Here is a 57,671-nt window from a genome sequence, read left to right on the forward strand (position 1 = left end):
CAGCGCGACCGGCGACCGGATCTCCGCGAACGAGCCGAGCAGCCGCAGCCACGTCGTCTGCACGACGTCGGCCGCCTGGTCGGCGTCCAGGCCCTGGTCGCGCGCCACCTGCCAGAGCAACGGCGTGAGCAGGGCGACCAGCTCGTCCAGCGCCGCGCGGTCGCCCTCCCGCGCGGCGTCGAACAGGGTCGCCACGCGCGCGTGGTCGGTCCTGGCCACGTTCACAGCGCACCCAGCGCGGTCCAGGCGCGCTTGACGACGGTCTCGCGGTCGACCGTGGCCAGGTCACCGGACTGCAGCAGGGCCTTGCCGAGCTCGGCGGCGGCGAGCGGCGCGGCGAACGACGTCCCGTCCCAGACCGCGAAGCCGGCGCTGTAGTCGTCCGGGTCGAAGGAGTTGCGGCCGAACCCGGGCACCTCGTGGTCGGCGGCCGCGGTGCCGCGGACGTCGGTCGGGTACGTGCTGACGACGCCGGCGCCGGTCGCCCAGCAGTGCACCCACGGGCCTTCGTTGGAGAACAGCGCCTTGCTCGTGGTGACGTCGGGGTTGAGCGCGCCGACGCTGATCACCTGCGGGCCGCTGCCGCCGCCGAGCGGCTGGTCGGCGAAGGCCGCCGGGTAGAACCGGCGCGTGGTGGCGTCGTTGCCCGCCGCGGCGACGACGAGCACGCCGAGGCCCAGCAGCTCGGCGATGGCCGCGCCGAACTGGCCGGTGTAGGCGACGTCCGCCGGGTTCTCCTCGTAGTAACCCAGGGACAGCGAGACGACGTCGACCATGTCCTCCGGCCGGTTGTCCGCCTGCGCGGCCCGCACGCGGTCGGCCAGCAGGTGCAGCGCGAGCAGGACGTCGGCTTCGTAGGCGACGCCGTCGCTGTGCACCACGCGGATCGCGAGGGTGTCGGCTTCGGGGCAGGCCTGCCGGACGATGCCGGCGATGAACAGGCCGTGCCCGGTGTCGGTGTCGACGTCGCCGATCAGCGGCTGGCCGGTCGTCGGCGCGTCCCAGTAGTCGGTGAGCAGCTGGGTCGGCAGCGTGGCGCCGGAAGCCTGCTGGGCCTGCAGGATCGCCGCCTGGATGCCCGGGGCGACGGCGAGCCCGGACCCCGCGGGCGGCGGGCCGCTGCGGTCGGCGAGGCCGAACCACGGGTGCGGGCCGATGCCGGTGTCCAGCACGGCGATCACCGGACGCCGCTGCGCGGGCTTCTCGCTGCGGTACGGCGGGGCCGCGGCCAGCGTCACCGGGATCCGGTTGGCGCCGCGGGTGCGGCCGTAGGAGCTGCCCGCGCCGAACCCGCTGGTCTCCCAAGGGGTGCCGCCGAGGCCGCTGGTCTCCCACGGCACGCCCCCGAACACCGGCGTGCTGAACAGCAGGTGCTCCGGCGAAATTGCGGCTGCAACATCAGGGTCGAGCTCCGGCCGCTCGCCCGACGCCGCGGACTTCAGCAGCTGGAGTGCCTTCCAGCAGTCGACGACGACCGGATCGGCGTCTTCGCGGACGCGCAGCAGGGCGCGGACCGGCAGGTCGTCGAGCTGCCGGGGACGGGCCGCCTCCTTCGTGTCGCCGTCGCCTGCCGGCTCGGCGTAGAGGCCGATGCGGGCCAGGACGCCGTTGATCGCGCCCAGCGTCTGCTGGTCACGGAGGAACCGCTGCGGCACGAGGAACACGCCCGGCCGGTACACGGTGGTGCGCGGGGCAGGCTGCCCGGCCGCGACGACGGCCGTCGCCGGGTCCAGCACGCGCGCGCCGTGCCGGTCGAGCAACTGCCGGGGCGGGGCCGGGAGCTGGTTGAGCGTGCTCGCGTCTTCCACCGCTGCTTCCGCGGTCTCGTCCCGCACGAACCTGACGACCATCGGGTCCACCCTCCTGCTGCCTTCGCCCCCGTCACTGATCACCAACGGCACCCGGGAAAGACCCGCGGGCCGCCCTTGGGATACGACACCGACATCACGACTGCGTAACGGTGACGGCAAACGGGTGACGACGTATCTGGCGCCCCTCGCTCACCCACTTGGCCCTCCGGAAGTCACGAACCCATGCGGGGAGATCACCATGGTTGTGCTCCGGTCGAGCACGCACGAGGCCGCCTTCACGCCGGAACCGGCGACCGGGGGCGGCTGCTTCACGCTGCCGCTCGACCTGCCGCCCGGTCCCGGCGGCAGCGCGCCCGCGCTCGCGCTGCACTACGCGACCGGCGCGCCGGACGGCCCGTTCGGCGGCGGGTTCACCATCCCGCTGCCGCACGTCGGGCCGTCGGACGACCCCGCGCCGCCCGGCACCGCGGGCCGGCTCGTCCGCCGCGGCGACGGCTACCTGCTCACCACCCGATCGGGTCTGCGGCACTTCCTCGGCCCCGGCGACGACACCACCTGGTACCTCGACCGGACCGAGGACGCCTTCGGCACCACCACGGCGTTCGCCTGGGCGCACCACAGCGGCCAGGCCTACCTCACGCGCGTCTCCTACGGCCCGTACGAAGTGGAGTTCACCTACGAGCCGCGGCCGGACGTGCTGCGCCGCGGCCGCGGCGGCACCCTCGTCACGACGGCGCTGCGCTGCGCGCGGATCGACCTGCGGGTGCCCGGCTCGGCGCGGCCGCTGGTGCGGCGGTGGACCCTCGGCTACGACGCCGACGACGTCACGGGCGCGTCCCTGCTGACGTCGGTGGCGCTCACCGGCTTCGACGCACAGGGCGCCGAAACCGCCGCTCCGGTGCTGCGGCTGGCCTACACCACTGTCGACGCCCCGCCGGCGCGGCGGGTCCGGCTGGCCGCGCGGGCGCGGGCCGGCGGCGGGGTGTCCGTGCTCGACGCCGTGCCGTTCCAGTCCCTCGAAGAGCTGCCGCGGGCCGGACGGCTGTGCGAGATCGACAACGGGACGGGGCTGCGCACCGCCATCGAATACGCGACGGTCGCCTCGGTGCCCGTGGTCCGGCGAGTCTCGCGCCGCGAAGCGGTCACCGGCCACGTGGGCGTGACCGAGTTCGAGTACCACGACCACCGGCTCCCGGTCTTCGGCCGCGTCGTCCAGGACGAGCTCGGCGACGAGTACGCGCCCACCCTGCGGACCGTGCGCTGGTTCGGCGACCGCGGCCTCCTGGCCAGGGAGGAGACCTACGGCCTCGACGGCTCGGCGGCGGCGGGCCGTCCGTACCGCCGCGTCGAGCACACCCGGCGTCCACAGTGGACACGGTCGGTGACGACGGTGTTCGAGCGCCGCGAGTCGCCGGTTTCGGTCACCACGACGGAGACGGCCTTCGACCCGGCCGGGAACCCGGTCCGCGAGGTGGAGACGACCGAGCGGCCCGGCCGCGACCCCGTCGTGCGCGAGACGCGGACGAAGTACGCGACGGACCCCGAACACCGGTTCGCCGCGCTCCCGGCCCGGGTCCGCGCGGTGGACGGCACCGGGGAAGTCCTCTCCGACACGATCTTCCGCTACGACGAAGAACCCGACGGCTTCGCCGGCTCCCACGGCTTCCTCACCGCCCGCGAGGAGCTGGTGCTCACCGACGCGCTCGTCGCCGACGTCTACGGCGCGCGCCCGCCGGACCTGCGCCACCACGGCTACCACCGCCGTCCCGGCGAGGAAGGCTGGTGGGTCACGACGTTCCACGGGCGGCTCGGCTCGGTCGCCGGGCTGCGCACCACGACGACCGATCCGCTCGGCCACACCCGGGAGGTCCGGTACTCGGCCGACCAGTGCTTCCCCGAGGTGACCACCGACCCGCTCGGGAACGTGACGGTCACCCGGTACGACGTCCGGACCGCGCGGGTGTGCGAGGTGACCGACCCGGCGGGTGCGGTGACCACGCTGACCCACGACCCGCTGGGCCGTCCCGAAACGGTCGTGCGGCCGGGCGACTCGGCGGAGCTGCCGACCGTCCGGTACCGCTACGACGGCCCCCGCGTCACCACCGAACAGCGGGCCGTGTCCGGCGAGGCCGAGGTCCTGGTGACGGCCGAGCTGCACGACGGCGCCGGCCGGCTGCTGGAGCGGCGGCACGCGGAACTGCTCGGCGACGTCGTCGACGAACACCACGAGTACTGCGCGCGCGGCCTGGTGTGCCGGACGAGCCGGGCGTTCCGGGACGGCGCTCCGCTGCCGGCACCCGAGGAGTTCCGGTACGACGCGCTGGGCCGCCCGCTGCCCGTCCGGGACGACGGTCCCGAAGAGGCAGCCGGCGTGCCCGATCTGCTCGGGCGGGAGCTGCGTGGTCCGGACGGTGCCGTGGTCGTCCGGGACGCGGCCGGCAACGTCGTCGAGTCGCGGACCGCGGGCGGGCACACGGTGTTCCGGGTCCGGGACGCGGCGGGCCGGGTGGTCGCGGTGCTGGTCGACGACCCGCGCGGCACACCGGTGACCACGTTCACCCACCACGACGGCGGGCTCGCGGTGCCGCTCGGCGCGGGGCCGCACAGCTGCGGGCGGCTGGTGCGCGTCATCGACGAATGCGGCGTGACCCAGTTCGGCTACGACGCGCTCGGCCGGCCCGCCGAGAAGCGCTGGCGCCCGGCGCACGTGGCCGTCGAGTACCGGCTCGACGTGACGCGCCGGGCCGACGGGCGGGTGTCCGAAGTGGTCTACCCGGACGCCGGCGACGGGCGGCTGGCCGTGCGGCACCAGTACGACGAGGTCGGCAGGCTGGTGTGCGTGCCGGGCTTCGTCGACGCCGTGAGCTACGACCTGAGCGGCCGCCGCACCGCGGTGCACTACGCGAACGGCGTCAGCGAGCACCGGGCCGGCGGGCGGCACGTGCTCACCGGGCCGGGCGGGCTGGTGCGCGACATCGAGCCAGGGCCGGCGCCGGCGCCGTTGTCCGGCAGCGAGATCCGGGACGCGTTCGGCCGGCTGCGCGGGGTGCACGGCGACGACGGCGTCAACGCGCTGTACAGCTACGACCACACCGGCCGCCGGGTCCGCACCCTGGTCACGAACGGCTCGCGCATCCACGAAGTCCTGTCCCCGGACGACCACTACGCCATCGAGGACGGCGAGCTGGTGGTCGTGATCGCGGACGCGGTGCGGCGGTACGCGGACGGCCGCACCCGCTACCTGCACTTCGCCGACGGCGGCGGGCTCGCCCTGGTGACGGGCGAGTCCGGCGCGGTGGTCCCGGAAACGTCATGAAAGAGTCGTTCATGACGTCTGACGTCATGAACGACTCTTTCATGACATCGGGGTCAGTCGAGGACGGCCAGGTCCAGCCGGCTGAGGCGCTCGGGGTCGGCGACGATGTCGATCTCGACGATCCGGCCGCCCGTCACCGTGAAGCCCAGCACGGAGGACGGCCGGCCGTCCCGGGTCGCGACCACGCCCGCCGCGCCGTTGACCAGGGCCCGGTGGACCACGCCGCCGCCGGCGTCGAGGCGGGAGAACGTGAGTGCCTGGTTGGCCACCGCCGCCGCCGGGCGCGGCTGGCCAGCTGCCGGGTCGCCGCCTCGGACCGGCCGACGACCACGGCGATCTCCTCGAACGGCATCGCGAACATGTCCCGCAGCACGAACGCCAGCCGTTCGGCCGGGGTGAGCGTGTCGAGCACGACCAGCAGCGCGAGGCCGACGGAGTCCGCGATCAGCGCTTCGTGCTCGGGGCCGTCGTCCTCGCGGCTGACGATCGGGTCGGGCACCAGGGTTTCCCACGGCTCTTCGCGCCGGGCCTTGCGCGAGCGCAGCATGTCGAGGCACACCCGCCCGACGACGGTGGTGAGCCACCCGGCCAGGTTTTCGACGGCCGCGGTGTCGCTCCGGCTGAGCTTCAGCCACGCTTCCTGGACGGCGTCCTCGGCCTCGGCCAGCGAGCCCAGCATCCGGTAGGCGACGGACCGCAGGTGGTCGCGATGGCTTTCGAAGCTGCGGGCCAGGAGGTCGTCGTTCACGGGGTTCGTCCTTTCGCGGTGCGATCACCCCCTTGACGGCCGCGAGCGCACGTTTGTGACAGATCAGACGATTGTGTGCCGATGAGCGGCATCTTCCCTTGACGTACGATATATGACCAACCAATCATCGGATCTCTCCGGACGAGGAGGTCCCTTGAGAATCCGACTGCTTGCCTGCCTCGCCGCCGCCGTCGCGCTGGTGGCGAGCCTGGTCAGTCCCGCGAACGCCGAGCTGTACCACCCGCGGCAGGCCTGGCTGCGGGCCTCGACCGCCGGGCTGTTCCTGCACTGGGGCATGTTCACCGCGCCGCGGCACACCGACTGCGCCGCCTGGGAGCGCGACGTCACCGGCGGTGGCTGGACGCCGGGTTACTGGATCGACGAGGCGAAGAAGCTGGGCGCGTCCTACGTCGTCCTGACCACTTTCCACAGCCGGCTGGGCTACGCGCGGCCGTGGCCGTCGAAGGTCCCGGGCAGCTGCTCGACGCAGCGCGACTTCCTCGGCGAGCTCATCGCCGCCGGCCAGGCCCAGGGTGTGCGGGTCATGCTCTACATGACCGACGATCCCCAGTGGCACAACGAAACCGGGCACGAGTCCCTCGACTCGGCCGCCTACTCCGCGTACAAGGGCAAGCCGGTCGACCTGACCACCCGGCCCGGCTTCGGCGAGTACAGCTACGACCTGTTCGACGAGGTCATGGACCGGTACGCCGGGCTCGCCGGGTTCTGGATCGACAACGACAACGAGTACTGGGAGCAGCACGGGCTCTACGAACGCGTCCGCGCCAAGCGGCCGTCCTGGTTGCTGAGCAACAACAACGAGGACACGCCGATCATGGACACGGTCAGCAACGAGCAGAAGACCGGCATGACGCCGTCGTACGACTACCCGCAGGCCGTCTACACGCCGATGCCGCGGCTGACCGAGGCCGACTACAAGCTGCCGACCAACGGCGACTGGTGGTACAGCGGCGGCGACCAGGCGGTCGACTTCCGGCTGTCCACCGGCCGCTACATCACGAACGCCGGCTCGTCGATCAAGTCGCTGATGGCCGAAACCGCCATGCTGAGCGGCCGGTTCCCGCCGCAGCAGGAGGCGTTCAACGACTTCATGGCGACCTGGCGGCAGCCGATCCGCGAGTCGCTCGAAGGCACCGAGGGCGGCGGGTACATGTACGGCGGCCTGCAGCCCGGCCTCTGGAACGACGGCGCCCACGGCGTGATCACCGTCCGCCCCGGCGCCAAGACGCAGTACGTCCACGTCGTCACCCGGCCGTCGACGAATCTGGTCCGGCTGCGGGACAACGGCTACCGCGTCACCGGCGTTTCCGACCTGCGCACCGGGAAGCCGATGCGGTTCGCCCAGTCCGGCGGCTATCTGTCCATTCTGGACATCAGCGACTGGGACACCTACGACACGGTGTTCAAAGTGAACACGGCCGGGCAGCAGTACTTCTACGACAAGAGCACCATCAAGGCCTCGGCTCCCAGCCTCGTCGACGGCAGTTACCTGACCTACTGGGACGCGGGTGGCCAGCTGCCCGTGTCCGTGACGCTGGACCTGGGCCGGAAGCGGTCGACGGCCTACCTCGCGGTGCACGAGCGCGAGTCGTCGCCGACGTACGCGCGGGAGTCCTTCGGCCGCGCCGAGGATTCCGCGCGCATCAAGGACTACCGCGTCCACGCCAGTGACGACGGCCAGACCTGGCGCACGGTCCGCACCGGCGCCCTGCCCAGTGCCCGCGGCGTCCAGTTCATCGACGTCGGCGAGGTGCACGCGCGGTACCTGAAGCTCGAGGTGCTGAACACGTGGGCCGGGCCGCAGGCCAAGCCGTTCTACCGGCAGCTCGCGCTCGACGAGATCGACGTCGCCTACGGCTACCCCGACCCGCGCGGCGAGGTGCCGCTGGAAGCGGAGTCGTGGCGCAACGGCTTCGAGGGCAAGGCGACGCCGGTGTGGTGCGAGGCGTGCTCGGGCACGAACGCGGTGACCGGCCTCGACCGCGGCGCGGTCGTCTTCCGGGACGTCCAGGCCACCGGCCCGTCGCGGCTGCAGCTGGACACGACCGGGCCGGGCACGCTCTCGGTGAGCGTCAACGGCGCCGCCCCGGTCACGGTCGCCGCGCCGGGGGCGATCCCGGTACCGCTCAACGCCGGCGCCAACACGATCAAGGTCTCCGGGACGGCGGACCTCGACCGGATCGCCGTGGCGCCGATGCCACCCGAGTCCTCCACCCCGAGGACGACGTTGACCGTGCAACCGGCCGGCGTGCAGTGGGTTTCGCCGGGGCAGCAGGCCCTGCGCATCACCGCGTCCCTGCGGCTGGACGTCGACGACCCGATCGACGACGTCTCGCTGGCGCCGGTCGTCCCGCCGGGCTGGACGATCCAGGGTGCCGCCGTGACCGCGCCGGACCTGCGGCTCGGCCAGGTCCTGAGCGGGTCGTGGACGGTCACCGCGCCGGCGGCGCAGGACGTGAGCATCCCGGTGACGGCGACCTTCCGCACGCTCGGGCGCACGAAGGCCGTGAGCAAGCCGGTGCAGGTGAAGCAGCGGCCCGCGGACCGGGTGTTCATGCGCGAGGCGGAGGACTCGGCGAACGACATCGGCGACGCCGGCGTCACGAACTGCTCGCCGTGCTCGGGCGGCCAGAAGGTGCGCAACATCGGGCCGGGCGCGGCGGTGACGTTCCCGGGCGTGACTGTTCCCGCGGCGGGCCAGTACCTGCTGTACCTGGACTTCACCGTCAACGGCGACCGGTCGTACTTCGTGTCGGTGAACGGCGGCGCCCCGGTGGAGGTGAAGGTCAGCGGCGCCGGGAACAACACCCCGTACACCACTTCGGTCCCGGTGACGCTGACCGCGGGCGCCAATACGCTCCGGATCGGCAACGACCGCGCGGGGGCTCCGGACCTGGACCGGGTTTCACTGGGTTAGCTCCCGCTGCACCCGGGCCGGGTCGAGGTCGACGGCAGGCCACGTGCCCGGGTGCCGGTCCGGTTCGCTCCACGCCACGGCCACCCACAGGTCGGCGTAGTCACCGCGCGCGACGCGGGGCAGCCGCCAGGCGAGCCGGCCGCCGGTCCGTTCGACGGCGTCCCCACCGAGCAGCCGCGACCAGTACGGCGGCACGTGCTGCCCGGCCCGCGAGTACCGCCGCAGCAGTTCGGCACCGGGCCCGCCGACGCTCACCACGGCGTCGGCGGTCTCGGCGCTGAAGGCGCTTTCCCAGACGCCCGCGCCGGCCGGGGCGCCGGCCAGCTCGGCCTCGACGACGAACTCGCCGACGTCTTCCCGCGCCAGCACCCGGAAGAGGACGGCGTCCCGGGTGACCCCGGACGGCCCGGACGCGGTGCGGCCGGACAGCACGTCGAGCCGCGCGGACTCCGAGCGCCACCGGCACAGCCGCGCCCCGGAGGGCAGCCCCCAGGTCAGCTCCGGTCTCGCGGGCACCGCCCAGCCCCCGAGGCGGACGGCGAACCGCACCCCGCCGAGCGGGGTGACGACGTCGAGGGCGCGCGGATCCGTCCGCGAGAGGACTTCGGTGTCCACCATGGACACATCCTTACCCCGGGCGCGGAGCGGCGAAAACGCGACGCCCGAACGTCACCCGACCGAGGTCGGGTGCCGGACCCCGGCGGGCCGACCGCCTGCGGTCACCCACCGCATTGGTCCAGACAAACGTTACCAAAAAGTGACTGGGGAACCCGCTGACCGGGAGCTACTTTGTTGTGACTCGCAACAAATGCTCGTGGATCCCCAACGGCGGAGGTGTCACGGCGTGAACCGGACCCTGGACAAGCTTCGACGACGCGGCCCGGCGCTCGCGCTCGTCGCCTCGGCAGTGCTCGTGGCGGCCGGGCTGAGTGCCCCGGCCGCGCTGGCCGCGGACGACTACACCCAGAGCGTCAGCCAGCCCAGCGCCAGTCAGGTGCAGATCAGCTTCACCCCGACCACCCCGGCGCTGTACGTGGACGTCCACTACACCGGCGTCCCGGGCGTCGGCCAGCAGAACGTCCGGATGACCAACGGCTCCGGCACCTGGCGGACCACCGTCAACGGCCTGAGCAGCGGAAACGTCCTCGACTACTGGTTCACCTACGAGAAGAGCGGCCCGCAGTACGACACCCCGCACTTCAGCTACACCGTCGGCGGCGGCACGACGACGGTCGCGGCGCCGTCGTTCAGCCCGCCCGGCGGCACCTACGCCAGTGCCCAGACGGTGACGATCAGCAGCGCCACCGCGGGCGCGACCATCTGGTACACGGTGGACGGCTCGACGCCCACCGCGTCCTCGCCGGTCTACAGTGGACCGATCAGCGTTCCGAACTCCCGCACGGTCAACGCGATCGCGACCAAGTCCGGTTCGACGACCTCCCCGGTGTCGAGCGCGACGTACACCATCGGCACCCAGGCGGGCTGCCCGACGCAGTCGGACACCCCGAACTTCGGGCCGAACGTGCGGATCTTCGACCCGAGCATGTCCGCGGCGGCCATCCAGGCGCAGCTGGACACGGACTTCAACAACCAGAAGGACACGCTCACCGCGCAGTTCGCCGAGCGCCGCGTCGCCCACCTCTTCAAACCGGGCACCTACGGCGTGCACGACAACGTCGGCTTCTACACCTCGGTCGCGGGCCTCGGCCAGAACCCCGGCGACGTCGTCATCAACGGCGACATCACCGTGGACGCCTTCAACGCCTCCGACAACGGCGTCGCGCTGCAGAACTTCTGGCGCTCGGCGGAGAACATGGCCGTCAACCCCTCCAGCGGCAACGACCGCTGGGCGGTGGCCCAGGCCGCGCCGTTCCGCCGGATGGACATCCGCGGCGGTCTGCAGCTGTACCCGGCGAGCTACGGCTTCGCCAGCGGCGGCTACATCGCCGACTCGCGCGTGTCCGGCCAGGCCGCGTCGGTGTCGCAGCAGCAGTGGTACACCCGCGACTCCGCGCTCGGCAGCTGGAACGGCGGCGTGTGGAACATGGTCTTCTCCGGCACCAGCGGCGCGCCGGCGACCACGTTCCCGAACCCGCCGGAGACCACCCTCGCCACGACGCCGGTCTCCCGTGACGTCCCCTACCTCTACGTCGACGGCACCGGCAAGTACCGCGTGTTCCTGCCCTCCCTGCGCACGAACGCGTCCGGCCCGAGCTGGGCGAACGGCAGCACGCCGGGCACTTCGGCACCGATGAGCCAGTTCTACGTCGTCAAGTCCGGCGACACGGCCGCGTCGATCAACAACGCCCTCGCGGCCGGCTGCAACCTGTTCTTCACGCCGGGCATCTACCACCTGAACCAGACGCTCAACGTGACCCGCGCCAACACGACCATCCTCGGCATCGGCTACCCGACGCTGGTGCCCGACAACGGCGTCAACGCCATGCAGGTGTCCGATGTGGACGGTGTCCGGCTCAAGGGCCTGCTCTTCGACGCCGGCACGACGAACTCCCAGGCCCTGCTGACCGTCGGCCAGTCCGGCTCGTCGGCGTCGCACGCCTCGAACCCGACGACGGTCCAGGACGTCTTCTTCCGGATCGGCGGCCAGATCGCGGGCAAGGCGACGAACAGCCTGATCGTCAACAGCGCCAACACGATCATCGACCACATCTGGGCGTGGCGGGCCGACCACGGCAACGCGGGCACGTACGGCTGGAACGTCAACACGGCCGACACCGGGCTCGTCGTCAACGGCGCGAACGTGCTGGCCACCGGCCTGTTCGTCGAGCATTACCAGAAGTACCAGGTGATCTGGAACGGCCAGGGCGGCCGGACGATCTTCTTCCAGAACGAGATGCCCTACGACGTGCCGAACCAGGCATCGTGGAACGCCCCATCGGGCGTCGCCGGGTACGCCGCCTACAAGGTCGGGGCAAACGTGACGTCCCATGAGGCGTGGGGTCTCGGGAGTTACTGCTTCTTCGACACGAACCCGGCGGTGTCCAGCTACCACGCGTTCGAAGTGCCGAACAACTCCGGCGTCCGGTTCCACAGCCTGCTGACGGTGTCGCTCAACTACCGCGGCACGATCACGCACGTCATCAACGACACGGGCGGTGTCACGCCGTCGGGCACGGTGCCGGTCAACGTGGTCAGTTACCCGTAAGCCGGCTACCCGGCAGCCCCCGCACCCGGCTCGGTGCGGGGGCTGCCGGACCCTATGGCGATGTGCCACACCGCTGTGGCACTTCCGCATAGGGTGGCGTCGAGACCGAAATAACCGCGGTCCGGCCTGGTGTCGGCGCGCTGGCGACCGTCCGGGACGTCGGCCAGTTTCCACGTCCGAGTGTCGCGCTGCAGCACGCCTTCGTAGGTGTCCGGCGCCGGCTCCCCGAGGCCGATGGCCTCGCTGCGGCCGAGGCTCCCGGCGATGAAGGCGTACCGGTCGCCGAGCCGCGCCCCGATGATCGCGCCCGCGCCGGATCCCGAGCGCTGCAGGTGGCCGTTGTGCGCGAAGACCAGAGTCGGGCCGCGGTGGGCCTCGATGGCCCGGATGTCCAAGAGGTTTTCGGCCATGAGCACCGCACGCATGCCCGCGAGGCGGGAGATCCGCGTGTCCCGGTCGCCGGGTTGCGCCGACGCCGCGTGGTAGCGCAGCAGGCCGCGGCCGGCCACGGCGTGCACGTTGGCCCGCTCCCAGGCCGCGTCCAGCCGGGGCGCGGCGGCGTGGAGGGCGACGAGCAGGTCGTCGGCGAGCACCCGCAGCTCACGGGCCTCGGGTGACGCGCCGGGCGACTGCGCCGGGTCGAGGATCGCCTCGGACCGGCTCCACCGCTCGTCGTCGCCGGCCAGTGCCGCGATGTCGACGTCGAGGCCCAGGTAGTCGCGGACGTGTTCGAGGTAGGTGCGCGGGCTGGGCGCGCTGAACATCTCCGTCGGGGCGTCGAAGCCGTGGAAGGCCAGCGGCTCGCCGGCGGTCTCGTTGTACTCGCGCAGCCACTTCAGCAGCTGCTGGTTGGCCGCCACTTCGCCCAGGTCGTGGGAGAAGCCGCCGTCGAGCGCGGCCACGCGGTCGGTCTCCAGCGCGATCGACCGGAAGCTGTGCTCGGCGAGCCGGGCGAAGAGGTCGTTGCGGAGCCACGCGCAGGCCGGCTCGAAGTGGGTGGGCTCGCCGAGCCCGAGCAGCTCGGCGGGGAAATCGGTGATGTCCATGTGGTTGAATCGTATCCTTGAAGACACGATTGAGACCTGCCGATCTCGCGCGCGAGCACGGCCTCTCCACGCAGGCGGTCCGCAACTACGAGCAGGACGGCTTCCTGCCGCCGGCCGAGCGCACCCCGAGCGGCTACCGGATCTACACCGAAACCCACGCCGCAGCCCTGCGTGCGTTCCTGGCGCTGGTCCCGGCCTACGGGCACGCGACGGCGGGCGGGATCATGCACGCCGCCAACGCCGGCGACGTCGACCGCGCGCTCACCCTCGTCGACCGCGGGCACGAGCAGCTGCTCCGCGACCGCGAAACCCTCAACACGGTCCGCGCCGCGATCGGGTCGCTGACGACCGGTCGGCCACCCGAGCCGGCCGCGACCGCCTGGTCGATCGGCGAGCTCGCGCACCGCCTCGGCGTCACCGCGGCGACCGTGCGGGCGTGGGAACGCGCGGGCGTCCTGGTGCCGTCGCGGAACCGGGCGACCGGCCACCGGGTCTTCCAGGCGGCCGACATCCGGGACGCGGAACTGGCCCACCTGCTGCGCCGCGGCGGCTACCCGCTGGCCCACATCGCGACGGTGGTCGAGCAGGTCCGCACCGCGGGCGGCACGGACTCCCTGGTGGGCGCCCTGGCGACCTGGCAGGAGCGGCTCACCGGCCGCGGCCTGGCGATGCTCGACGCGGCCGCCCGGCTCGGCGCGTACCTGGCGTCACGGTCGTGAGCCCGGGTGCAGCCGGTCGTACTCGTGCGCGGCCGAGCGCTGGGTGCGCACCCGCAGCAGCTTCTCCTCGGCTTCGTCGTCGACCTCGTTGAGCCCGAGCTGCACGGCCAGCCGGATCTGCTCCCGGTTCTCCCGGACCACGGCGGAGAAGAAGTCGTCGATCCGCGGGTCGAGGAGGACTTCGAGCAGCACGCGGAACGACGTGTCGACGCAGGCGCGCACGATCTCGTCGTGGAACGGCAGCCGCTTGAGCTTCCCCAGCTGCGGGTCCGCGGCGATCTTCTCGGCGATGATCCCGCGCAGCTCGTCCTTGTGCGCCCCGAGCGACTTGGCGAGGTTCTCCGGGTAGTTGCCGGTTTCCAGGACCTTGACGACCTCGTCGAGCACCGCGATGGTCACCGGCTTCTTGATCGCCTTCACGATCGGCTCGGAGAGCTTGTCGACGAGCCGGTAGGTGAACTGCTCGCCGACGGCCCGGTCCGCGGCCCGCCCGATCCGCACGAGCAGCAGCACGACGCTGACGAACTTGTGCGCGGTCATGGCCGGGTGCGCGACCGGGATCATGGCGAACAGCTCGTACCAGTTGCGGACGAGGAACTTCCGCGCCCACCGCCGTTTCCGCCAGCGCCACAGGAACTCGAGCAGGAAGACCCCGCAGATCCCGCAATCGACGTAGAAGATGACGAACCCGACCTCGCGAGCGGGCGGGCTGAGCACCATGAACCCCAGCAACCCGACCGAGCCGGCGGCGAGCACCAGCATGATCCAGTCGTCGATGCGCACGTTCCCGGGCAGCACCCCGCTGTTGAGCTCCGGTTCACGGGTGACCATGCCCGATGATGGCACGGCCGCCGCTGATCAGCCGGGCGGACCTGAGCACCGAAGTGTCGAGTTTCTGTCCGGTTTTCGTCCCGTTTCGCCCCACTCGATACGGCATGGTGGACGGCGGCGGTCACGGCGAGGGGAGGCGGGGGCCGGCGGCTCGGGAAGCGGGCTGCCAGCCCACGCCGTAGGAGCGCGCCGGCCGCAGGTCGCGGAAACCGGTGCGCACCTCGCCCGCGTTGTCGAGGAAGAGCGGCTTGCGCGCGGTCAGCGGGTCCTGGACGTCCTTGGAGAGTTCGCCGTCGATGCGCCAGACCCGCTGCGGCGGCTGCCGCCGGTCGAACCGGACGTTGAGGTCGAAGCTCGCGCACGGGAATTCCGGTGTGCAGCAGTAGAACGGCGCCGTCAGCTCGTCGAGCCGGATCCGGAAGAAGAACTCGTGCTCGTCGCCGGCGTCCAGCGGCTGCGGCGGCCGCAGGCTGAAGGCGACCCGGGTGGCGCTGACCAGCCGCACGGAATGCACCTCACCGCCCGCGACGACGTCGATGCCGACGTCCGCGAGGTCGAGCCGGCCGGTGGTGCTGGCGGGCCGGGCGAGGGAGACGGCGTGCTCGACGTCGACGAGGCCGGCGACGTGGCTGACCACCCGCCGGTTCTCGAAGACCTCGGCGGCGGCCGCCCCGGTCATGGTCAGCCGCACCGCCAGCGCCGACGTGTGCCAGGGACCGTCCTGGCTGGCGGCCGCGACACCGGCGTGCGGCCACGGCGCCCCGTACGCGGCTTCGGCGATCAGGTAGATGACGTCGTCGGCGCGGCGCTGCATCGTGCGCACGTTGCGGTCGGCGTCCGTGCCCAGCAGTTCGAGGCGCTGGGTGTAGCGCTCGCTCGCGCCGGTACCGAAACCGAGGACGATCCGCGCCGTTTCCCGGTGTGATTCGGGGAGCTTTTCGATCAACCGCCGAAGCGTTTCGACGACCTTGCCGCGAACCGTTCCCGGGGTGTCGTCTTCGTGCACACCGCACACTTCGCGCAACTGTTCCCCGATGAGGGCGGGCAGCGTCTTGGCTTGGACGCCCAGCCCCTTGCGAAGCAGTTTCAGCTCCGCGGAGAGAGCGTTGATCTTCGCTTCGGCCGCGTCCTGAGCCAAGCCGTCACCTCCGTCCTGGTCGCCCGCGGGGAGTCTACCGTGTTTCCCGCCGTTTCCGGATCCGGGAAACGGCGCAGGTCGGCGGTTTCCTCGGAGAGTCAACGGGAAACGCCTGTCGCCGCGCAATTCGCCGGGGCAGGCTTACGTCGTCGAAATCCTTCGGCAACCGAGGAAGTCGCCGCACGAAAAGGGCGGCGACGGCGATCCGGAAAGGGGAACGCGATGCACACGCACTTCGTCATCGTGCTCGGCCAGCTGGTCTCCCTGCTGGGCTGATCAGGTACGCCGCCGACGGGCCCGGGCCGCCGGCGGACCTTCCCCCCGTTCGCCGATTACAGGATGATCGATCCATGCCGGACTTTGGAGCGGAATTGAAGCGTCGACGGATGTCAGCCGGCATGTCACTGACCGGGCTCGCGGCGTCCGTGCATTTCACCAAGGGCTACCTCAGCAAGGTGGAGAACGGCAAAGCCCGGGTGAACCGCGACCTGGCCAAGGCCTGCGACCAGGCACTGGGCGCCGGCGGTGAACTCCTCGCCCTGGTCTCGGATGCGGTGTCCCCCGGCCGCCGGAGCGCCGGCGGCATCGTCGGGCTGCCGGACGGCGGGCGGTACTTCGTCGGCCGCGAAACCGAGCTCGAAGCGCTTTCCGCGCGGCTGCTCGACCCGGACCACGCCCCGGTCGGCGTGGTGCACGGGATGGCGGGCGCCGGCAAGACGGCGCTGGCCGTCGCCGCCGCCCGGCGGGTCGCGGGCACCTTCCCCGACGGCTGTCTCTTCTTCGACCTCCGCGGCCACACACCCGGCGCCGTCGAACTCTCGGCCGGCGAGGCGCTGCACCGGCTGTTGCGGCTGCTGGACGTCTCGGCGGACCAGCTGCCCGCCGACGAAGACGGCCTGGCCAACCTGGTCCGCGACCAGCTGCGCCGTCGGCGGCTGATCCTGGTGCTCGACAACGTCCGGTCCGCCGAGCAGATCCGCGCCATCGTCGACGGCGAGACGTCGTCCCGCATCCTGGTGACCAGCCGCGGGCGGCTGCCCGCGCTCGACGACGCCTGGCACTTCCCGGTCGAGGTGCTGCCGCTCGGCGACGCCGTGCGGCTGCTGCGGTCGATCGCCGGCGAGCACGCCCCCGCCGACGACGAGGTCGCGACCGAGATCGTCCGGCACTGCGGCCGGCTGCCGCTCGCGGTGCGCATCGTGGCCGCCCGGTTCCTCGCGGGCGGCTGGACGGCGGCGAAACTGCGCGACCGGCTGGCCGACGAGACCACCCGGCTCGGCGCGCTGGAGGACGGCGAGCGCAGCGTCGCGACGGCGTTCACTGTGTCGTACGAAGCCCTGACCGCCGACCAGCGGCGGCTCCTGGGCCTGCTCGCCCTGCACCCCGCGGCGGCCGCGGAAACCACCGCGGTCGAAGCGCTCGCCGGGCTCGCCGCGGGCGAAGCGGACCGCCTGGTGGACCGGCTGCACGACGCCCACCTGGTCGTCCGCGACGAGCGGGGGTACGTCGAGCTCCACGACCTGATGCGCACCTTCGCGGCGAAGCACGCGTTGCCCCAGGTGAAGCAGGAAGACCGCGAAGTGGCCGTACGCAGGCTGGTCGAGCACCTCGTCGCACTGACGGTGGCGGCCGACGAGCTCGCCGAGCCGTACCGGTTCCGCCCGTCGACCGGTTTGCCTGCCCCGGCCGCCGTGCCGTTTTCGGACGCCGAAAGCGCACTGGCATGGTTGGGCGCGCAGTGGCCGACGCTCGCCGACATCGTCGATTCCGCGGCCCGGCATGGGTTGCCCGATTGCTGCTGGCAGCTGGCGTTCGTGCTCCGCGCGTTCTTCTACCGCGAGAAGCTGTTCGAGCCGTGGATCCGCACGCACGAGCGCGCCCTGGAGGCGGCCCGGGCGGCGGGCAACCCGAGCGCGACCGGCATGATCCTCAACAACCTGGGCATGGCCCACATCGAGTCAGGCCGCCCGGACGACGCGGTCCGCTACCACCGCGAGGCCCGGGAGCAGTTCGCACTGGCCCACGACGACCGCGGCGCGACGGACGCGCAGTCGAGCTTGGCGTGGGCCCGCCTGTACCGCGGCGAGGCCGAGCCGGCACTGGCGGACTTGACGGCGGTGCTGGCCGTGTACCGCCGGACGGGCCGGACCCGCAACGTGGTGATCGCGTTGCGCGGAATAGCGCTCGCTTCGGTGGCACTGGGCCGCTTCCCCGAGGCACAGGCGGCGGCTTCGGAGGCGTCGGGGCTCGCGCAGCTGCCGGTCGACCGGGCGATGTCGGTCAACTGCGAGGCCTGGGTGCACTTCCGAGCGGGCCGCCGGGAGGAAGCAGCGCGGGATTACCGGCGGGCAGCCGACCTGGCCGACGACGCGGGAAGCGAGTACGAGCGAGCCCGCGCATTGACGGGGCTGGGCAACACGGCGGCGGAGCGCGGGGAGCGAGCGGAGGCAGAACGCTGGTGGGCGGAGGCGGACGGCTACCGGGTGACCCTGAACCCGGCGGTCCTCGGCGAGGCCGCGTATCGGAGCCGGCCGGCCTTCGCGGAGTGAGGCGGCGGCGGTGCCGGGGCGGTGTTCGCTGCGGCCGGTGGTGATCGCGGAGCGAGCGGTGAGCGACCCACCCCCGCCCGCGGCCACCGCTCGCCGGGTGAGGCTTGCTTCGCCGCCCGGTTTTGTCGGGCCCTCTCGCTAAGCTCCGCGGCATGACCTCTGGGGAGCCCGGCTTCGGCGCAATCGCGAGAGCCATGGCCGAAGCCTTGCGGGCGAACGCGGGTTCCGCGTCCGGCGCCACCCTGCAGTTGCGGCACACCGGCAGCGCCATCTCGTGTCGCGCCTGGAACAACGCCTGGGCGAACCTGTCCGTCGACCTCCTGCCGATCGCCAAGCTCCTGCGGGGCCGTCCGCCGTCGGCGCTGGAAGTGCAACTCGCCGCCGATGGGAGTTACACCTTCACCGCGCGTCCCGATATCGCCACCGTCTCGCCCGGGCGGCTCGTCTTCGACCCGGACTTCCGCTATCCCGGGCACCCGCGGCCCGGCCTGCCACGGCCCGCCGGCACCGAGCCCACCGGGGCGCCGACCGATCCCACCGTCCTCGCCGAGGTCACCCGGCTGACCAGCGAATTCGCCGAACTCTACGCCGGGATCAAGGGAGGTCCGCCGCCGTGGGCGAGTGGGCTCGGTGAGGCCGATCTCGCCGCCGCCGAGGCGCGGATCGGGGTGCGGTTGCCCGAAGACCTGCGTGCCCTCTACCTCGTCGCGGACGGCGACATGCGGGAAAGCGGCCTGCTCGGTCCGTACTGCCACGAATCCCTCGGCCGGCTCGTCCACAACTACCTGGACGGCGAACCCGGTTCCTGCGGCTGGGACGACGACCCGGACGACGACGGCGTGGTGTTCGAGACGCCGCCCTTCGGCCACGTGAAACGCCTGTCCCGCAACGACTGGTGGGTCACCTTCGGCACCGACCTCGCGGGGAACTTCCTCCTCGTCGACCTCGATCCCGCCGAGCGCGGCCGTGCCGGCCAAGTTCTCGAGTACGGCCGGGACATCTACGGTCCTCCGCGGTACGTGGCGCCGTCGATCACCGCCATGCTCACCGACGTCGTCGAGGCGCTGCGGGCCGGAAAGTACGAGAGCCGGTACGGCGCGACCGTGGCCGCGGAAACCGGGCTCCGCGAAGAGCCGCGGTCGTTCGACGAGGGGATCTCGGACGCGGCCGACCTGCCGGCGACGGTGGCGGGGCTCGCCGGACCCGAGCTGGTCCAGCAGGTCTACCTCAACGACCTCGGCGACGTCGACCTGGCGGTGTTCGAACCCTTGACGTCACTGCGCTCGCTGTCCGTCAACCGGGCCGGCGCGGTGACCCCGGCCATCCGCGGGCTCGAAGCGCTGGAGTCGGTGCAGATCCACGCGAGCCGGGTTGAACTCGCCGCGCTCGCCGGGCACCCGGTGCTGTGGGACCTCCAGCTGGCCGACAGCCCGGCTCCGCTCGACCTCACGGTGCTGCGCACGCTGCCGAACCTGACCCGGCTGAGCCTCGAAGGGTCGGCGGTGCCGGACTGGGGACCGGTCTGCGCGCTGCCCGCCCTGCGGGTGCTGAAACTGGACATGGCCCAGGTGCGCGCCCTGCTCGGTTCGGGCCACCCGCTGCCCCGGCTCGCCGCGTTGTTCGTCTCCGGCAGAACGACGCTGCCGGAGATGAACGCCCTGCGCCTGGCCTTCGGCGAGCACGATGCCGCCGGGACGGTGACCGAGCTTTCCGGCGCTCTGACCTGACCGGTGTTTCCCGTGGACAAGCCGTTTCCGGCAACGGGAAACGGCTGTCGCTCCCCGCTCCCGGCGCGCACCATCGAAGCAGACCGAATTTCGCGGACACACCGCGAAATCCATCGAACCCCGGTCGCCGGGGAAATCGCGAGGAGCCTGCCATGGTGGTCGTCTGTTCCGTTTCCGCCCTCGTCCGCGCGGCGCTGTTCATCGTCATGCTCGCGCTGGTCGCCGGGCTCGCTCTCGCGGGGCCGTCCGCGAGAGCGACCACGCCCGCCCAGGACCCGGCGGTCGCCACCGCCACCGCCGAACCCGTCACGCACTGAACGCGGTCGATCAGCCACGAGCGACGGCAATCAGTCCTCAAGCACCTCCCGCAGCTTCTTGGCGAACGCCTCCGGCTGGCCGGCGTAGCCGAACTCGCCGCCCAGGAAGCCGCCGTGGTGACTCGGGAAGACCGTTGCCTCCTGGCCGAGCCGCTTCGCCGTGCCCAGCGCCGTCCGCCCGGTGAACACCTCCCCTGTCTCCTCACCCACCGCGACGACGATCCGCGTCGGCACCGCCGCCAGCGCCTCGACGTCGAGCCGGTACGTGGACACCGCGAGAGAGCGGTCGCTCAGCAGCGGGTCGTCGCGGCGGCCGTCGTCGTCGGTGGGCAGGCCGAACTGGACCGGGTCCGCCGGTGGCAGTGCGAAGTAGGCATCGGTGAACTCGCCTTGCCACGACGTCATCGCGATGAACGCCGCCATCCCCGCGCCGAAGCCCTTGGCCTGATAGGCATCCCGCATCGCCTGGCCTGCCCGCTCGGCCGCGGCGGCGTCCGGCAGTGACTCCACCAGCGGCGGCTCGTGGGCGACGAACGTGGTCACGTCCTCCGGGTGCGCGGTGACCAGCGCGAACCCGGCGACCGCCCCGCCGCTGCTCCCGAACACCTCGACCGGGCCGGCCCCCAGCGCCTGGATGACGGCGTGGACGTCGGCCGCCTGGAGGGCGGGCACGTGGTCTTCCCGCCCGTCCTTGCGGACGCTGCGCCCGAGCCCGCGCGGGTCGTAGGTGACCACTGTGCGGTCGGCGAAGTACGACGCCAAGGTGTCGAACCCCTCGGCGGTCATCGGCTGCCCGATCATGAGCAGCGGCGGCCGCGGGCTCTCGGCGGGCGCCGGGCCGCGGACGTCGTAGACGATGTCGGCTGCGGGTGTTTCCAGTGTGTGCGCGGTCATCGGGCCTCCCCTGATCTGGACTCGTCGAGAGACTAGCCCGGGGGTCCGACAAGTTTCGCCACGGCGAGCAACGGCGAAGAAGGCGAACGGGACAGGTGGTCGCGCGCCGTGGTGTCGATCCACGTCGGCGGGGCTTATGAGGCTCCGCTGGTTGCCGAACCGCGCGCGTGGGTTGACCGACCGGACTCGCACCGGTTTCGCCCGGGGTCACAGCCCGGGGCCTCGTCTCCTTCGGCTTCGGCCAACGTAGCGCGTCCGGGAGTCGAACCCGGGTCTCCCGGGTGAAAACCGGGAATCCGTTCCACTGGACCAACGCGCCGAGCACTCGCGTCCGTGCACTGGTTGCGACGAAGACGAGCGCGGGGGAAAGGTTCACGACACAAAAGAAAGCCGCCCGGATCGGTTTCCCGACGGGGGCGGCTCCCTCGACCACGACGTGGCTACGTCATGGCGGGAACCCCCGAGGAATGCGGCATGTGTCGCCGTTCCATGGTCGTCATGCTGCCCTCCTCGGTTCGTGTGGACCCATCATCACCGCCGCTGTCGACGGTCGTCAACGCAATTAAGCGTCCTCCCGGGACAGCTGCCGGGCCGCGCGCCCGATGGCCGACTCGACCGCGCCGACCCGGTCGGCCAGCAGGCCCACCGCGCCGACCGCGCGGCTCAGCGGGTCCTCGCCGTCGCCGCCCAGCGCCTGTTCGCGCAGGTACGCGGCCTTGACGTCGGCCCACCGCTCGGCCTGCGCCGCGGACAGCCGTCCCCGCAGCTCGGCCAGCTTGAGCAGGTTGGCCTCGGCGCCCGAGGTCAACGTCTGCGCCTCACCGGCGTAGTGGTCGTCGATCATGGCTTCGAGCTCCGCGTCGTTCATCGCGGGCACGATCCGCTCGGCCAGCTTGTTCATGTTCCGGTACGAACCCTGCAGCTGGAACGGCGGTTCGGTGCGCGAAGCGTCCGCCTGCGCCGCCGAAGCGATGTACGCCTGGTTGTTCGCCAGCACGGTCCGCTGCACCCGCAGGAGCTTCCGCAGCACGGCCAGGACCTGCTCCAGCTCCGCCGCCGAATACGCGTGCGAAAGCTGGTCGGCGCGCACGGAGCCGTCGCCGCGCGCCATCCGGACCAGGATGTCCACATCGGACCGTTCGCGGGACACGAGCGGCGCCAGCACGGCGTTCGACGTCAACGCGTTCTCGACGTAGCTCAGCGCGAAGAGCTCTTCCTTGCCGGACAGCACGTCGCCGAGGTTCCACACGTCCGCGCGGTTGGCGAGCATGTCGGGGATGCGGAACCGCTTGCCCTGCTCGGTGTACGGGTTTCCGGCCATGCAGACCGCGAACCGCTTGCCGCGCAGGTCGTACGTGCGCGTGCGGCCCTCCCACACGCCTTCCATCCGCCGCTGCGCGTCACACAATGAGATGAACTTCTGCAGCAGTTCCGGTGACGTGTGCTGGATGTCGTCGAGGTACAGCAGCACGTTGTTGCCCTGCTCCAGCGCGAACGAGATCTTCTCGACCTCCTGCCGCGCGGTCGCGTTCGGCGCGTCGGCCGGGTCGACCGAGGTGACGTCATGGCCGAGCGCCGGCCCGTTGACCTTCACGAACACCAGCCCGAGGCGGCTGGCGACGTACTCCATGAGCGTCGTCTTGCCGTACCCCGGCGGCGAGATGAGCAGCAGCAGGCCCGACTGGTCGGTGCGCTTGGCGTCCCCGGCCGCGCCGAGCTGCTTGGCCAGGTTGTCCCCGATCAGCGGCAGGTAGACCTCGTCGAGCAGCCTGTTCCGTACGAAGGCGCTCATCACCTTCGGCTTGTACTCCGCCAGCCGGAGCCGGTCGCGTTCGGCCGCCACCAGTTCGTTGCGCTGCCGCTGGTACGCGCGGAAACCCGGCACGCGGTCGCGCCGGAAGCGGTGGGTCCTGGCGAGCGTTTCGTCGAGCCGCACGGTCACCGACCGCCCGGTGATCCGCGGGTGCGCGCCGAGCAGGCCGTCCACAGTGGCCGTCAGCGTCGCCGACGAGTCGTACCGCGGCAGGTCGCACAGCTCGATCGCGACGGCTTCGGGCAGCTCGTCGGCCGGCAGCCCAACCGAGTCTACAAAGGACCGCAGCCAGGCGTCGGCGAGCTGGAACCGGTCCGCCAGCGCGTCGAGCGAGCGCACGTCTTCGGCGAAGCTGCGCCGGTCGAGCCGGAACTTGTCCAGCACCGCCCGCGCGCCGCCGCTGGTGACGAACCCGGCGGGCGCGACGGCCAGCTCCTCGACCAGGTACTCGCCGGCGAACTCGGCGTCGAGCCCCAGCCCGCCGGTGAACGCCGTCACCGCGTCCGTGAGCTCCCGCGCCAGCGCGTCCAGCGCCGGAGTGGGACCGAACGCCTCCCGCACCCGCACGAGCGACGCGGCCCGCGTCGTCCAGGCGGCCCGCGCCTGCTCGTCGGCGCCGAACGCCCAGAACAGCTGGGCCGCCGCCCGGGCCGCGGGCGGGTAGCGCAGCAGCCCGGCGGCGGACCGCAGCCGCAGCAGGGCCGCCAGGATCGCGGCGGCGTCGTGGTCGTGCACCCCGCGCGCGTACCCCTCGTCGTACCGCTCGCCTGCCACGCTGCGCACGACGTCGAGCAGGTCGGCTTCGACCAGCTCCGCCGCCGGCCGTTCGGCGAGGATCGACGTCGCCAGGTACTCGGCCCGGTAGACCTCCGGCGACTCCGAGACCAGCAGCTGCTCCCAGTACGGCCGCGTCGCCTCGAACGCGGCGTCGCGCACCGGCGCCCGGTAGTCGGTGCCGGTGATCGCGAACTTCATCGAGCCGTCGTGCGGCACCAGCGTGAGGTCGATGTCCTGGGTGTTGACGGCGAAGGTGTTGCGGCCGAGGCGGATCGTCTCGCCGCCCTCGCCGTAGAGGTCGCGCAGGGCCCGGCCGGCCTCCTGGCGGGCGGCCTTCACCCGGCCGTCGAGCTCCTCGGCCCGCACCTGGTCGCCGAGCGCCCGCAGGTCCTCGACGACGCTGCGCAGCTTCGACACCATCGGGTCGGCCGCGAAGTAGGTGTTGATCTCTTCGACCGAGCCTAGCGAGCCGACCCGGCGCGTCACGCTGCCGAGGATGCGCTCGGCTGACGAGACCAGCCTGTCCGCCCGCCGCGCCCGCTCGTCGAGCAGCGCCTGCTTTCGCGAGGAGAACGCCTCGTAGACGTCGGTGCGCTTCTCCCCGAGCGAGGTCAGGAAGTCGTCGAACTCCCCGAACCGCGATTCGAGGTTCTCCAGCTGCAGCAGCAACCTGCCCAGCTGCTCGTCGCAGCGTTCCGGGGTGTCGGCGACCGCGAGCCCGCCCGTGATGGCCTGCGCGAGCAGCGCGAACTCGGCGGCGAACTCCGCCCGGCCCTCGGTCTCCAGGAGTTCCTTGCGCCGCGCGTCGAGCGTGGCCCTGGCCCGGTTGACCGCGCCGATCACCTCGCCGACGCGCTCCAGGATCTTCGTCCGGACGACGGCGTCGGCGATGTCCAGGCCGCCCACGACGTCGGTGAGGACCTCCAGGCCGGCGGACTGCTCGTCGAGCCGCTCGGCGACCGTACCGGCCTCGGCGACGGTCTTGATCGCGCCCGCGGCGACGATCAGCCCGTCCACCTCGGCGTGGTAGCCGGTGAACGCCTCCTCGCCCTGCAGGAACCGCACGGCCCGCTGCGCGGCCTCGGAGAACTCCGTGTCCAGTTCGGCGATCAGCGTGTCGACCCGGGCGGTGTCGGCGTACCGCAGCTCCCGCACGGTGACCAGCCGCCCGCGCGCCCGGTGCATCTCGGCGAGGCGGCGCACCCACGCGTCCGCCGCGTTGAGCGCCTCGCCGCGCACCCGCCGCACGAGCGAGGCGGTGTCGGCCGCCGCGGTGTCGACGGCCTCGGCCGCCTGCGCGGTCAGCGAGGTGACCGTCTCGAACTCGTCGAGCACCTGCTCGGCGGTGACGCGGACGTCCGTGAGCGGCGAGCGCAGGTCGCCCAGCTCGGTTTCGCCGAGCCAGTGGTAGTGGTCGAAGACGCGCGCGCAGGCGGCGATCAGCGCCTCGAACACCGCCGCCGACGGCGCCATCTCCCCGGCCATCCTGGTGATCGACAGGCAGTCCGAGATCCCGCGGACGAGGTCGGCGTTCCCGACCCGCTCCAGGGGCCCGGTGCCGGCCGGCTGCGACGCGGCGTAGGTGTCGGACTGGAACGGCGTCCGCCACACCTGCATCGGGTGCACCCGGCTCGGTTCGTCGGACAGCGCGCGGAACAGGATCATCGTGCCGTCGTCGAACAGTGAGTACCCGTGGCACGGGATCGGGTTCGCGACCTCCTTGCGGATCACGTTGTACGGCAGCAGGAGCGAGCGCCCCTCGGCCCGCGCGTGGAAGACGTAGAGCACGTCCTCGCCGTTGGGCGAGCGGATCACGCGCTCGAACTCGAGACCGTCCACAGTGGTGTCGAACGTCTTGCTGACGCCGGTGTCGAGGTAGTAGCCGCCGGGGAAGATGATGCCGTGGTCCTCGGGCAGCCGCTGGCAGGCCTGCCCGATGCCGTCGAGCCGCACGACGTCCTGGGTTCGCGTGTTGAACACCAGGTAGCGGTACGTGGTTTCCTTGTACGGCAGCATGCGCAGCAGGATCAGCGGGCCGATCCGGGCGTAGGCGACCTCGGCGTCGGCCAGGCTCTGCAGCGGCTCGTCCACCGGCTCGGCGTACACGCCGGCGCCGGTTTCGGTGTTGTTCTCGACCTTGACCGTCAGGTTGCCGCCGACGGTCTCGACGAACACCTCGTCCTCGATCGAGATGTGCGGGTGCCTGCCGAGGACGTGCTGCTCGCGCGTCGTCTCGATCCATTCGAAGTCGTGCGACGGCGGAAAGACGTGGTCGCGCTCACCGCGACTGTCCAGGTAGGACACTGAGCCGTCGGCCGCGATCGCCCACCGCAGCACCCGGATGTCCTCGGTGCGCGGGCCGATCTGGAACACCGCGAGCAGCTTCCCGTCCAGCCGGCGCAGCTGCAGCAGCTTCGCCTGCCGGTAGTACCGGTACAGCTCGCCGAAGTCCCGCCCGAACTGCTCGTCACGCAGCAGTTCGGGCAGCTCGTCGGCGCTGACGTCGTCGAAGCGGAACGCGTCTTCGTCGCGGCTGAAGCGCTGCAGCGAGAAGACGTCGTCGATCGCCGTCTCGGGCTTGAGGCCGATGAAGACGTTGTAGCCGAAGAGCAGCCGTCCGTCGACGGCGACGATGTCTCGCGGCACGCAGTTGTTGGCCGTGCGGATGCGTTCGGTGCCGACCAGCGCGAGCTGCGCGCTGCCGAAGACCTCCAGCCGCCGCGCGTTGAGCTCGTCCGCGCGCTTCGCCAGCTCCGCGGCCTGGGCGGCCAGCCGGGCGCGGAGCACCTCGTAGGTGCCCGCGTCCAGCTCCGTTTCGGCCGCCGTCACTGCTTCGCGGCGACGACGGTGGCGACCGACGTCTCGGCGAGGCCGAGCCGCCGGGCCGTGGTCATCAGCTCGCGGAGCTTGGCGCTGTCCGGCCCGCCGGCCTGCAGCTGCTTCGCCAGGAAGGCGGACAGCGTCAGGTTCTTGACGTCCTCGGTGCTGACCGCGCCGATCAGCTTGGCGAGGTCGTCGGTGAAGCTGGCCGACCCGTCGAGGTACGGCCGCGCGAGCCCGCGGACGACGTCGGAGTGCTCGACGAAGCCGTCCACGCTCTTGCCGAGGCCGATCGAGCCGACGATCCGGTCGAAGAACGCGGTCTCCCCGCCGACGATGTCGATGTCGGCCTTCTCCAGGCCGGCGCTGAGCACGACCGCCTGCGCCTCGGCGACGTCCCGCTGCACGTCGAGCGCGGCCAGCCGGATCTCCTTCTCGGCGTCGAGCCGCAGCCGGTACTCCTCGTGCTCCCGGCTCGCGCTGTCGAGCGCGGCCATCGCGGCGGCCTTCTCGGTGAGGCCCTCGGCCTCGCCCTTCAGCTTGTCGCGCAGCGCTTCGGCGACCACGACGGCCTTCTCGCGCTCGACGATCGCCTCGGCGCGGCCGACCTTCTCCAGCGCGACGGCGTCGCGCTCCCGCACCTGCGCGGCGGCGAGCCCGGCGGCGGCCTCCTCGGCCTGGATGCCCTCGGCGAGCCGGATCTTGGCCCGCGTCTCCAGCTCGGCGGCCTGCTGGCGCGCCTCGGCCAGGGTCAGCTCCTCGCGGGCCTTGAACTTGGCGGCCTGTTCGGCGGCCTCGGCGGCCTTGATGCCCTTGACCAGGTTCTCCTGGGCCTCGGCCTCGGCGCGGATGACGACCGCCTCGCGGGTGCGCTGGGCCTCCTCGACCACGCGCAGCTTCTTGATGTTCTCTTCCTGCTCGGCGACGGTCTTTTCGACGGCGATCCGCTCGCGGATCACCTCGGCGATCGACCGCTTTTCGGTTTCGAGCTCCTTGTCCTTGGCGATCCGGGAGAGCTCGGTTTCGCGCTCGCGGCCGATCACCTCGAGCAGGCGGTCCTTTTCGATCCGCTCGGACTCGATCGCGATGACGCGTTCGCGGTTCTTGCCTGCCACCTCGATTTCGCGCTGCTGGTTCTGCTGCTGGATGCCGAGCTGCTCGTCGGTGCGCAATTGCGCGGCCTGCGACTTGAGCCGCTCCTCGGCCTGCACCTTCGTGATTTCGGCCTCTTCGCGCGCCCGCATGGTTTCGATTTCGCGGCGCTGCTTGATTTCGGCGTCGGCCTGGCGGCGCTCGAGTTCGAGGATGGCTTCACGCGCGTCGACGTTCTGGCGCGTGATCTCCTTTTCTTCGTGGCGCCGGAATTCGTTGGTGCGCACGTGCTCGATCGCTGTCAGCTCGGTGATCTTGCGGATGCCCTGCGCGTCCAGGATGTTCGCCGCGTCGAGCGACGCCATCGGGGTCTGCTCGAGGTAGTCGATGGCCGCGTCTTCCAGGCTGTAGCCGTTGAGGTCGGTGCCGATGACGCGGATGATCTGGTCGCGGAACTCGTTGCGCTTGGTGTAGAGGTCGACGAAGTCGAGCTGCTTGCCGACGGTTTTCAGGGCTTCGGAGAACTTCGCGTTGAACAGTTCCTGCAGGGTGCCCTGGTCGCTGGCGCGCTCGGTGCCGATCGCCTGCGCGACCTTGACGACGTCCTCGACGGTTTTGTTGACGCGGACGAAGAAGGAGATCCGGATGTCGGCGCGGATGTTGTCGCGGCAGATCAGGCCTTCCTGGCCGGTGCGCTCGATGTCGATCGTCTTCACCGAGATGTCCATGACCTCGGACTTGTGCAGCACGGGCAGCACGACCGCGCCGGTGAAGGTGACGTCGACCTTGCGCACCTTGGAGATGATCAGCGCCTTGCCCTGCGGCACCTTGCGGAACAGCCGGCTCACGACGAACAGCAGCACGAGGACGATCAGGACCACGACGGCGATCAACACGCCGGCCCCCAGGCCGATGGCATCCATTCAGTTCAGTCCTTTTCTGCTTCGAGTTCCATGGGGCTGACCCAGAAGAACTCACCCGCGGAGTCGTAGTCGTAGATGACAACGCGGCTGCCCACGCCGAGGTTGCCTTCGCCGGCCAGTCGGATTTGGACGATCGCCGACGAGCCGTCGGCAGCGGTGGCTTCGGCCTGCCCGAAGTCCTCGGTGACACTCGACGTCCGCACGACGGCAACCCGCCCGACGAAGTCCTGCCGCGTCGGCTCGGCCCCGGCGAACACCCGCCGCAGCGGCACGATGACGAGCCGGGTCCCGAGCGCCCCACCGACGAGCGCGGCCAGCAGCACGCCGAAGCCGAGCGGGACCCGCAGGGGCGCGTCCTGGATGAGAACGGTCCCGGCGAGGCCGAGGAACCAGCTGAAGGCGACGAACAGCGACAGCGAGATGGCCAGCGGCACGCCGCCGAAGAACCCGATGTCCCCATCGTCGACGTCGAGCACGCCGACCAGGATGAGCACCCAGTAGCCGATCACGACGACCAGCAGGAAGCTGAAGAGCACGGCGGGAAAACCCAGCGCCGCGGTGACGAACCCGCTCATCGTTTCCTTCCCCCAAGGAAGGGGCCCGGCAGCGCCGAGGCCCTGGCCAGCGACTATAGCCGTCGCGGCGAGGAGGGGACGAACATTTCGGACACGAGCTCATCTCGCCGCGGTGTCGCCGGGCTCGTCGGTTAAGTCGCCGATCATAAAACTATACCGCCTCCATGTTGGTATACTATCCAACATGGAGGCGGTTAGTGAACCATCACGCTGATGGTGGCTATCCGAGTTACAGACATGTTGTTCGATACGCCGGAGCTCGATGAACGCGAGCGGCAGGTCCTGTCGCAGGTCGAGGAGCTCAAGGCTGCCCTGCGCTTCCAACTGGCCGAGCCGCGCCGCTGGGCAGGCTCCCTGCGCCGGGTGTCCCTCGCCCGGGCCATCCAGGGCTCGAACAGCATCGAAGGTTACGAAGCCGGCCTTGACGACGCGGTCGACGTCGCCGCCGGCGAGGAACCGCTCGAAGCCGACGAAGAAACCCGCCTGGCACTGCGCGGCTACCGCGACGCCATGACATACGTGCTGCAGCTGGCCGAGGACGAAGACTTCCAATACAGCGACCAGTTGCTGAAAAGCCTGCACTACATGATGACGAACTATGCGCTGAAGAACCGCCCGGGCCGGTGGCGGGCCGGCAGCATCTACGTCCGTAACGACACCACGGGCGAGATCGTCCACGAGGGTGCGGACCTGGATCTGGTACCGGGGCTGATGCGGGAACTGGCCGCTGAGCTGAACGCCGGAACCGAGTGCCCGGACATCGTCCGGGCCGCCATGGCACACCTGAACCTGGTGATGGTGCACCCCTTCCGCGACGGGAACGGGCGCATGGCCCGCTGCCTGCAAAGCCTGGTCCTGGCCCGAAGCGGCACGCTGAGTCCGGTGTTCATGAGCATCGAGGAGTACCTCGGTCAGAACACGCAGGCCTACTACGACGTGCTCGGCGAGGTGGGCGGGAGTTCTTGGCAGCCTCGGCGGGACGCACGCCCTTGGGTCCGGTTCACACTGACCGCGCACCTGCGCCAGGCACGAACGATGCTCCAGCGGGTCAAGGAAAGCGAACGCATGTGGGCGGAGCTCGAAACGCTCGTCCAGGGCCGCGGCCTTCCGGAGCGGAGCACCATGGCGCTGTTCGACGCGATGATCGGCCTCCGCGTGCGCAATGCCACTTACCGCTCCTACTTCGAAGACAGCCCCGAAGAAATCACGGAAGCCACCGCGAGCCGCGATCTGCGTGCCCTCGTGGCCGCCGGCCTTCTCGAAGCCAACGGCGAGAAGCGAGGGCGGCACTACGTCGCCAAGCCGCCCCTGGTCGAGATCAGGCAGCGGGCGCGGGCGGCACGCGGACCGAAGGACACAGCCGACCCGTTCGCGGACTGAAGTCAAGTCTCTGCCGCGAGGTCCAGCGCGCGGCGAAGCCGCCTGATCCGCCGGGCCGAAGCTTCCCGTCCGAAGGCGTAGAGGAACGGCCACTGTGCGCCGCTGTACTGCGCGGACACGTAGCCGAGGCGACGCAGCAGCCCTTTGCCCACCGGGATCGCTCCGAGCAGCACGCCGGTCAGAGAAAGCACGCTCGGACCGTCGACGATCGGGCCGGCGACCGCGCCGGCGAGGCCGAGCGCGAAAACCGTCGCGTCGCTGCGACGAGAAGCCCACGACCGAAAGGTGTTTTGCAGCTGCCCCGCCTCGAGGGTCTTGTCGAACTCGCGAGCCACCTTGTCCTCGATGGATTTCGGTCGTTCGATCGCCACACTTCGGCAGATGGCCGCGTACCAGCGGGCGAGATCGCGGTGTGCCGCCGAGCCGAGGAAGCGACGCAGATCCGTCTCCCCACCGGCGATCTCCATCACGCGCAGCAAATCGAACAGTTGGGAGGCGAGGTCGGCGTAGTGCTCGTGCTCGTGACTGACCGGACTAGGCGGGCTCGGCTGCTCACCGGGGTCGATCCGGCTGATCCAGCGTAGGAACTGTGCATCCTGGCTGCCGAGGTAGAACGGCACGTTCGCGCGCGCACGGGTCAAGGCATCCCCGTGGTTGTACGCGGCTCGCAAGACGTGGGCGACCGCCTGCCGAGAGCTGAGGTTCTCGCGGCGGATGAAGTCGAGCACTGCATACGGGATGTGCCGTTCAGGTTTCCCTCGTTCGACCACTCGCTGGATCCGGTCGACCAAGGTCGCATTGTCCGCCAGGTACTGTTCGGCCCAAGCGATGCCGTCCTCCGGTGGTGCCACGATCACCCGCCGCTCCGCCGGATCGAGGTCCCGGTCGGCTTCCGCGAACTTCATCAGCTCGCCGTCGACCGAGGTCGTCCAGACCGCCCCTTCCCCCGAGGGATGCCGATCGCGGAACGTGCGGGAAAGCAACCAGGGTTCCCGCGCGATGACGCGGACATGGCGGTCGTCAACGAGCCGGACGAACTCTCGCGGCTCCACCTGTGAAGCCGAAAGCAGCGTGCTCGACGGTGCCCAGAGCACCAGCGGGTCGCTGCTCGCGACCATGCGGTGCAGGTTCCGGTAGCCGGCCTCGCCGTAGTCGTTGATGTGGCAGAACGTCCGGAACTCGCTCATCGTGAACTCACGTGCCTGGGTTGCCCGAACTCTCCGGGGAGCGCCTCAACGAGCGGCTCGTCCATGTCCGCACCTCCCGCGTGGTCGCCGCACGAAGTGAGATCGCACCGGCAGGAGAACGCATTACAGCGAAAGCCGACGAGCCGGAAGGATGCTCGGCCCACCTGCTGGGGAGTGTCGACGCCACCGAACGAGACTGGAACCGAGGCGACCAGAGAGTCTCCGCTTGGCGAGACTCTCTGGTCAGATGAGCCGGCAAGGGGGCTCGAACCCCTGACCTTCTGTTTACAAGACAGATGCTCTACCAGCTGAGCTATACCGGCCTGGCCCCGCACAGGGGCCAGGCCGGAGTCTACCCGGCCCCCTTCAGGTGAGCCGACGCCGGGCCGCCCGGGCGCCCGCCGCCAGTACTCCTGCCGTCACCAGCGTCAGCACCGCCAGCTCCGTGAACTGGAACCGCCAGAACCGGGACGGCAGGTGCACCGCCGAGTACTGTGCCGCGATGCCCTTCTCGCGCATGCACGCCACCTGGTCGCCCTCCTGGCGCGCGCAGTCCAGGTAGGAGTAGGGCAGCTCCTTGCCGCTCGCGTCCTGGTAGCCGTACGAAGTCACCCACGACTCCGGGTCCATTGCCACGTGGCCGCCGATCGGGGCCGTCAACAGTACCGGCTCCGCGTAGTGCGGCCGGACCTCGTTCGCCACCGTGAACACCAGTGCCACGTACACCACCAGCGTGACCACCATCGCCGCCAGTGTGTTGCGCAGGAACAGGCCCGCCACCGCGCCGATGGCGAACGCCACGAGTGCGTAGCCGCCCACCGCCAGGCCCTGGGTTTCGAAGTTCGTCTCGTTGAGGCGGCCCGACAGCACGAAGCCCGCCGGTTCCAGTGCCCACGCCGCGATCAGGCCGAGTGCGAACATCGACACCGCCAACGCTCCACCGGCCACCGCCAGCTTGGTGACTACCCAGCGGGTGCGGCTGATCGACTGGCTCAGCCCGAAGACGTGCGTGCCCTGCTCGATCTCCCTGGCGAACAGCGGCGCGCCGGTGAACATGCCGAGCAGCACCGGCACCACGAGCATGACGAACACGTAGTACTGCATGAAGTCGCCGTACTTCTCGCTCACGGCGGTGCGGTCCGGCAGGAGCGACACCACGTCGGCGTGGACGAAGGCCAGCACGACCGCCGCCACGACCACCAACACCGCCGTCGCCACGATCTGCACGCGCTGCTGGCGCCAGGTCACCCAGATCATGCCGCTTTCCCCTTCGCCGCCCGCAGGTACGCCAGCGTGAGTTCCTCCAGTGTCGGCTGGACCGCCTCCCAGCCCGCCGAAGCCGAAGCCGCGGCCGTCCGGGCGAGCACCGTCGCCTGCCGGGCCGTCGTCCTGCTGTCCACGACGGACTCCGCCGGCACGGCCAGGCCGGCCGGTCCGGTCAGGATCCGGTGCTGCGCCAGCAGGTCCTCGACCGGCCCGGCCAGCCGGACGCCGCCGTCGGCGAGCAGCAGCAGGTGGTCGCACGTCTCCTCGAGGTCGGTGAGCACGTGTGACGACAGCACCACCGTCATGCCCGTGCCCGCCGCCTCCGCGAGCAGTGCCCGCATCACTTCGTCGCGCGCCAGCGGGTCGAGGTCCGCGAGCGGCTCGTCCAGCATGATCAGCTCGGGACGGCGGCCCAGCGCGATCGCCAGCGCCACCCGGGTGCGCTGCCCGCCGGACAGCGTGCCGATCCGGGCGCCGAGCGGGACACCGGCCTCCTTGACCAGCTGCGAAGCGTAGGTGCCGTCCCAGTCCGGGTTCATCGACGCACCCGCGCGCAGCATCTCGGCGACGGTGAACCTGCGGTACAACGGCTTGTCCTGCGCCAGGAACGCGACCTTCTGGTTGACGCGCACCTCGCCCTCGGTCGGCGTGATCAGCCCGGCGACCAGCCGCAGCAACGTGCTCTTGCCTGCCCCGTTCGGCCCGACCAGCGCGCAGATGCTGCCCATCGGCAGCTCGAACGCGCAGTCCCGCAGCGCCCAGCCGCGGCGGTACCGTTTGCCGAGGCCGGTGGCGGCCAGGGCAACTCCTGCTTCCGTACTCACGCAAATCCCCTCTAGAAGTTCTCGTCCAGTGCGGCCTTCATCAACGCGGCGACGTCCTCGCGGTCCAAGCCGGCCTGCTTGGCCTTGCCCACCCAGTCCGCGATCTCGTCCCGCAGTGGTCCTTCGACGGCGTCGCGCGGCATCGCCAGCGAGCGCGACACGAACGTGCCCAGCCCGCGCTTGGCTTCGACCAGCCCGTTGCGCTCCAGCTCGCGGTACGCCTTCAGCACGGTGTTGGGGTTGATCGCGGTGGCCGCGACGACCTCCTTGGCCGTGGGCAGCCGGTCGCCGGGGTGCAGCAGGCCCAGCCGCAGCGCGTGCTCGACCTGGTCGACGAGCTGCTGGTAGGTGGCCACACCGGACCGGCGGTCGATCCGGAACTCGATCACCACAACACCCTTTCACTAATTGACTAGTGGAAGGGTGTCACGCCGTGTGGACAGCCGTCAAGCCTGATCAACTCGCGAGGCAGGATCCGCAGGTCCAGGCCACTATGGAGAGACGTGGTGGACGCCACTGGATGATCCGTGCAACGGTCGGCGGGCAGCCGTCGATGGTCATCGAGGAACGAGCGAGGAGGTGGATGGATCATGAAGATCAACGAGCGCACCAACGGGGGCCGGGCGACCAGATGGCCGCTCCTGGAACCCCCCGCGCAACGCCCCCGCGTCCACCGCCCCAACCTGCTCAAGCGCCGTCCGTGGCACGTCCTCGAAGCGCCGACCGGGGAGTTCCCCGCCGTCGAAGCCGAAGAGGCCATGGGGCCGCAGCTGCCCGACGAAGCCACCGTCAACTTCGTCCTCGACCTCTCCCTGCGCATCGGCGAGGTCCAGATGGCCAGCGGCGCCGGCGCGTCCGACGTCACCGCGACGATCATCGCCATCGCCGGCGCGCTCGGGCTGCCGCACTGCGAGGTCGACGTCATCTTCACGTCGATCACCGTGACCTGCCACCGCGGCACCGACCTGACGCCGATCACCGCGCTGCGCGTCGTGCGCAGCCGCAGCCTCGACTACACCCGGCTGACCGAGACCGAGAAGCTCGTCCGCAAGATCGTCCGCGGGCACATGGGGGCCGAGCAGGCGCAGACCGAGCTGGAGCGGATCACGTCCGCGCCGCACCCGTACCCGCGCTGGGTCGCCACGCTGTCCTGGGGTGGCGTGGCCGCGTTCGTCACCATCCTGCTGGGCGGCGGGTTCGACATCGCGCTCGTCGCGTTCGTCATCAGCGGCGTCATCGACCGGGTCGGCCGGGTGGTGAACCGCTACGGGCTGCCGTTCTTCTTCCAGCAGGTCGTCGGCGGCCTGGTCGCGACGCTCTCGGCCATGCTCATCGTCAGCAGCAACGTGCTGACCACCGACAAGCCGACGCTCGTCGTCGCGGCCGCGGTCACCGTGCTGCTGTCCGGGCTGTCCACCGTCTCGGCCGTGCAGGACGCCATCACCGGCTACAACGTCACCGCCGCCGGCCGCACCATGGAGACGGCGCTGATGTCGGCGGGCCTGATCGCCGGGGTCGTGCTCGCCCTGCGGATCGCCGTCATGCTCGGCCTGCCGCGCACCCCGCTGCCCGAGGTGACCGGGTCGACGCCGCAGCAGCTGCCGCTCGTGGTGCTCGGCGGGGCCGGCGCCTCCGCGTGCTTCGCCCTCGCGAGCTACTCGAAGATGCGCGCCATGCTCGTCGCGGCGGCGGCGGGCGGCATCGGCGCCGCCGTCTACGGCTCGCTGATGCTGGCCAAGCTCGACGGCGTCAGCTCGTCCGCGGTGGCCGCGACGCTGGTCGGGTTCTGCGGCGGCGTGCTCGCGCGGCGGCTCGGCGTTACTCCACTGGTGGTCGCCGTGTCCGGGATCACTCCCCTGCTTCCCGGCCTGTCGACCTACCGTGGTCTGTACCAGATCGGGGTCGAGCCGAGCGGCAACATCTCGACCCTCATGACGGCCGTCGCAATCGGGCTTGCGCTGGCAGCGGGCGTGGTACTCGGGGAATGGCTGGCCCAGCCGGTGCGCACCGGCCTGGGCCGGCTCGAGCGGCGGTTCGCCGGACCGCGCATGGCTGGTCCGCTCGAACCGACCGAACGGAGCTTGGAGTAACACCGCGGTCACCGAATGTTCATCGCTCACGCGATAGGGTTTCACTCTGGGGCCGCGACCCAGAACGCGAGGAGCAGGCGACGTGAGTGACCAGAAGGAGAACTCGAACCAGGCCGATTTCGTCGTGGTGGCGAACCGGCTACCGGTGGACCTCGAACGCACGGCGGAGGGCGAACGCCGCTGGACGGCCAGCCCGGGCGGGCTGGTGTCGGCGCTGGAGCCGTTCCTGCGGTCGCGCAAGGGCGCCTGGGTGGGCTGGCCGGGCGTCCCCGACGTCGACGTCGAGGAATTCGACGACGACGGCCTCGTCCTGCACCCGGTTTCGTTGAGCGCCGACGAAGTCCGCGACTACTACGAAGGTTTCTCCAACGCGACGCTCTGGCCGCTCTACCACGACGTCGTCGAGCGCCCGGTGTTCGACCGCGCGTGGTGGAACAGCTACGTCAAGGTGAACCGCCGGTTCGCGCAGGCCAGCGCCGAGGTCGCCGCCCCGGGCGCGACCGTGTGGATCCAGGACTACCAGCTGCAGCTGGTGCCGGCCATGCTTCGCGAGCTGAGACCCGACCTGCGCATCGGCTTCTTCCTGCACATCCCGTTCCCGCCGGTCGAGCTGTTCATGCAGATGCCGTGGCGCGCGGCGATCATCCGCGGCCTGACCGGCGCCGACCTGGTCGGCTTCCACCGCCCGGGCGGGGCGCAGAACTTCCTCTGGCTGTGCCGCCAGCTGATCGGCCTCGAGTCGACGCGCGGCGCGGTCGGTGTCCGGTCGCGGCCGGGCACCATGCAGGTCGGCGACCGGACCGTGCGGGTCGGCGCCTTCCCCATCTCGATCGACGCCGCCGGCCTCGACAGCCTCGCCCGCACCAAGGGCGTCCAGGAGCGGGCCGCCCAGCTGCGGCGCGACCTCGGCAACCCGAAGACGGTCATGCTCGGCGTCGACCGGCTCGACTACACCAAGGGCATCGACCTGCGGCTGCAGGCGCTGCACGAGCTGCTGCACGAGGGCAGGCTGCAGCCGGACGACGTCACGTTCGTCCAGCTCGCCACCCCCAGCCGCGAGCGCGTGGAGCACTACCAGCGGATGCGCGGCGAGATCGAGCAGATGGTCGGCCGGATCAACGGCGAGTTCTCCCGCGTCGGCCACCCGGTCGTGCACTATTTGCACCAGTCCGTGGACCGGACCGAGCTGGCCGGTTTCTTCTCCGCTGCTGATGTCATGGTGGTCACCCCCCTGCGTGACGGCATGAACCTGGTCTGCAAGGAGTACGTCGCCGCGCGGCACGATCTGGGCGGGGCGCTGGTGCTTTCCGAGTTCGCGGGTGCCGCCGCGGAGCTCTCTAGCGCATTCCTCGTCAACCCCCACGACCTGGACGGGGTGAAGGACGCACTAGTGGCTGCCATTACCCTCGACCCGGCAGAGGGCCGTCGCCGGATGCGCGCCATGCGTCGCCAGGTCCTCACGCACGATGTCGATCGTTGGGCGCGCTCGTTCCTACAGGCTTTGGGTGCCGAGGCGGTCGATTAACCCGAACGACCACGCACGAGCTCCTGAGGAGGAGTGTTGACTGCCGAGGCCCTGCCCGCCGAGCTACGGCGCGCGATCGTGCAGATCGCCCGTACTCCGCGTCTGCTGGTTGCCTGCGACTACGACGGCACGCTGGCACCCATCACGCTCAACCCGGACGAGGCACGCCCGCTGCCCGAGTCCGTCGGGGCCCTCAGATCGCTCGCCGGTCTGCACGAGACCACCACGGCGGTCATCTCCGGGCGTGCGCTGCGCGACCTGGCCACGCTCTCGCGGCTGCCCGCCGAGGTGAACCTCGTCGGCAGCCACGGCTCCGAGTTCGACATCGGCTTCATCCACGCCCTCGACGAGAAGGCGCGCGACCTGCACCGGCGGCTGGAGTCCGAGCTCGAACAACTCGTGCTGGACGTCCCGGGCGTGTCGCTGGAGGTCAAGCCGGCGAGCATCGCGGTGCACGTGCGCCGGGCCGAGCACGAGGCGGGCCGCCGCGTGCTCGCGGCCGTCCACTCCGGACCGTCCACGTGGGAAGGCGTCTCGACCACCGACGGCAAGGAGGTCGTCGAGCTGGCGGTCGTGCAGACGGACAAGGGCCGCGCGCTCGACATCCTGCGCCACCAGGTCGGCGCGACGGCAGCGATCTTCCTCGGCGACGACGTCACCGACGAGAAGGCCTTCGCCCGGCTGTCCGGCCCCGACCTGGGCATCAAGGTCGGCGACGGCGAGACGCTCGCCGCGTTCCGGGTGCCCGACACCGTGGACGTCGCGCTGGTGCTCGGCTTCCTGCTGGAGGAGCGCCGCAACTGGCTCTACGGCGAGTCGGCCCCGCCGATCGAGCGGCTGTCGATGCTGGCCAACGAGCGCTCGGTCGCGCTGCTGACGCCGGACGCCAAGCTGACCTGGCTCTGCCACCCCGGGCCGGACGCGCCCGCGGTGTTCGCCGACCTGCTCGGCGGCGAAGGGGCGGGCCACTTCTCCATCAAGCCGCACCGCAACGGCCTCCCGCTCGGCCAGCGCTACCTGCCGAACACGATGACGGTCGAGACGCGCTGGTCGCGCCTGCTCGTCACCGACTACCTCGAGCCGGAGAGCGCCCCGCACCGCACGGACCTGGTCCGGGTGATCTCGGGCGAGGCGGCGGCGAGCGTCAAGTTCGCGCCGCGGCCCGAGTTCGGCGGCGTGCCGGTGAAGCTCGAGGTCGTCGAAGGCGGCGTGCGGGTGCTCGGCACCTCGGAGCCGTTCGTGCTGTACTCGCCGGGCGTCGAGTGGACCATCACCTCCGACGGCCTGCACGACACCGCGTCCGCGCTGGTGCAGCCGACGCCGACCCAGCCGGTCGTGCTGGAGCTGCGCTGCGGCACCACGGACCTCGGCCCGCACGAACTGTCCGAAGTGGAACGCCGCGACCGCGCGGGCCGCTACTGGAGCGAGTGGACGTCGAAGCTGCAGCTCCCGACCGTGCAGACCGACCTGGTGCTGCGCTCGGCGCTGACGCTGCGCGGCCTGGTCAACACCGACACCGGCGGCGTGCTGGCGGCGGCGACGTCGTCGCTGCCGGAGGAGATCGGCGGCGTCCGCAACTGGGACTACCGCTACTGCTGGATCCGCGACGCCGCGATGACCGTGCGGGAGCTCGTGCACCTGGGCTCGATCGAGGAGGCCGAGGGCTACCTGCGATGGCTGCACGGCGTGCTCGCCACGCTGGCCGGCCCGGAGCGGCTGCACCCGCTGTACACCCTCGCCGGCAGCGTCATCGGCGCCGAAGCGGTGATCGAGTCGCTGCCCGGTTATGCCGGTTCGCGCCCGGTTCGCGTCGGCAACCTGGCCAACCACCAGGTGCAGCTGGACGTCTTCGGCCCGGTCGTCGAGCTCGTGCGGACGCTCGCGTCGGCGCGCCACGAGCTGCGTGACGAGGACTGGCAGATGGTCCGCGCGATGGCGGAAGCCGTGACGCGGCGCTGGAACGAGCCGGACCATGGGATCTGGGAGGAGCGGCACGTGCCGCGCCACCGGGTCTACTCCCGGGTCATGTGCTGGGTGACGATCGACCGCGCGATCAAGCTGGGCGAGCAGTACGGCCGCGAGATCCCGGGCAACTGGCACGGCCTGCGCGAGGAGATCAAGCACGACGTCCTCACGCACGGCTGGAACGACGAGGTCCAGGCGTTCACCACGGCCTACGACGGCACGGACCTCGACGCGGCGTCGCTGTTCGTCGGGCTCACCGGGCTGATCGACCCGGCCGACGAGCGCTTCCAGCAGACGGTGACCGCGATCGAGGCGGAGCTGCGCAGTGGGTCCACTGTGTACCGTTACCGCCGCGACGACGGCCTCCCCGGCGGCGAGGGCGGCTTCCACATCTGCGCGGCGTGGCTGATCGAGGCGTACCTGCTCACCGGGCGGCGCACCGAGGCCCAGGAGCTGTTCGACCAGATCGTCGCGGCGGCCGGCCCGACCGGCCTGCTGCCGGAGCAGTACGACCCGATCGCGGAACGGTCGCTGGGCAACCACCCGCAGGCCTATTCCCACATCGGGCTCATCCGCTGCGCCAACTTGCTGGCGGCGAATTAGCCCTTTCGGTCCGAAAGCCCCTGAAGGCCACCATGACGGCACCCAGTGCCCTTATGGTGGCCTTCGGTGTGTGCTGGAGGTGAGGCGGGTGCAGGGGACGTTCGGCCAGGTCGAGTTCGTGCCGCTGCCGCCCCGGTTCGCCGACCGCGTGCGCTGGGGCTCGGTGGTGGTCGGCTGCTCGATGATCGCCGGCATGGTGCTGCTGTTCGGGCTCACGACGTACCTCCAGGGCATCGTCCACGGCCACGCCTTCCCGGACACGCTCCTCGGCAAGGCCGCGGCGGTGCTGCCGCCGCTGGGCGTCCTGGCGATCGCGGTCCTGGTGCTGACGTGCCGCCGCTGCCTCCGCGGCGACTACCTCGTGGTGGCGAGCGCCCAGGCGACCCGCAGCGCCCTGCGGTTCACGTATGTGCTGACGCTCGCGCTGATCCTCGGGTCGTTCGCGGTGCCGCTCGTGTTCCGGGTCTGGCGCGACTCGCCGGAGCTGCAGGCGCCCGACCTGCTGACGACGTTCTCGACGCTCGCCTTCGCGACCATGGGGTTCCTGGCGGGTATCTGCTACGTGCGGCCGTCCGTGCAGACGTTGCGGAAGTACAGCGACCACCCGATCTGGTGAGTCCACTTTAGACATTCCGGTCCGGAGGTCTGCGCACGCTTGCAAAGATTTCTTTGCACAACTTTCTTTGCACGGCTACAGTGGGGTCATGACCAGCGCTCCACCACCGGAAGAGCTCGATCCGGACGCCCTCAAGGCCGTCACCCACCCCCTCCGCCGCCGGATTCTCGGCGTGCTGTCGGCGGGCCCGGCAACGGCCACGAAGCTCGCACAGTCGCTGGGCGAGAACACCGGCGCGACCAGCTACCACCTGCGGGAGCTGGCGCGGTTCGGGTTCGTCGAAGACGTCCCGGAACTCGCGCGGGGGAAAGAACGGTGGTGGCGGACGCGGCCGCGGGACATCCGCTGGCCGCGGCGCAGTGAGCAGAGCGCCGAATCCCGGGTGCTGTTCGACGACATGCAGCGGCAGGGGTTCGAGGACGACCTCGAGAAGCTCAACCGGTTCGCGGAAAAGCGCGAAGAGCTGCCCGGCGACTGGCCGGACGCACTGCTCTTCGCGCGCGGTGCCACGTGGCTCACCGAAGCGGAGCTGCAGCAGCTCTGGCAGGAGTACATGGAGCTGTTCCGGCGGTACTGGCGCACCGAAGGCGACCGGTCACCGGAAGCGCGGCGCGTGCTCGTGCGCTGGCTCGCGTTCCCGGATCCAGGGGAAGAACCATGACAGGGGATCTCACATGCGAAGAGGGGCTCTACTGGCCGGGGTGATCCTGGCCGTCACGGCGCTGGCGCCACCGGCTTCGGCCGCGGACGGCGAAGTGACTTTCACCAACGGCGGGGTGACCTTGCACGGCACCGTCGTCGCACCACCCGGTGGTACGAAACTGCCGGGCCTGGTGATGGTCCACGGCTCGGGGGCACACAGCCGTGACGACTACCGCGACCAAGCCGAAGCCTTTGCGAGGCAAGGCATCGCGACACTCATCTACGACAAGCGCACCGACGGCTATTCGCAGTTCGAACGCTCGTACTCGACCCTCGCGGACGACGCGCTCGCCGCCGTCGAGACGCTGCGGAAGCACCCCGGCGTCGATCCGGCGCGGGTCGGCGTCTGGGGGCTGAGCGAGGGCGGCTGGGTGGCGCCGCTGGCGGCTTCACGCTCTTCGGACGTCGCCTTCGTCGTGACGCTGGGCGCGAACGGCGTCGAGCCGTCGCGGCAGCAGGCGTGGGCGGTCGAGAACCAGCTGCGCCGGCTGGGGATGGCCGGCTCGATCGTGGGGATGGGGTCGACGATGCTGCGCCAGCTCGTCGGCGGCGGCGTGTTCCCGGAGGCGCACCACGACCCGGTGCCGGTGCTGAAGAGCCTGCGCCAGCCGGTGCTCGGGATCTGGGGCGCGAAGGACATCCTGACGCCGCCGGGCGAAGCGGTCCGGATCTTCCGGGAATCGCTGGCGCACCACACGTTGCGGGTCTTCCCGGACGCGCAGCACCAGCTGCGGCGGACGACGGACGGCTTCGACAAGCTGCCCGGCTACGCGCCCGGTTACCTCGAACTGGTGGGCAGCTGGGTGCACGACCCGCCGGGCGCGTCGACCGCCGACGCATCGCCGGTGCAGGACCGGCCGAGCACCGCCGTGGCACCGCTCGCCTGGTACGAGTCGACGTGGCTGCAGCTCGCGGTGCTGGCGTTCCTGCTGGTGGCGTTCGCCTGGTACCCGCTGTTCCGGCGGGGCCCGGTGGCGCGGGCGGGCCGCTGGCTGGCGGCGACCGGGCTGCTCGGCGTGCTCGGTTTCCTGGTCATCGACGTCGTGCTCCAGCTGACCATGGGCAAGGGACTGGGCCCGGTGGTGGCCGGCCGGCCGCTGCCGTGGCTGGCGCTGCAACTGGTGTCGCTGGGCGCGGTGGCCGCCACCATCGGCACGGCGGTGGCGTGGTGGCGGAACCGCGGTTTGCGGCTCGGCGTCCCGCTGGCGGGCGGCGTGGTGTTCGTCCCGTGGGCGATCTACTGGGGACTGCTGGGCATCTAGGCGTGGCTCTGCGGCGGGGTCTCCGGTCAGCGGAGATCCCGCCGCATCAGCCAGCGGACCCGGCGATCGGCCCGCGCCTCGGTCGGCCGGATCCGCTCGAACCCCGCCGCTTCGAACAGCGACGTCGTGCCGACGTGGGCCGCGCTCGAGCTGATGCGCGCGCCTTCCGGGTCGACCGGGTAGCCCTCGACCGCCGGGGCGCCGCACGAACGCGCGTAGTCGACCGCCCCGGCCAGCAGCGCCGCGGACACCCCGGCACGCCGGTGCGACGAGCGCACCACGAAGCAGACCACGCTCCACACGGCCAGGTCGTCGAGCGGCGGCATCGTCCGGGAACGGGTCAACCGCGCCATGCTCGACCGCGGCGACACCCCGCACCAGCCGACCGGCGTGGTCCCGTCGTAGGCGACCACGCCCGGCGCGGGCTCGCCGGCGCACAGCCCGCGAACCCGCTCGGCCCGCGCGTCGCCGCGCAGCGCGTTGTACTCGGCCGACGTGACGCGGTAGGCAAGGCACCAGCAGGCGCGCTCGTTCCCGTTCGGGTTGAGGATCGCGGCGACGTCTTCGAAGTGCGTGGCGGGACGGACGATGACCATGGGATCACCGTAGGATCCGATTCCCGACAAAGCGATGTCGGTCAAGGTGCCCGCATATGGATCGGCTCGTCGGCTCCGGCCGCTACCCGGGGATGACCCAGCTGCACCAGGCCGTGCCGCTGGTCGAACGGCAGCACGCCCTGATCGAGGAGATGCGCGCGCGGGCACCCCGGTTCGTCACCGGCCGGGTGCTGGCCGAGCGCACCGGGACGACCGTGCGGACCGTCGAGCGCGACGTCACGCGCCTGCGCGCGGCGGGCGTCCCGGTCGAGGTCAAACGCGGGGCGGGCGGCGGTTACCGGCTCACGATGCCTGCCGTCGTGCCGCCGGTGAGCTTCAGCCCGGGCGAGATCGCCGCCCTCGTCGCGTCCCTCGTCGCACTCGGCCCCTACACCTCCGCCACGGCCGCCGCCGCGCTGGGCAAGCTCCTCACCGCCTTCCGCTAGACGAGTAATGCGTAACTCGGTCAGTGGTCGTAGGCGGTCAGTGATCGGGTGATGGGTTGGCCGGTGGCGCGGTTGTGCCAGATGGCGGCGGTGAGGGCCAGGAGGCGTTGGGCGATGCGGACTCCGACGCCTTCGATGGTGCGTCCACCGTGCTGTTCCAGGTTCAGCTGGCCCTTGAGGGTGTCGTTGACCGACTCGATGAGCTGGCGGATGGACTTGAGCAGCGGCTCACCGGGATGCGGCTTGCGGTTGCGGTAGGACGGCCGGATCAGCCGGACCCCGCGCTCGGCCAGGAAGCGGTCCAGTTCCGCGGAGACGTAGCCCTTGTCGGCGATGATCAGCAGCCCCGGACGTTCGGTGAGCAGGTGGGGTTCGTGGTCGCAGATGGCCATGAGCACCTGCCGCTCGTCGACCTTCGGGTCGGCCAGCGCCCAGGCGATGGGGAGTCCGGCCGGGGTGCAGACCAGATGCAGCCGCAGTCCCCAGAACCAGCGCGAGTGGGAGCGGCAGAAGCCATACTTTGCCCAGCCGGCCAGCTCCGAACGCTGGACCGTGGGTCGGGAGCGACCGCATTCGACCGGGGTGGAGTCCACGATCCAGGTGGTGTCGGTCCACAGGTCGGTGTCCGCCGCCAGCCAGCGCATGACCTGCTTGACCAGCGGCAACGCGGCACGCAGCCGACGGTTGTAGCCGGACTGGCCAGGCAGATAGCGGAACGCGCCGGGCATCCGGGCGGGCAGGAACCGCAGCCAGCGGGCCTCGGAGGTGAACCCCAGCAACGCCTGGGCCACGGCCAAGGTCACCAGCTCCGCGTCGGTCAGCTTCGGCGGCCTGCCCACCCGCCGCCTGCCGGCGAGGTGGTCGTCGATCTTGACGTAGAGTGCGGTGAGAAGGGTGTTCAGGTCTGTCGTCACAAACCGATCTTGAACACCCTTCGCCCATCTCCAGCCACCACCCAGACTTACGCATTACTCGTCTAGGCGGCGTAGCCCTTGGGCGGGATCAGCGTCGCGAGCTGGTCGAACGTCAGCCAGTAGATCTGGTTGCCGCCGAAGTTCGCCGGGTCGGCGATCTTGACCGTCATGTCGGAGCTGTCGTAGCCGATGACCGTGAAGTAGTGGTAGATCGTGTAGTTCGGGTAGCCCGGCGGGTGGTTGTTCGCGGGCGCGACGATGTTGGCGACGATCGGGTAGCCGTTGTTGATGTCCAAGACGATGTCGCGCCAGAGCAGATCGCGCTGGGCCTGGGTGGGCGGGTCGTTCGGCATCTCCTTGGTCTCGTACCAGGAGGTGCCGAGGTCGGCGTTCAGGACGCCGGTGACCTGCCCGATCCAGTCGGTGCCGTTGGTGGTGGTGCCGAGCTGGGCCGCCAGCGTGGCCTGGCTGGGCAGGTTCGACGTCCGCGCGGACATGGCGATCCGCGTGGCGGCCGGCCCGCACCAGTAGCCGGTCTCCTGGACCTGGTACTGGATGCTGAGCACGGCTTCGGCGGTGGCTTGCGCCACGGCGGGCAGGGCGACGAGCCCCGTGGTGGCGACGAGCGTGACGAAGGCCAGGCGGAATCTGCGCATGACAATCCTTCCCCAGTTGTGGTGCTGGTTGGACAGCGCCTCACCTGGGATGATCTCGGCAGCGCTCGCCGGTTGTCGCTCACCCGGCCCCGAATGGATCACTACGAACGTAGGTTTTCGAGGGGGCTCCGGGTGGCGGAGCCCCCGGCCCGGGGCGAAGCCCCGGCATGGCACTGTTCGGCCGTGAACGCTCGCGGACGCTGCGGGCAACTGGGGGCATGCAGGTGATCCACGAGGGCTCCGAGCTCTGGGGGCACGACCGCCCGGACCTGGGCGGACCCGAGCCCGGGCCGGCGTTCGGGCGGCTGTTCGACGCCCACGCCGCGCAGTTGCGGCGGTACCTGGCCCGGCGGGTCGGCGCCGAACCGGCGGACGACCTCGTCGCCGAGACGTTCCTGGTCGCGCTGCGCCGGCGTGAGTCCTACCGGCCCGAGCTGGGCACCGCCCGGTCGTGGCTCTACGGCATCGCCACCAACCTGCTGCGCCACCACGTGCGGTCGGAGCTGCGCGGGCTGCAGGCCACGGCACGGCTGGCGCGGACCGGCGAAGCCAGCCACGTCGGCCACGACGGGCGGGTCGCCGAGCGGGTCGACGCCCAGGTGCGCGCGGCCCAGCTGGCCGGCGCGCTGGCCCGGCTCAGCCCGGCCGACCGGGACACGCTGCTGCTCGTGTCGTGGGCCGGGCTCGAACCGGCCGAGGTCGCCGAGGCCCTCGGCATCCCGCCGGGTACCGTCCGGTCCCGGCTGCACCGGATCAGACGCTGGCTCAGGACGAACGCCCCGACCCCCGAGGAGGTGCAGGACCTTGCGTGAAGACAACGTCCGGAAGATCTGGTCCGAAGCCGAGCTCGACGCGGCGCTCGAGGACCTGAACAGCGACGTCGACGCCGGCGGCTCGCTCGCCTTCGCCCGCGCGTCCCTGCTCGCGGCGGCCGGCGTCGAGGAAGCACCACCCGCCGGGCCGCGGCGCAGCGGGGCGTGGCGGTGGCTGGCGGTGGCCGCGGCCGTCGTCACGCTGGTCGGCGGGCTCGGCGTCGCCGCCGCCTTGTGGTCGCCGGGTGCGCCGGACTCACCGGAGACGGTGCAGCCCGCGGCGCTCGCGGACCTCGACCGCCCGCTCGCACCGGGCGAGTTCCACTACGTGCAGAAGCTGGCGTGGCTGCCCCAGTTCGTGTTCGGGCGGCGCGCGGAGCTCCAGCAGAAGACCGAGCTGTGGATCCCGGCCGACCCCAAGGGTGTCTGGCACCGGCGCACGGCGTGGACGGGCACAGTCCGCGGCCTGAGCCCGGACCTGCAGCAGAACCTCAAGATCAACCTGACGCCCCAGGACGAAGAGGGCGCGGGCGGGCTGTTCCCCGAACGGCAGTACCTGAACTGGCTGACCCCCGACGCGGCGTTCCTCGCCTCGCTCGGCACCGACCGGAAGGTGCTGGCCCAGCGGCTGGTCTCGGACACGCTCGACGCCAAGGAACCTCCCAACGGCCGGACGCGCACGTCGGCGGAGGCGCTCGTCATGGTCCAGGGCGTGCTGGAAACCGGCGTGCTCCCCCAGGACGTCCGGACGGCGCTGCTCGACGCACTGGCGACCATCCCCGGCATCTTCAACTACGTCGCGCCCCACGGGACACCGCCGGACCAGCGGCCGGCCACGGTCTACGCGGCCAAGGACACCGGCCAGCGGCTGTTCGTCGACCCGACGACGGCGCGGTTGCTGGCCGCGGACAGCACGCAGGACGCGGTGATCCGGCACAGCGACGGGATGCCGCTCAGCACGCCGATGACGCCGCCGTACCCGGTGAGCGTGCAGAACACGACAAAGCCGCTGGACCCGACCCGCCCCGACGCCCCGGACGCGACGTACTCCTACGCGATCACGCAGACCGCGGGGTGATCGGCGCGTGGCCGGCCGGGGTTCTGCGGGTGTGGCCGGCCACGCATCCCCGGCGGGCGGCTCGCCCGGGGTCGGTGAGCGCGACCCGGGCCAGACCAGCCACGCGGCGGCTCACGGCCCGCGTGGTCAGCCACGCACCCGGCGGACAACTCGCCCGGCGAGCCAGACCAGCCACCCCGTGGCTCACCCCCACCCGCAGCGTGATCAGCGGGCGTGGCCTGCCGCGTTGAGGGCGTCCGCGACGTTCGCCACCTCCAGTACCCGGATTCCCGCCGGTGGCTTGCCCGAGTCCGGTGGCACCAGCGCGTGCGTGAAGCCCAGCCGGGCCGCCTCCGCCAACCTGCGGCCCACGCTCGGCACGCGCCGGATCTCGCCCGCCAGGCCAACCTCGCCCACCGACACGAGCCGCGGCGACAATGCCACGTCTTCGAACGATGACGTCAGGGCCAGCACCAGGGCCAGGTCTATGCCCGGCTCGGTGATCTTCATGCCGCCGACCGTGGCCGCGTAGACGTCCTTGTCGCCGAGTTTCAGCCCGCCGCGCTTCTCCAGCACCGCCAGCACCATCGCCACCCGGGCGGAGTCGAGGCCGCTGACCGCGCGGCGCGGCTGGGGTGCCGCCGTCGACGAGACCAGGGCCTGGACCTCGCCCAGCAGCGGGCGCTTGCCCTCCAGGGAGACCGTGATCGCCGTGCCGGACACCGGCTCGGCCGTGCGGCTCATGAACAGCCCCGACGGGTCCGGGACCCCGACGATGCCCTCTTCCTGCAGCTCGAAGCAGCCGATCTCGTCGGCCGCGCCGAACCGGTTCTTGATGCCGCGGACCATCCGCAAGGTCGAGTGCTTGTCGCCCTCGAACTGCAGCACCACGTCCACCAGGTGCTCCAGCACGCGCGGGCCGGCCACGGACCCGTCCTTCGTGACGTGCCCCACCAGCACCACCGGCAGCCCGCGCTCCTTGGCCAGCGCGACCAGCCCGGACGTCACCGCGCGGACCTGCGTCACGCCGCCGGGTGAGCCGTCGACCTGCGGGGACGCCATGGTCTGCACCGAGTCGACGATCAGCACCCCCGGCTTGACGTCGTCGACGTGCCCGAGGATCGCCGAAAGGTCGCTCTCGGCGGCCAGGTACATCCGGTCGTGGACGTTGCCCGTTCGCTCAGCGCGCAACCGGACCTGCCCGGCGGACTCCTCGCCCGTGACGTACAGGGACCGGTCGGCCGTCTTCGCCCACTGGTAGGCGACTTCGAGCAGCAGGGTCGACTTGCCGACGCCCGGCTCACCCGCGAGCAGCACCACCGCGCCCGGCACCAGGCCGCCGCCCAGCACGCGGTCGAGCTCGGAGACGCCGGTGCGCCGGGCTCGCGCCGCTTCGACGTCGACCTCGGCGATCGGGCGCGCGGGTGCGCTCGGCGCCCCGGCCGCGACGCGCTGGATGGCGGGCCTGGCCGGTGCGCCGCGCTCCTCGAAGGAGCCCCATTCCTGGCACTCCGGACACCGGCCCAGCCACTTGGCCGCTTCGTACCCGCAGCTTCCGCAGCGGTAGGTGGTCCCCTTCTTCACCCCGCGAGGCTATCGGCGACCACCGACAAAACCAGGGACGCCCGGCCCGACCGCCCGCCGGAGCGGGGTGCGCTCGCCGGACGGACCGAGGGGCGCCGATGCAGTGAATGACTCATTCATGACGTCTGAGGTCATGAATGAGTCATTCAGTGCGTTCGAAACCCGCGACGGCGACGGGTAGCCGGCTACTCCGTGACGTGCGCCGGCGCCGCGACGGGCAGGTCGACGGTCACCGGTCCGGCGTTCTGGAAGACGAACGTGACCTTGATGACCTGACCCGGCCAGAGCGGCTGCTTCAGCGCGGGCAGCGTCACGGTGGCCTGGCCGACCTTCTCCGGCGCCGTCGGCGTCGCGGCCGGGCCGGACGACGGGACCTCGGAAGTGGGCGACGCGGTCAGGTTGTTGCCCGGGCTGTTGGTCGCCGAGCTGCTGGAGGTCGGCGTGCCCGAGGACGTCGGCGCGGCCGGCGACGAGGTCGGGGCCGAGGACGTGGCCTGCGCCTCGTTCGTGGACTCGACGGCGTCGTCCGGGCCGATCACCAGCGAGTGCATGGCGACGATGGTCTTGGACCCGTCGATGGTCGCCTGGCCGCCGTCTTCGGTGGTCACCGAGACGAGCGAGTCGTCCTGGGTGCCCCGGTTCACGATCGTCAGGGTCAGCGCCGGGGTCGCGCCGGCGGCGTAGCCAGGGCCCGACTTCGGGTACTGGACCGCGGCGTTGCGCAGGTCGATGGTCTTGACCTGGGCGTGCGTGCCGTTGACCGCGGGCTGCTGCGAGTCGGTCTGGGTGATCTGGCCGGCCCCGCACCCGGCGAGCACGAGCGCGGCACCGAGCGCCAGCACGCCCGCGCCGAGCACGCGACGATTCTGCAGCCTCACGTCGCAGTCCTTCCCTTTTCACGGCCTCGTCACCGCGAAGACTAGCCGGGGTCGATCTCCCGCGCGGAACCGGTGTGCGTTGCCGGGGCGCCACGACCAAGATCAACCGTCCACAAAGGAATTCCCGGCCTGTGACGAAACGCTTCCCCGCTACCTGCGTGAGCACGGGGGTCCGACGTTTGTCAACCCCCGCCCAGGCCGCTGACCTGCGAGGACGAGTCCGGCCCGCTAGGTGGGCGCTGGCGGCCCGTGCTAGGATGGAGTCAGCGAAAGGGGCAGAGGACACATGGTTTTCAAGGTCGGAGAGACCGTCGTCTACCCGCACCACGGTGCCGCACTCATCGAAGCCATCGAGACCCGTGTGATCAAGGGCGAGGAAAAGAAGTACCTCGTCCTCAAGGTCGCGCAAGGGGATCTCACGGTTCGCGTGCCCGCAGACAACGCCGAAATCGTCGGCGTTCGCGATGTCGTCGGGCAAGAAGGACTGGACAAGGTCTTCGACGTTCTGCGTGCTCCGCACACCGAAGAGCCCACCAACTGGTCTCGTCGGTACAAGGCCAACCTCGAGAAGCTCGCCTCCGGCGATGTGAACAAGGTGGCCGAAGTGGTGCGCGACCTCTGGCGGCGAGAGAAGGACCGCGGACTTTCAGCCGGCGAGAAGCGCATGCTGGCGAAGGCGCGGCAAATTCTGGTCAGCGAGCTCGCGCTCGCGGAGGGCACCGACGAGGACAAGGCTGAGGTCCTCCTCGACGAAGTTCTGGAAACCGCGACGGTCTAGTCAACGCCCGGGGCATCCCGCTCGACGGGCGAGTGGGTGCCTCTACGATCGCGTACCGATGAACGTCGTCGCGATCGTGACCGTCGCACATCATGCCTCCGACGGAGAGTCAGCTCTCACGCCGGTCCATGGTGAGGCGCTACTCACGCACACCGTGCGGGGGCTGCTCGACGTACCGGAGATCGATCTGGTGCTCGTGGTGGCCCCCCAGCGGTGTGCGTCGTCGTATTCCGAAGCCGTTCGAGGCCTCGGCTGCCGGGTCGTCCCCGGCCCGCTCCGGCAGGCCTTCGCCGCCGTCGAGCCGGAACTTTCCCGTGACTCAGTTGTACTCCTCCACGACGCCCTGCGTGCCTTCATCCCTGCGCAAACAGTGCGTGACGTCATCGCCGCGGTCCGTGACGGCGCTCCGGTGGTCGTCCCGGTGCTGCCGATGGCCGACACGGTGAAGCTGACCGACGCCGCGTCCCGGGTCGTCGGCACGGAGGACAGGACGCGGTTGCGCACCCTCCAGACACCGGTCGGCTACACGCTCGGCGCGTTCCTCGAGGCCGATCTCACGGCGGCGGTGCCCGCCGGCGCGGCGACCGTCCCCGGCCACGCCGACGCGATGCGCGTCACGACCGATTTCGAACTGTCACTGGCCGAGGCGATCGCGGCGGCACCGAAGAACGAGGAGGCGCTGTGAGGATCGGCAACGGCGTGGACGTCCACCCGGTCGAAGCGGGCCGCGAGTGCTGGATGGCGGGCCTGCTGTGGCCGGAGGCGGACGGTTGTGCCGGCCACTCGGACGGCGACGTCGCCGCGCACGCCCTGTGCGACGCCCTGCTGTCGGCGGCGGGCCTCGGCGACCTGGGCGCGGTGTTCGGCACCGGCGACCCGCGGATGGACGGCGCGCACGGCGCCGACATGCTGGTCGAGGTCCGCGGCCTGATCGAGGCGGCGGGCTGGCGGGTGGGGAACGCCACGGTCCAGGTCGTCGGCAACGCGCCGCGGATCGGGAAGCGCCGGGAGGAGGCGCAGGAGGTCCTCTCGAAGGCGGTCGGCGGCCCGGTGAGCGTCTCCGGGACGACGTCCGACGGCCTGGGCCTGACCGGCCGCGGCGAGGGCATCGCGGCCTTCGCGACGGCGCTGCTGCTCGCCGCGGAATAGGCCCGCGGTCCCAATCCCCAAGCGCCCCAATGTGGCGTTGGTTGCGTCCAGCGCACCCAATGTGGCGTTCGGTGCGTTGGACGCACCGAACGCCACATTGGGGCGCATCGGGGACGCCCGCAGAGGATTCGCCGCGGAATAGGCCCGCGCCGGCCCGGGTTCGGCGTGATATGTCCCTCACTCTCCCGGACGCCGTCCGCGCGCTGGTCGACGGCAGGAACTTCGCCACGGTCGCCACCCTCGACCCCGATGGCGGCCCGCAGACCTCCGTCGTCTGGGTCGGCCTCGACGACGGCGACCTCGTCTTCAGCGCGACCGAGGACCGCCGGAAGGTCCGCAACCTGCGCCGCGACCCCCGGATCAGCGTCTCGATCACCGACGCGGAGAACCCGTACCGGCACACGCAGCTGCGCGGCACGGTGACGATCACCCCGGACCCGGGCAAGACCCTGCCCGCGAAGCTCAGCCACAAGTACCTCGGCCAGGACCCGCCGTCCGAAAGCGCCGACGTCCAGCGGGTGGTCGTGCGCCTGAAAACCGAAAAAATCGCCGGCAACGTGAAATAGGGTCCGATCATGGGTGTGACTTTCAACGAAGCCACGAAGGCGCTCTTCGACGGCAAGAACTTCCCGGTGCTCGCCACCATCAACGCCGACGGCTCGGTCCAGACCTCCGTCGTCTGGGCCAAGCGGGACGGGGACGCCGTCCTCTTCGCGACCGTCCAGGGGCGTCTCAAGGAGCGGAACATGCGGCGCGACCCGCGGGTCTCGCTGTCCGTCTTCGACCTCGACGACCCGCTCAAGTACGTCGAGGTCCGCGGCCGCGCCGAGATCACCGAGGAAGGCGGCCGCGAGCTGATCAACGAGCTCTCGCACAAGTACGACGGCAAGGACTTCCGCACCGAGCCGCCGGAGGTCGTGCGCGTGGTGGTCCGCGTCGTCCCGGACAAGGTCACCGGGTACGCCGCCTGACGTGACGCAGGTCGCGGGCGCCGCCCGGGTGCCCGCGACGTCGCTAGGCTGAACGCCATGACGATCAGGGCGGTGTTGTTCGACTTCTCCGGCACGCTGTTCCGGCTCGAGCAGGACGAGTCCTGGCTCACCGAGCTGACGAACCACGACGGCGATCCGCTCGACGTCGAGGCGCAGGCCGAGCTGATGCGCCGGATGACCGCCCCGGTCGGGCAGGTCGTCGACCTGGACGCCGAGCACCTGCACGCCTGGCACCACCGCGACCGCGACCCGGAGCTGCACCGGAAGGTGTACCTCGAGGTGCTCAAGAAGTCGGGCGTCCCGCACGCCGAACAGGCGAAGGCGCTCTACGACCGGCTCATCGATCCCAGCCAGTGGACGCCGTACCCGGACACCGAAGCCGCGCTGAAGGCGGCCGCCGAGCGCGGGCTCAAGGTGGGCGTGCTGAGCAACATCGCCTTCGACATCCGGCCGGCGTTCACCGCCCGCGGGTGGGACGCCTACGTCGACGAGTTCGTGCTGTCCTTCGAGGTCGGCGCGGTGAAGCCGGAGCTGGAGATCTTCCGCAAGGCCGTCGGCGCGCTCGGCGTCCCGGCCACCGAGACGCTGATGGTCGGCGACAGCGAGGAGGCCGACGGCGGCGCCCGCGCCCTGGGCTGCGAGTTCGCGCTGGTCGACCCGCTGCCCACGGCCGACCGGCCGGACGCCCTGCTCACGGCGTTGCGCGGCTTCGGCGCGGCGTGAGGGCCTGCGACGTCGCTCACGCCCGACCCCGTACCCTTCGAGGGTGACCCTTCACCTTTTCGACACGGCGACCCGGAGCGTACGGGAGTTCCACCCCGTCCGTAGCGGAACGGCGTCGATCTACGTGTGTGGGGCCACCGTGCAGGGCGTTCCGCACATCGGGCACATCCGCGGCGCCCTGAACTACGACGTCCTGCGCCGCTGGCTGGTCCACAAAGGACTGGACGTGCTGCTGGTCCGCAACGTCACGGACATCGACGACAAGATCCTCACCAAGGCCGCCGACGCCGGCCGGCCGTGGTGGGAGTGGGCGGCGACGCACGAGCGCGCCTTCGAGCAGGCGTACGACCAGCTCGGCTGCCTGCCGCCGTCGATCAACCCGCGCGCGACCGGGCACGTCACCCAGATGGTCGAGCTGATGCAGCGCCTGATCGACCAGGGGCACGCGTACGCGACCGAAGGCGACGTCTACTTCTCGGTGAAGTCCTTCGACGGCTACGGCGAGCTGTCCCGGCAGGGCCTCGACGACGTCCAGCAGGGCGAGACGCCGACCCGCGGCAAGCAGGACCCGCGCGACTTCACCCTGTGGAAGAGCGCGAAGCCGGGCGAGCCGTCGTGGCCGACGCCGTGGGGCCCCGGCCGGCCGGGCTGGCACCTCGAGTGCTCGGCGATGGCCACGACGTACCTGGGCCGCGAGTTCGACATCCACGGCGGCGGGATCGACCTGATCTTCCCGCACCACGAAAACGAGCGTGCCCAGTCGAACGCCGTCGGCGACCCGTTCGCCCGCTACTGGCTGCACAACGCCTGGGTGACCATGGCCGGCGAAAAGATGGCCAAGTCGCTGGGCAACACCGTGTCGATCCCGGCGATGCTGGAGCGGTACCGCGCGCCCGAGCTGCGCTACTACCTGGTCCAGCCGCACTACCGGTCGAACGTCGAGTACTCCGACGGCGCGGTCTCCGAGGCCGCGCAGGGCTACCGGCGGATCGAGACGTTCCTGCGCCGCGCCGCGCAGTCGGGGGAAGTCACGCTCGGCACCCTCCCGGACGGGTTCGTCAACGCGCTCGACGACGACCTCGCCACCCCGCAGGCGTTCGCCGTGGTGCACAACACGGTGCGGGACGGTAACGCCGCCCTCGACGCGGGCGACACCTCCAAGGCACTCGAATTCGCCGCGGCCGTCCGCGCGATGACCGACGTGCTCGGCCTCGACCCGCTGTCCGCGCGCTGGTCCGAGGGTGGCAGGTCTAAAACGGTCACGAAAGAGGCACTGGATCGGCTCGTCGCGAGGCTACTGCGCGAACGTCAGGAGGCTAGGGCCGCGAAGGATTTCGGCCGCGCGGACAATTTCCGTGACTTCCTGCAAAACGCAGGCGTCGTTATTAAGGACACCGCCCAGGGCCCTCAGTGGCACGTCGAGTCCGACTGACCTCCGCAACAACGCAAGGAAACTTTCACCATGGCAGGCAACTCGCGGCGCCAGGGCGCGATCCGCAAGACGGGCACCAAGAAGGGTGCCGTCGTCGGCTCGGGCGGTCAGCGCCGCAAGGCCCTCGAAGGCAAGGGCCCGACCCCGAAGGCGGAGGACCGCCCCGGGCACAAGGCCTACCGCCAGGCGAACGCCCAGACCAAGCGCGACCAGGCCCGGCAGAAGAAGGCCGACAAGCCGGAGCTGATCGCCGGGCGCAACCCGGTGGTCGAGGCGCTGCGCGCGGACGTCCCGGGCACCGCGCTGTACGTCGCGCTGAACATCGACATCGACGAGCGCGTCAACGAGGCCGTCCGGCTGGCCGGCGACAAGGGCATCTCGATCCTGGAGATCCCGCGCGAGGAGCTGGACCGCAAGACCAACCGGGCCATGCACCAGGGCCTCGGCCTGCAGGTCCCGCCGTTCGAGTACGCCCACCCGGACGACCTGATGGCGGTGGCCCGCAACTCGGGGCAGACGCCGCTGTTCGTCGCGCTCGACGGCGTCACCGACCCCCGCAACCTGGGCGCGGTGATCCGCTCGGCGGCCGCGTTCGGCGCGCAGGGCGTGCTGCTGCCGGAGCGGCGCAGCGCGGGCATGACGGCGGTGGCGTGGCGCACGAGCGCGGGCACGGCGGCGAAGCTGCCGATCGCGGTGGCGACGAACCTCACGCGGCAGCTCAAGGCGTGGGCGAACGAGGGCCTGATGCTGGTGGGCCTGGACGCCGACGGCTCGGTGGACATCGACGAGCTCGACCTGGCCGCCGAACCGCTGGTGATCGTGCTGGGCTCGGAGGGCCGCGGCCTGTCCCGCCTGGTTCGCGAGACGTGCGACGCGACGGTGTCGATCCCGATGGCCGCGGGCGTGGAGTCCCTCAACGCCTCGGTCGCGGCGGGGGTGCTGCTCGCGGAGGTGGCGAGGCGCCGCCGTGCCGCCGGGCGGGTCTGACACCGCCACTCGGTCGGGTTAAGGTCACCGTCGGATAAACCGAGGGGACCCGATGTCGTTCGTTTCGCCGCTCTTCCTGTGGTACTTCATGCCGGCGGTGCTCATCGCCGTGCTGGTGTGCCCGCGGAGCTGGCGAAACGGCATCATCGCGGTCGGCAGCCTGCTGTTCTACACGATCGGCGCGGGCGGGTTCGTCTTCCTGCTGCTCGGCTGCATGGTGGTCAACTTCCTGGCCGGCCCCCTGCTGGCCCCGAGCCCCTGGGACGTCCACGGGCTGCGGCGCCGCCGGATCCTCATCGCGGTGGTGTCACTCGACGTCGCGGTGCTGCTGGTCTGGAAGTACGCGGGGTTCGCGACGCAGCAGATCGCGGCGGTGGCCCACTGGTTCGGCGGCAGCGTGCCGGTGGCGAGCCTGGTGGTGCCGATCGGCATCTCGTTCTACACGTTCCACCACATCTCGTACGTGGTCGACATCTACCGCGGCGAGCGCCAGGCCCTGCGCAACCCGGTGGCGTTCGCGGCGTACATCGCGATGTTCCCCCAGCTGGTGGCGGGCCCGATCGTGCGGTACCGCGAGATCGCGGACCAGCTCCCCCAGCTGCGGTCGCACCGCCTGGACGACATCGCGGCGGGCTTCCCGCGGTTCGCACTGGGCCTGTGCAAGAAGACGATCATCGCCGACTCCCTGGGCCCGCTGGTCGACGCGTGCTTCAAGGTCCCCTCGGACCAGATGACGTTCGCGACGGCCTGGGTCGGCGCGATCGCGTACACGCTCCAGCTGTTCTTCGACTTCTCGGGCTACTCGGACATGGCGATCGGCCTGGGCCGCATGCTGGGCTTCAGGTTGCCGGAGAACTTCGCACGGCCGTATTCGGCGGTGACGATCACGGAGTTCTGGCGCCGCTGGCACATGTCGCTCTCCCGCTGGTTCCGCGACTACGTGTACATCCCCCTGGGCGGCAACCGCCACGGAGCGGCTCGCACCTATCGCAACCTGTGCATCGTGTTCGTGCTGACGGGCTTCTGGCACGGCGCCCAGTGGACGTTCCTGGTGTGGGGCTGCTACCACGGGGCACTGCTCGTGATCGAGCGCCGGTTCGCACTGGACATGGACCCGGCAACCCCGTGGAAGCGCTATCTCCGCCGCGCCCTGACGATGCTGCTGGTGGTGATCGGCTGGGTGTTCTTCCGCTCCCCGGACCTCGGCCACGCCCTGTCGATGCTGGGCCACATGCTGATCCCGGACTTCGACGGCCTCGGCGCGGGAGTGGAGCAGGCGTTCACCAACCAGCGCCTGGTCCTGCTGCTGGCGGCGATGGCGGTGTTCGTGTTGCCGGCCCACCCGGTGACGGGACCGCTGCTGGAGTCGAGCCGAAGCCGCCCGGCCACGGCGTTGCGCATCGGCGTGATGACGGTCGGGCTGCTGTACGCGGCGATCCTGATCGCGACCGGAACGTTCAGCCCCTTCCTGTACTACCAGTTCTAGCGGCCGCTCCTGGACGGGTGGCACTGCGGTAGCTTGAAGTGCCTTCTACCTGCGGTTTTACGTCTCGCGAGTTCTCCGCACTTCTCGCCGCTGCCCGTCGTCAGACGGCCTGGAGACGGCCCGAGTAGGCCTCGACCACTCGTCCCCCATCGTCCCGATAAGCAGCCATCCTCAGCGGCCGTCGCGCCGGGTCAAGGCACGCTTCCCAGCCTTGACGCGGCGCGACGGCCGTTGGACGATCCGGCGCTCGGGTCGGTGCGGCCGTTGGACGATCCGGCGCTCGGGTCGGTGCGGCCGTTGGACGATCCGGCGCTCGGGTCGGTGCGGCCGTTGGACGATCCGGCGCTCGGGTCGGTGCGGCCGTTGGACGATCCGGCGCTCGGGTCGGTGGGGGCTGGTGACGGACGTCGAGTAGTCGGCCATCTGCCCGAGCTGGCCTCTTGGAGCTGAGGTAGACCTCTCGGCGGCGCGCTGTGCCCGGCTGCGCTCGGCGGGCCGGCCCGCGACCGGCGGCCGGAGCGGAGCGGCAGGCCGTCCGTGTCGCACAGGGCCGGAGCACGC

The 57,671-nt window shown here is 71.1% G+C and carries 45 protein-coding genes, 2 tRNA genes and 1 pseudogene (1 of these 48 only partly in view); 26 read left to right on the forward strand and 22 right to left on the reverse strand.

Annotated elements, in window-relative coordinates:
* Together BLW76_RS45565 and BLW76_RS45570 are read right to left on the reverse strand one after the other, a co-directional pair.
* A protein-coding gene (locus BLW76_RS45565; RefSeq protein ID WP_091318708.1) for an RNA polymerase sigma factor crosses the window boundary here: on the reverse strand, positions 1 to 225 show its beginning. It extends 351 nt beyond the left edge of the window; the window shows 225 of its 576 coding nt (coding positions 1–225); the start codon lies at positions 223 to 225; the stop codon falls past the left edge of the window.
* On the reverse strand, positions 222 to 1,850 hold the full coding sequence (locus tag BLW76_RS45570; RefSeq protein ID WP_091318709.1) for a S8 family peptidase: 1,629 nt from the start codon (positions 1,848 to 1,850) through the stop codon (positions 222 to 224). The genes BLW76_RS45565 and BLW76_RS45570 overlap by 4 nt, the downstream gene beginning before the upstream one ends.
* A gap of 199 nt (positions 1,851 to 2,049) precedes the next feature.
* On the opposite strand from BLW76_RS45570, the gene BLW76_RS45575 reads away from it, so the two are divergent.
* The gene (locus tag BLW76_RS45575; protein ID WP_091318711.1) at positions 2,050 to 5,127 is read left to right on the forward strand and encodes an RHS repeat domain-containing protein; all 3,078 of its coding nucleotides are present in this window, start codon (positions 2,050 to 2,052) and stop codon (positions 5,125 to 5,127) included.
* Positions 5,128 to 5,180: 53 nt separating this feature from the next.
* On the opposite strand, the pseudogene BLW76_RS45580 reads toward BLW76_RS45575, so the two are convergent.
* Positions 5,181 to 5,875: pseudogene (locus tag BLW76_RS45580) on the reverse strand (sigma-70 family RNA polymerase sigma factor).
* 154 nt (positions 5,876 to 6,029) lie between these two features.
* Here BLW76_RS45580 and BLW76_RS45585 point away from each other — a divergent pair.
* Positions 6,030 to 8,813, forward strand: coding sequence for an alpha-L-fucosidase (locus tag BLW76_RS45585; protein ID WP_091318712.1), 2,784 nt, complete (start codon positions 6,030 to 6,032; stop codon positions 8,811 to 8,813).
* On the opposite strand, the gene BLW76_RS45590 is transcribed toward BLW76_RS45585, so the two are convergent.
* Positions 8,802 to 9,431, reverse strand: a complete 630-nt coding sequence (locus BLW76_RS45590) for a hypothetical protein (protein ID WP_091318714.1) — start codon at positions 9,429 to 9,431, stop codon at positions 8,802 to 8,804. The two genes, BLW76_RS45585 and BLW76_RS45590, sit on opposite strands and share 12 nt — an antisense overlap.
* A 226-nt stretch (positions 9,432 to 9,657) precedes the next feature.
* Here BLW76_RS45590 and BLW76_RS45595 point away from each other — a divergent pair, with 226 nt between their 5' ends.
* Positions 9,658 to 11,979: a chitobiase/beta-hexosaminidase C-terminal domain-containing protein gene (locus BLW76_RS45595; protein ID WP_091318715.1), complete on the forward strand. Its 2,322-nt coding sequence runs from the start codon at positions 9,658 to 9,660 to the stop codon at positions 11,977 to 11,979.
* Between the two features lie 5 nt (positions 11,980 to 11,984).
* Here the strand turns inward: BLW76_RS45595 and BLW76_RS45600 are convergent, their stop codons facing one another.
* Positions 11,985 to 13,025 carry an erythromycin esterase family protein gene (locus BLW76_RS45600; protein ID WP_091318717.1) on the reverse strand — a complete coding sequence of 347 codons (1,041 nt, stop codon included), beginning with the start codon at positions 13,023 to 13,025 and terminating at the stop codon, positions 11,985 to 11,987.
* A gap of 17 nt (positions 13,026 to 13,042) precedes the next feature.
* Between BLW76_RS45600 and BLW76_RS45605 the strand changes: the two genes are divergently transcribed.
* On the forward strand, positions 13,043 to 13,744 hold the full coding sequence (locus BLW76_RS45605) for a TioE family transcriptional regulator (RefSeq protein ID WP_091318718.1): 702 nt from the start codon (positions 13,043 to 13,045) through the stop codon (positions 13,742 to 13,744).
* Here BLW76_RS45605 and BLW76_RS45610 read toward each other — a convergent pair.
* Positions 13,733 to 14,575, reverse strand: a complete 843-nt coding sequence (locus BLW76_RS45610; protein WP_091318720.1) for a hypothetical protein — start codon at positions 14,573 to 14,575, stop codon at positions 13,733 to 13,735. The two genes, BLW76_RS45605 and BLW76_RS45610, sit on opposite strands and share 12 nt — an antisense overlap.
* A gap of 121 nt (positions 14,576 to 14,696) precedes the next feature.
* Positions 14,697 to 15,713, reverse strand: a complete 1,017-nt coding sequence (locus BLW76_RS45615; RefSeq protein WP_091318722.1) for a hypothetical protein — start codon at positions 15,711 to 15,713, stop codon at positions 14,697 to 14,699.
* 350 nt (positions 15,714 to 16,063) lie between these two features.
* Between BLW76_RS45615 and BLW76_RS45620 the strand changes: the two genes are divergently transcribed.
* From BLW76_RS45620 to BLW76_RS49095, 3 genes are all read left to right on the forward strand, one after another.
* Positions 16,064 to 18,262 carry a helix-turn-helix domain-containing protein gene (locus tag BLW76_RS45620; RefSeq protein WP_091318723.1) on the forward strand — a complete coding sequence of 733 codons (2,199 nt, stop codon included), beginning with the start codon at positions 16,064 to 16,066 and terminating at the stop codon, positions 18,260 to 18,262.
* Positions 18,263 to 18,414: 152 nt separating this feature from the next.
* Positions 18,415 to 19,989: an SMI1/KNR4 family protein gene (locus tag BLW76_RS45625; protein WP_091318725.1), complete on the forward strand. Its 1,575-nt coding sequence runs from the start codon at positions 18,415 to 18,417 to the stop codon at positions 19,987 to 19,989.
* A 152-nt stretch (positions 19,990 to 20,141) separates the two neighbouring features.
* Positions 20,142 to 20,306, forward strand: a complete 165-nt coding sequence (locus tag BLW76_RS49095; protein WP_167384944.1) for a hypothetical protein — start codon at positions 20,142 to 20,144, stop codon at positions 20,304 to 20,306.
* 30 nt (positions 20,307 to 20,336) lie between these two features.
* On the opposite strand, the gene BLW76_RS45630 is transcribed toward BLW76_RS49095, so the two are convergent.
* The 5 genes from BLW76_RS45630 to BLW76_RS45650 form a co-directional block, all read right to left on the reverse strand.
* Complete coding sequence (locus BLW76_RS45630) at positions 20,337 to 21,200, reverse strand: alpha/beta fold hydrolase (RefSeq protein WP_091318726.1); 864 nt, start codon at positions 21,198 to 21,200, stop codon at positions 20,337 to 20,339.
* Positions 21,201 to 21,447: 247 nt separating this feature from the next.
* Positions 21,448 to 21,519, reverse strand: a tRNA-Glu gene (locus BLW76_RS45635).
* Positions 21,520 to 21,762: 243 nt separating this feature from the next.
* Positions 21,763 to 26,619 (reverse strand): DNA repair ATPase, encoded by a 4,857-nt coding sequence (locus tag BLW76_RS45640; protein WP_091318728.1) that lies wholly within the window; start codon positions 26,617 to 26,619, stop codon positions 21,763 to 21,765.
* Positions 26,616 to 28,625, reverse strand: coding sequence for a flotillin family protein (locus tag BLW76_RS45645; RefSeq protein WP_091318730.1), 2,010 nt, complete (start codon positions 28,623 to 28,625; stop codon positions 26,616 to 26,618). The genes BLW76_RS45640 and BLW76_RS45645 overlap by 4 nt, the downstream gene beginning before the upstream one ends.
* A 5-nt stretch (positions 28,626 to 28,630) precedes the next feature.
* Complete coding sequence (locus tag BLW76_RS45650; RefSeq protein WP_091318731.1) at positions 28,631 to 29,200, reverse strand: hypothetical protein; 570 nt, start codon at positions 29,198 to 29,200, stop codon at positions 28,631 to 28,633.
* Between the two features lie 237 nt (positions 29,201 to 29,437).
* On the opposite strand from BLW76_RS45650, the gene BLW76_RS45655 reads away from it, so the two are divergent.
* Positions 29,438 to 30,580 (forward strand): Fic family protein, encoded by a 1,143-nt coding sequence (locus tag BLW76_RS45655; protein ID WP_167384945.1) that lies wholly within the window; start codon positions 29,438 to 29,440, stop codon positions 30,578 to 30,580.
* A 2-nt stretch (positions 30,581 to 30,582) separates the two neighbouring features.
* Here BLW76_RS45655 and BLW76_RS45660 read toward each other — a convergent pair whose 3' ends face one another.
* From BLW76_RS45660 to BLW76_RS45680, 5 genes are all read right to left on the reverse strand, one after another.
* Positions 30,583 to 31,767, reverse strand: coding sequence for a hypothetical protein (locus BLW76_RS45660; RefSeq protein ID WP_091318734.1), 1,185 nt, complete (start codon positions 31,765 to 31,767; stop codon positions 30,583 to 30,585).
* Positions 31,768 to 32,017: 250 nt separating this feature from the next.
* Positions 32,018 to 32,090: transfer RNA gene (locus tag BLW76_RS45665), tRNA-Thr, on the reverse strand.
* A 43-nt stretch (positions 32,091 to 32,133) separates the two neighbouring features.
* Positions 32,134 to 33,024: an ABC transporter permease gene (locus tag BLW76_RS45670; RefSeq protein ID WP_091318736.1), complete on the reverse strand. Its 891-nt coding sequence runs from the start codon at positions 33,022 to 33,024 to the stop codon at positions 32,134 to 32,136.
* Complete coding sequence (locus BLW76_RS45675; protein WP_244170632.1) at positions 33,021 to 33,857, reverse strand: ABC transporter ATP-binding protein; 837 nt, start codon at positions 33,855 to 33,857, stop codon at positions 33,021 to 33,023. The genes BLW76_RS45670 and BLW76_RS45675 overlap by 4 nt, the downstream gene beginning before the upstream one ends.
* Positions 33,858 to 33,868: 11 nt before the next feature.
* A complete protein-coding gene (locus tag BLW76_RS45680) occupies positions 33,869 to 34,246 on the reverse strand; it encodes a GntR family transcriptional regulator (protein WP_091320702.1) in 378 nt (125 codons plus the stop codon).
* A 201-nt stretch (positions 34,247 to 34,447) separates the two neighbouring features.
* Between BLW76_RS45680 and BLW76_RS45685 the strand changes: the two genes are divergently transcribed.
* The 6 genes from BLW76_RS45685 (at position 34,448) to BLW76_RS45710 (ending at position 42,620) form a co-directional block, all read left to right on the forward strand.
* Complete coding sequence (locus tag BLW76_RS45685) at positions 34,448 to 35,947, forward strand: threonine/serine exporter family protein (RefSeq protein WP_091318738.1); 1,500 nt, start codon at positions 34,448 to 34,450, stop codon at positions 35,945 to 35,947.
* Between the two features lie 82 nt (positions 35,948 to 36,029).
* Positions 36,030 to 37,472 (forward strand): alpha,alpha-trehalose-phosphate synthase (UDP-forming), encoded by a 1,443-nt coding sequence (locus BLW76_RS45690; protein WP_091318739.1) that lies wholly within the window; start codon positions 36,030 to 36,032, stop codon positions 37,470 to 37,472.
* A gap of 36 nt (positions 37,473 to 37,508) precedes the next feature.
* Positions 37,509 to 40,040 (forward strand): trehalose-phosphatase, encoded by a 2,532-nt coding sequence (gene otsB / locus BLW76_RS45695; protein WP_167384946.1) that lies wholly within the window; start codon positions 37,509 to 37,511, stop codon positions 40,038 to 40,040.
* A gap of 88 nt (positions 40,041 to 40,128) precedes the next feature.
* A complete protein-coding gene (locus BLW76_RS45700; RefSeq protein WP_091318743.1) occupies positions 40,129 to 40,656 on the forward strand; it encodes a hypothetical protein in 528 nt (175 codons plus the stop codon).
* An 88-nt stretch (positions 40,657 to 40,744) separates the two neighbouring features.
* Positions 40,745 to 41,317, forward strand: coding sequence for an ArsR/SmtB family transcription factor (locus BLW76_RS45705; RefSeq protein ID WP_091318745.1), 573 nt, complete (start codon positions 40,745 to 40,747; stop codon positions 41,315 to 41,317).
* A gap of 40 nt (positions 41,318 to 41,357) precedes the next feature.
* On the forward strand, positions 41,358 to 42,620 hold the full coding sequence (locus BLW76_RS45710; RefSeq protein WP_091318747.1) for an alpha/beta hydrolase family protein: 1,263 nt from the start codon (positions 41,358 to 41,360) through the stop codon (positions 42,618 to 42,620).
* A gap of 26 nt (positions 42,621 to 42,646) precedes the next feature.
* Here BLW76_RS45710 and BLW76_RS45715 read toward each other — a convergent pair whose 3' ends face one another.
* On the reverse strand, positions 42,647 to 43,216 hold the full coding sequence (locus tag BLW76_RS45715; protein WP_091318748.1) for a GNAT family N-acetyltransferase: 570 nt from the start codon (positions 43,214 to 43,216) through the stop codon (positions 42,647 to 42,649).
* Between the two features lie 56 nt (positions 43,217 to 43,272).
* On the opposite strand from BLW76_RS45715, the gene BLW76_RS45720 reads away from it, so the two are divergent.
* Complete coding sequence (locus tag BLW76_RS45720) at positions 43,273 to 43,662, forward strand: helix-turn-helix transcriptional regulator (protein ID WP_091318750.1); 390 nt, start codon at positions 43,273 to 43,275, stop codon at positions 43,660 to 43,662.
* 20 nt (positions 43,663 to 43,682) lie between these two features.
* Here the strand turns inward: BLW76_RS45720 and BLW76_RS45725 are convergent, their stop codons facing one another.
* Together BLW76_RS45725 and BLW76_RS45730 are read right to left on the reverse strand one after the other, a co-directional pair.
* Positions 43,683 to 44,576: an IS982 family transposase gene (locus tag BLW76_RS45725; RefSeq protein ID WP_091304781.1), complete on the reverse strand. Its 894-nt coding sequence runs from the start codon at positions 44,574 to 44,576 to the stop codon at positions 43,683 to 43,685.
* A gap of 62 nt (positions 44,577 to 44,638) precedes the next feature.
* Positions 44,639 to 45,232, reverse strand: a complete 594-nt coding sequence (locus tag BLW76_RS45730; protein ID WP_091318752.1) for a C39 family peptidase — start codon at positions 45,230 to 45,232, stop codon at positions 44,639 to 44,641.
* A gap of 218 nt (positions 45,233 to 45,450) precedes the next feature.
* Between BLW76_RS45730 and BLW76_RS45735 the strand changes: the two genes are divergently transcribed.
* Together BLW76_RS45735 and BLW76_RS45740 are read left to right on the forward strand one after the other, a co-directional pair.
* Positions 45,451 to 46,044, forward strand: a complete 594-nt coding sequence (locus tag BLW76_RS45735) for an RNA polymerase sigma factor (protein ID WP_091318753.1) — start codon at positions 45,451 to 45,453, stop codon at positions 46,042 to 46,044.
* Positions 46,037 to 47,122, forward strand: a complete 1,086-nt coding sequence (locus tag BLW76_RS45740; protein WP_091318755.1) for a CU044_5270 family protein — start codon at positions 46,037 to 46,039, stop codon at positions 47,120 to 47,122. Before BLW76_RS45735 ends, BLW76_RS45740 begins: the two co-directional genes overlap by 8 nt.
* Before the next feature lie 204 nt (positions 47,123 to 47,326).
* On the opposite strand, the gene radA is transcribed toward BLW76_RS45740, so the two are convergent.
* Positions 47,327 to 48,685, reverse strand: a complete 1,359-nt coding sequence (gene radA, locus BLW76_RS45745) for a DNA repair protein RadA (protein ID WP_091318757.1) — start codon at positions 48,683 to 48,685, stop codon at positions 47,327 to 47,329.
* Between the two features lie 185 nt (positions 48,686 to 48,870).
* Positions 48,871 to 49,563 (reverse strand): copper chaperone PCu(A)C, encoded by a 693-nt coding sequence (locus BLW76_RS45750; protein WP_091318758.1) that lies wholly within the window; start codon positions 49,561 to 49,563, stop codon positions 48,871 to 48,873.
* A 286-nt stretch (positions 49,564 to 49,849) separates the two neighbouring features.
* On the opposite strand from BLW76_RS45750, the gene BLW76_RS45755 reads away from it, so the two are divergent.
* The 9 genes from BLW76_RS45755 (at position 49,850) to BLW76_RS45795 (ending at position 57,110) form a co-directional block, all read left to right on the forward strand.
* On the forward strand, positions 49,850 to 50,341 hold the full coding sequence (locus tag BLW76_RS45755) for a CarD family transcriptional regulator (protein WP_004559016.1): 492 nt from the start codon (positions 49,850 to 49,852) through the stop codon (positions 50,339 to 50,341).
* 58 nt (positions 50,342 to 50,399) lie between these two features.
* Positions 50,400 to 51,026, forward strand: a complete 627-nt coding sequence (locus tag BLW76_RS45760; RefSeq protein WP_091318760.1) for an IspD/TarI family cytidylyltransferase — start codon at positions 50,400 to 50,402, stop codon at positions 51,024 to 51,026.
* Positions 51,023 to 51,490, forward strand: coding sequence for a 2-C-methyl-D-erythritol 2,4-cyclodiphosphate synthase (gene ispF, locus BLW76_RS45765; protein ID WP_091318762.1), 468 nt, complete (start codon positions 51,023 to 51,025; stop codon positions 51,488 to 51,490). Before BLW76_RS45760 ends, ispF begins: the two co-directional genes overlap by 4 nt.
* Positions 51,491 to 51,660: 170 nt before the next feature.
* Positions 51,661 to 52,056 (forward strand): PPOX class F420-dependent oxidoreductase, encoded by a 396-nt coding sequence (locus BLW76_RS45770; protein WP_091318763.1) that lies wholly within the window; start codon positions 51,661 to 51,663, stop codon positions 52,054 to 52,056.
* 9 nt (positions 52,057 to 52,065) lie between these two features.
* Positions 52,066 to 52,461 (forward strand): PPOX class F420-dependent oxidoreductase, encoded by a 396-nt coding sequence (locus BLW76_RS45775; protein ID WP_091318765.1) that lies wholly within the window; start codon positions 52,066 to 52,068, stop codon positions 52,459 to 52,461.
* Positions 52,462 to 52,518: 57 nt separating this feature from the next.
* Entirely contained in the window at positions 52,519 to 53,205 is a 687-nt protein-coding gene (locus tag BLW76_RS45780; RefSeq protein WP_091318766.1) for an HAD family hydrolase, read from the forward strand.
* 43 nt (positions 53,206 to 53,248) lie between these two features.
* Entirely contained in the window at positions 53,249 to 54,637 is a 1,389-nt protein-coding gene (gene cysS / locus BLW76_RS45785) for a cysteine--tRNA ligase (RefSeq protein ID WP_091318768.1), read from the forward strand.
* Positions 54,638 to 54,667: 30 nt separating this feature from the next.
* The gene (gene rlmB / locus BLW76_RS45790; RefSeq protein WP_091318770.1) at positions 54,668 to 55,624 is read left to right on the forward strand and encodes a 23S rRNA (guanosine(2251)-2'-O)-methyltransferase RlmB; all 957 of its coding nucleotides are present in this window, start codon (positions 54,668 to 54,670) and stop codon (positions 55,622 to 55,624) included.
* Positions 55,625 to 55,676: 52 nt separating this feature from the next.
* Positions 55,677 to 57,110 carry an MBOAT family O-acyltransferase gene (locus BLW76_RS45795; RefSeq protein WP_091318772.1) on the forward strand — a complete coding sequence of 478 codons (1,434 nt, stop codon included), beginning with the start codon at positions 55,677 to 55,679 and terminating at the stop codon, positions 57,108 to 57,110.
* The last annotated feature ends 561 nt before the right edge of the window (positions 57,111 to 57,671 follow it).

Origin of the sequence: Amycolatopsis tolypomycina (assembly GCF_900105945.1) — a bacterium.
GTDB lineage: Bacteria > Actinomycetota > Actinomycetes > Mycobacteriales > Pseudonocardiaceae > Amycolatopsis > Amycolatopsis tolypomycina.

Bases quoted from the DNA above. Each gene is read 5' to 3' on its own strand.
- BLW76_RS45780 (WP_091318766.1), top strand. From the start codon at position 52,519: ATGACGATCAGGGCGGTGTTGTTCGACTTCTCCGGCACGCTGTTCCGG.
- BLW76_RS45625 (WP_091318725.1), top strand. From the start codon at position 18,415: ATGACCTCTGGGGAGCCCGGCTTCGGCGCAATCGCGAGAGCCATGGCC.
- BLW76_RS45660 (WP_091318734.1), bottom strand. From the start codon at position 31,767: ATGAGCGAGTTCCGGACGTTCTGCCACATCAACGACTACGGCGAGGCC.
- BLW76_RS45715 (WP_091318748.1), bottom strand. From the start codon at position 43,216: ATGGTCATCGTCCGTCCCGCCACGCACTTCGAAGACGTCGCCGCGATC.
- BLW76_RS45795 (WP_091318772.1), top strand. From the start codon at position 55,677: ATGTCGTTCGTTTCGCCGCTCTTCCTGTGGTACTTCATGCCGGCGGTG.
- BLW76_RS45620 (WP_091318723.1), top strand. From the start codon at position 16,064: ATGCCGGACTTTGGAGCGGAATTGAAGCGTCGACGGATGTCAGCCGGC.
- BLW76_RS45610 (WP_091318720.1), bottom strand. From the start codon at position 14,575: ATGGTCACCCGTGAACCGGAGCTCAACAGCGGGGTGCTGCCCGGGAAC.
- BLW76_RS45730 (WP_091318752.1), bottom strand. From the start codon at position 45,232: ATGCGCAGATTCCGCCTGGCCTTCGTCACGCTCGTCGCCACCACGGGG.
- BLW76_RS45770 (WP_091318763.1), top strand. From the start codon at position 51,661: ATGTCCCTCACTCTCCCGGACGCCGTCCGCGCGCTGGTCGACGGCAGG.
- BLW76_RS45630 (WP_091318726.1), bottom strand. From the start codon at position 21,200: ATGACCGCGCACACACTGGAAACACCCGCAGCCGACATCGTCTACGAC.
- BLW76_RS45775 (WP_091318765.1), top strand. From the start codon at position 52,066: ATGGGTGTGACTTTCAACGAAGCCACGAAGGCGCTCTTCGACGGCAAG.
- BLW76_RS49095 (WP_167384944.1), top strand. From the start codon at position 20,142: ATGGTGGTCGTCTGTTCCGTTTCCGCCCTCGTCCGCGCGGCGCTGTTC.
- BLW76_RS45650 (WP_091318731.1), bottom strand. From the start codon at position 29,200: ATGAGCGGGTTCGTCACCGCGGCGCTGGGTTTTCCCGCCGTGCTCTTC.
- BLW76_RS45685 (WP_091318738.1), top strand. From the start codon at position 34,448: ATGAAGATCAACGAGCGCACCAACGGGGGCCGGGCGACCAGATGGCCG.
- BLW76_RS45720 (WP_091318750.1), top strand. From the start codon at position 43,273: ATGGATCGGCTCGTCGGCTCCGGCCGCTACCCGGGGATGACCCAGCTG.
- BLW76_RS45645 (WP_091318730.1), bottom strand. From the start codon at position 28,625: ATGGATGCCATCGGCCTGGGGGCCGGCGTGTTGATCGCCGTCGTGGTC.
- BLW76_RS45570 (WP_091318709.1), bottom strand. From the start codon at position 1,850: ATGGTCGTCAGGTTCGTGCGGGACGAGACCGCGGAAGCAGCGGTGGAA.
- BLW76_RS45755 (WP_004559016.1), top strand. From the start codon at position 49,850: ATGGTTTTCAAGGTCGGAGAGACCGTCGTCTACCCGCACCACGGTGCC.
- BLW76_RS45655 (WP_167384945.1), top strand. From the start codon at position 29,438: ATGTTGTTCGATACGCCGGAGCTCGATGAACGCGAGCGGCAGGTCCTG.
- BLW76_RS45600 (WP_091318717.1), bottom strand. From the start codon at position 13,025: ATGGACATCACCGATTTCCCCGCCGAGCTGCTCGGGCTCGGCGAGCCC.
- BLW76_RS45575 (WP_091318711.1), top strand. From the start codon at position 2,050: ATGGTTGTGCTCCGGTCGAGCACGCACGAGGCCGCCTTCACGCCGGAA.
- BLW76_RS45760 (WP_091318760.1), top strand. From the start codon at position 50,400: ATGAACGTCGTCGCGATCGTGACCGTCGCACATCATGCCTCCGACGGA.
- BLW76_RS45590 (WP_091318714.1), bottom strand. From the start codon at position 9,431: ATGGTGGACACCGAAGTCCTCTCGCGGACGGATCCGCGCGCCCTCGAC.
- BLW76_RS45670 (WP_091318736.1), bottom strand. From the start codon at position 33,024: ATGATCTGGGTGACCTGGCGCCAGCAGCGCGTGCAGATCGTGGCGACG.
- BLW76_RS45705 (WP_091318745.1), top strand. From the start codon at position 40,745: ATGACCAGCGCTCCACCACCGGAAGAGCTCGATCCGGACGCCCTCAAG.
- BLW76_RS45735 (WP_091318753.1), top strand. From the start codon at position 45,451: ATGCAGGTGATCCACGAGGGCTCCGAGCTCTGGGGGCACGACCGCCCG.
- rlmB (WP_091318770.1), top strand. From the start codon at position 54,668: ATGGCAGGCAACTCGCGGCGCCAGGGCGCGATCCGCAAGACGGGCACC.